At 67.0% G+C, this 45,233-nt stretch carries 34 protein-coding genes and 1 other RNA gene (1 of these 35 only partly in view); 17 read left to right on the forward strand and 18 right to left on the reverse strand.

The features are described from left to right. Positions 1-1,103, forward strand: the 3' portion of a protein-coding gene (locus tag ACFT7S_RS22050) for a Gfo/Idh/MocA family protein (protein WP_382734473.1). 346 nt of this gene lie to the left of the window's left edge; the window shows 1,103 of its 1,449 coding nt (coding positions 347-1,449); its start codon lies beyond the left edge, outside the window; its stop codon occupies positions 1,101-1,103. Positions 1,104-1,142: 39 nt separating this feature from the next. Next, positions 1,143-2,138: an NEW3 domain-containing protein gene (locus ACFT7S_RS22055; RefSeq protein ID WP_382734475.1), complete on the forward strand. Its 996-nt coding sequence runs from the start codon at positions 1,143-1,145 to the stop codon at positions 2,136-2,138. 147 nt (positions 2,139-2,285) lie between these two features. Here the strand turns inward: ACFT7S_RS22055 and ACFT7S_RS22060 are convergent, their stop codons facing one another. Both ACFT7S_RS22060 and ACFT7S_RS22065 read right to left on the reverse strand, forming a co-directional pair. Beyond that, entirely contained in the window at positions 2,286-2,927 is a 642-nt protein-coding gene (locus ACFT7S_RS22060; protein WP_382734477.1) for an LAETG motif-containing sortase-dependent surface protein, read from the reverse strand. Between the two features lie 100 nt (positions 2,928-3,027). Continuing rightward, positions 3,028-3,363, reverse strand: a complete 336-nt coding sequence (locus tag ACFT7S_RS22065; RefSeq protein WP_382734543.1) for a transposase — start codon at positions 3,361-3,363, stop codon at positions 3,028-3,030. A 113-nt stretch (positions 3,364-3,476) separates the two neighbouring features. On the opposite strand from ACFT7S_RS22065, the gene ACFT7S_RS22070 reads away from it, so the two are divergent. Continuing rightward, positions 3,477-3,662 carry a proprotein convertase P-domain-containing protein gene (locus ACFT7S_RS22070; RefSeq protein WP_382734479.1) on the forward strand — a complete coding sequence of 62 codons (186 nt, stop codon included), beginning with the start codon at positions 3,477-3,479 and terminating at the stop codon, positions 3,660-3,662. Positions 3,663-4,447: 785 nt separating this feature from the next. On the opposite strand, the gene ACFT7S_RS22075 is transcribed toward ACFT7S_RS22070, so the two are convergent. The 4 genes from ACFT7S_RS22075 to ACFT7S_RS22090 are packed head-to-tail and all read right to left on the reverse strand — an operon-like array spanning position 4,448 to position 7,440. After that, positions 4,448-6,046: a polyamine aminopropyltransferase gene (locus ACFT7S_RS22075; RefSeq protein ID WP_382734481.1), complete on the reverse strand. Its 1,599-nt coding sequence runs from the start codon at positions 6,044-6,046 to the stop codon at positions 4,448-4,450. Positions 6,047-6,054: 8 nt separating this feature from the next. After that, complete coding sequence (locus ACFT7S_RS22080) at positions 6,055-6,492, reverse strand: DUF350 domain-containing protein (RefSeq protein WP_382734484.1); 438 nt, start codon at positions 6,490-6,492, stop codon at positions 6,055-6,057. A 55-nt stretch (positions 6,493-6,547) separates the two neighbouring features. Beyond that, positions 6,548-6,949, reverse strand: coding sequence for a DUF4247 domain-containing protein (locus tag ACFT7S_RS22085; protein WP_382734486.1), 402 nt, complete (start codon positions 6,947-6,949; stop codon positions 6,548-6,550). Beyond that, the gene (locus ACFT7S_RS22090; protein WP_382734488.1) at positions 6,946-7,440 is read right to left on the reverse strand and encodes a DUF2617 family protein; all 495 of its coding nucleotides are present in this window, start codon (positions 7,438-7,440) and stop codon (positions 6,946-6,948) included. The genes ACFT7S_RS22085 and ACFT7S_RS22090 overlap by 4 nt, the downstream gene beginning before the upstream one ends. Before the next feature lie 879 nt (positions 7,441-8,319). Here ACFT7S_RS22090 and ACFT7S_RS22095 point away from each other — a divergent pair. The 5 genes from ACFT7S_RS22095 (at position 8,320) to ACFT7S_RS22115 (ending at position 12,050) form a co-directional block, all read left to right on the forward strand. Continuing rightward, positions 8,320-9,123 carry a hypothetical protein gene (locus tag ACFT7S_RS22095; RefSeq protein WP_382734490.1) on the forward strand — a complete coding sequence of 268 codons (804 nt, stop codon included), beginning with the start codon at positions 8,320-8,322 and terminating at the stop codon, positions 9,121-9,123. A 20-nt stretch (positions 9,124-9,143) separates the two neighbouring features. Further along, complete coding sequence (locus ACFT7S_RS22100) at positions 9,144-9,806, forward strand: hypothetical protein (protein WP_382734492.1); 663 nt, start codon at positions 9,144-9,146, stop codon at positions 9,804-9,806. Beyond that, positions 9,803-10,402, forward strand: a complete 600-nt coding sequence (locus ACFT7S_RS22105) for a helix-turn-helix domain-containing protein (RefSeq protein WP_382734494.1) — start codon at positions 9,803-9,805, stop codon at positions 10,400-10,402. Before ACFT7S_RS22100 ends, ACFT7S_RS22105 begins: the two co-directional genes overlap by 4 nt. A 95-nt stretch (positions 10,403-10,497) precedes the next feature. After that, positions 10,498-11,142: a plasmid partition protein gene (locus ACFT7S_RS22110; protein ID WP_382734496.1), complete on the forward strand. Its 645-nt coding sequence runs from the start codon at positions 10,498-10,500 to the stop codon at positions 11,140-11,142. Beyond that, positions 11,139-12,050, forward strand: coding sequence for a hypothetical protein (locus ACFT7S_RS22115; protein ID WP_382734498.1), 912 nt, complete (start codon positions 11,139-11,141; stop codon positions 12,048-12,050). Before ACFT7S_RS22110 ends, ACFT7S_RS22115 begins: the two co-directional genes overlap by 4 nt. Positions 12,051-12,636: 586 nt before the next feature. Here the strand turns inward: ACFT7S_RS22115 and ACFT7S_RS22120 are convergent. From ACFT7S_RS22120 to ACFT7S_RS22130, 3 genes are read right to left on the reverse strand one after another with little or no spacing between them, the layout of a single operon-like run. Beyond that, positions 12,637-13,425 carry a hypothetical protein gene (locus ACFT7S_RS22120; RefSeq protein ID WP_382734500.1) on the reverse strand — a complete coding sequence of 263 codons (789 nt, stop codon included), beginning with the start codon at positions 13,423-13,425 and terminating at the stop codon, positions 12,637-12,639. Further along, the gene (locus ACFT7S_RS22125) at positions 13,422-15,476 is read right to left on the reverse strand and encodes a hypothetical protein (protein WP_382734502.1); all 2,055 of its coding nucleotides are present in this window, start codon (positions 15,474-15,476) and stop codon (positions 13,422-13,424) included. The genes ACFT7S_RS22120 and ACFT7S_RS22125 overlap by 4 nt, the downstream gene beginning before the upstream one ends. Further along, complete coding sequence (locus tag ACFT7S_RS22130; protein WP_382734504.1) at positions 15,476-16,264, reverse strand: hypothetical protein; 789 nt, start codon at positions 16,262-16,264, stop codon at positions 15,476-15,478. Before ACFT7S_RS22130 ends, ACFT7S_RS22125 begins: the two co-directional genes overlap by 1 nt. Positions 16,265-16,563: 299 nt before the next feature. On the opposite strand from ACFT7S_RS22130, the gene ACFT7S_RS22135 reads away from it, so the two are divergent. Together ACFT7S_RS22135 and ACFT7S_RS22140 are read left to right on the forward strand one after the other, a co-directional pair. Further along, the gene (locus ACFT7S_RS22135; protein WP_382734505.1) at positions 16,564-17,058 is read left to right on the forward strand and encodes a Pycsar system effector family protein; all 495 of its coding nucleotides are present in this window, start codon (positions 16,564-16,566) and stop codon (positions 17,056-17,058) included. Then, entirely contained in the window at positions 17,055-17,783 is a 729-nt protein-coding gene (locus ACFT7S_RS22140; RefSeq protein WP_382734507.1) for a Crp/Fnr family transcriptional regulator, read from the forward strand. The genes ACFT7S_RS22135 and ACFT7S_RS22140 overlap by 4 nt, the downstream gene beginning before the upstream one ends. A 1,368-nt stretch (positions 17,784-19,151) precedes the next feature. On the opposite strand, the gene ACFT7S_RS22145 is transcribed toward ACFT7S_RS22140, so the two are convergent. Together ACFT7S_RS22145 and ACFT7S_RS22150 are read right to left on the reverse strand one after the other, a co-directional pair. After that, on the reverse strand, positions 19,152-20,663 hold the full coding sequence (locus tag ACFT7S_RS22145) for a N,N-dimethylformamidase beta subunit family domain-containing protein (protein WP_382734509.1): 1,512 nt from the start codon (positions 20,661-20,663) through the stop codon (positions 19,152-19,154). Between the two features lie 271 nt (positions 20,664-20,934). Beyond that, entirely contained in the window at positions 20,935-25,185 is a 4,251-nt protein-coding gene (locus tag ACFT7S_RS22150) for an FG-GAP-like repeat-containing protein (RefSeq protein ID WP_382734511.1), read from the reverse strand. Positions 25,186-25,854: 669 nt separating this feature from the next. Here ACFT7S_RS22150 and ACFT7S_RS22155 point away from each other — a divergent pair. The 3 genes from ACFT7S_RS22155 to ACFT7S_RS22165 all read left to right on the forward strand — a co-directional run bounded on the left by ACFT7S_RS22155 (position 25,855) and on the right by ACFT7S_RS22165 (position 33,775). Beyond that, positions 25,855-31,917, forward strand: a complete 6,063-nt coding sequence (locus ACFT7S_RS22155) for an RHS repeat domain-containing protein (protein WP_382734513.1) — start codon at positions 25,855-25,857, stop codon at positions 31,915-31,917. A 19-nt stretch (positions 31,918-31,936) separates the two neighbouring features. After that, on the forward strand, positions 31,937-32,458 hold the full coding sequence (locus ACFT7S_RS22160) for a hypothetical protein (protein WP_382734515.1): 522 nt from the start codon (positions 31,937-31,939) through the stop codon (positions 32,456-32,458). Positions 32,459-32,833: 375 nt separating this feature from the next. Further along, complete coding sequence (locus ACFT7S_RS22165; RefSeq protein ID WP_382734545.1) at positions 32,834-33,775, forward strand: transposase family protein; 942 nt, start codon at positions 32,834-32,836, stop codon at positions 33,773-33,775. Between the two features lie 408 nt (positions 33,776-34,183). Here ACFT7S_RS22165 and rnpB read toward each other — a convergent pair. Further along, positions 34,184-34,585, reverse strand: an RNA gene (rnpB, locus tag ACFT7S_RS22170) — RNase P RNA component class A. A gap of 53 nt (positions 34,586-34,638) precedes the next feature. Continuing rightward, positions 34,639-35,208, reverse strand: coding sequence for a Uma2 family endonuclease (locus tag ACFT7S_RS22175; protein WP_382734547.1), 570 nt, complete (start codon positions 35,206-35,208; stop codon positions 34,639-34,641). A gap of 91 nt (positions 35,209-35,299) precedes the next feature. Between ACFT7S_RS22175 and ACFT7S_RS22180 the strand changes: the two genes are divergently transcribed. Continuing rightward, on the forward strand, positions 35,300-35,761 hold the full coding sequence (locus ACFT7S_RS22180; RefSeq protein ID WP_382734517.1) for a hypothetical protein: 462 nt from the start codon (positions 35,300-35,302) through the stop codon (positions 35,759-35,761). Here the strand turns inward: ACFT7S_RS22180 and ACFT7S_RS22185 are convergent. Further along, positions 35,712-37,154, reverse strand: a complete 1,443-nt coding sequence (locus ACFT7S_RS22185; protein ID WP_382734520.1) for an RNB domain-containing ribonuclease — start codon at positions 37,152-37,154, stop codon at positions 35,712-35,714. The two genes, ACFT7S_RS22180 and ACFT7S_RS22185, sit on opposite strands and share 50 nt — an antisense overlap. A 518-nt stretch (positions 37,155-37,672) precedes the next feature. Between ACFT7S_RS22185 and yaaA the strand changes: the two genes are divergently transcribed. Both yaaA and eda read left to right on the forward strand, forming a co-directional pair. After that, positions 37,673-38,473 carry a peroxide stress protein YaaA gene (gene yaaA / locus ACFT7S_RS22190; RefSeq protein ID WP_382734522.1) on the forward strand — a complete coding sequence of 267 codons (801 nt, stop codon included), beginning with the start codon at positions 37,673-37,675 and terminating at the stop codon, positions 38,471-38,473. 59 nt (positions 38,474-38,532) lie between these two features. Continuing rightward, the gene (eda, locus tag ACFT7S_RS22195) at positions 38,533-39,174 is read left to right on the forward strand and encodes a bifunctional 4-hydroxy-2-oxoglutarate aldolase/2-dehydro-3-deoxy-phosphogluconate aldolase (protein ID WP_382734524.1); all 642 of its coding nucleotides are present in this window, start codon (positions 38,533-38,535) and stop codon (positions 39,172-39,174) included. Positions 39,175-39,351: 177 nt separating this feature from the next. Here the strand turns inward: eda and ACFT7S_RS22200 are convergent, their stop codons facing one another. The 4 genes from ACFT7S_RS22200 to ACFT7S_RS22215 form a co-directional block, all read right to left on the reverse strand. Beyond that, complete coding sequence (locus ACFT7S_RS22200; RefSeq protein ID WP_382734526.1) at positions 39,352-40,611, reverse strand: bifunctional RNase H/acid phosphatase; 1,260 nt, start codon at positions 40,609-40,611, stop codon at positions 39,352-39,354. Continuing rightward, positions 40,611-41,354: a zinc ribbon domain-containing protein gene (locus tag ACFT7S_RS22205; RefSeq protein WP_382734549.1), complete on the reverse strand. Its 744-nt coding sequence runs from the start codon at positions 41,352-41,354 to the stop codon at positions 40,611-40,613. Before ACFT7S_RS22205 ends, ACFT7S_RS22200 begins: the two co-directional genes overlap by 1 nt. Beyond that, positions 41,351-42,187 (reverse strand): Nif3-like dinuclear metal center hexameric protein, encoded by an 837-nt coding sequence (locus ACFT7S_RS22210; protein WP_382734528.1) that lies wholly within the window; start codon positions 42,185-42,187, stop codon positions 41,351-41,353. Before ACFT7S_RS22210 ends, ACFT7S_RS22205 begins: the two co-directional genes overlap by 4 nt. Before the next feature lie 85 nt (positions 42,188-42,272). Further along, positions 42,273-43,310 carry an ABC transporter substrate-binding protein gene (locus ACFT7S_RS22215; RefSeq protein ID WP_382734530.1) on the reverse strand — a complete coding sequence of 346 codons (1,038 nt, stop codon included), beginning with the start codon at positions 43,308-43,310 and terminating at the stop codon, positions 42,273-42,275. Between the two features lie 194 nt (positions 43,311-43,504). Between ACFT7S_RS22215 and ACFT7S_RS22220 the strand changes: the two genes are divergently transcribed. Next, complete coding sequence (locus ACFT7S_RS22220) at positions 43,505-44,815, forward strand: hypothetical protein (protein ID WP_382734532.1); 1,311 nt, start codon at positions 43,505-43,507, stop codon at positions 44,813-44,815. Positions 44,816-45,233 lie beyond the last annotated feature (418 nt).

A 45,233-nucleotide genomic window follows, 5' to 3' on the forward strand; every position in this document is an offset into this window, starting at 1 on the left:
AGGGCAAGCCGCGCCCGGCGGAGTTCGGCGGCTCCGCCGACTCGTACACGGAGATGCTCAAGCGCGACGACATCGACCTCGTCTATATCGCGACGCCCTGGGAGTTCCACTACCAGCAGGGCAAGGCCGCGCTCCTGGCCGGCAAGCACGTGATCGTCGAACTCCCCATCGCCACCGAGCTGGACGAGCTGTGGGACCTCGTCGACACCTCCGAGCGCACCCGCAAGAACCTGATGCTCGCCGAGAACTGCAACTACGGCCGCAACGAGCTGGCCATGCTGAAGATGGCCCACGAGGGCCTGTTCGGCGACATCACCAACGGCCACGGCGGCTATCTGCACGACCTGCGCGCACTGCTGTTCTCCAACACGTACTACACCGACTCCTGGCGCAGGCTCTGGCACACCCGCTCCACCGCGTCCTTCTACGCCATGCACGGCCTCGCCCCGATCGCGGCGGCCATGGACATCAACCGCGGCGACCGGATGACCACACTGAAGGCCACCGCGACCGCGCCGAAGGGTCTCGCCGACTACCGGGAGCGCTTCGTCCCCAAGTCCCACCCGTCCTGGAACGAGACATACATCAACGGCGACCTGGTCAGCTGCGCCATCGAGACGGCGAACGGCAGGACCATCCGGGCCGAGCACGATGTCAGCTCGCCCCGCCCGTACAGCCGGATCAACACCCTCGCCGGGAGCCGCGGCATCTTCGAGGACTACGCCGGCACCTCGACGACCGGCGGACGCATCTACGTGGAGCCGGACCACGGCGGGCACGCCTGGCGCGACTTCGACACGTACCGCAAGGAGTTCGACCACTGGCTGTGGAAGAAGATCGGTGACGACGCCGCGAACAACGGCGGTCACGGCGGCATGGACTACGTCCTCCAGTGGCGCACGATCCAGCTGATGCGGGCCGGACTGGTCCCCGACATCGACGTGTACGACTCGGCCGTCTGGTGCTCGCCCGTTCCGCTGAGCGTCATGTCCCTGGCCGACAAGGGCCGTCCGGTCGCCGTACCCGACTTCACCCGGGGCTCCTGGGTCAACCTGCGGACGGGCCTGGACTCGCGCGACACGGACATGCCCCCTGTCGCGTAGCGGAATCCCACCCAGGTATCCCCGTCGAAGGAGCAGACCATGAGATCCGTCCGACTGATGAACCCGCTCAGAGCCCTGGCCGTGGCGGCGGTCCTGCTGGTCCCCGCCCAGGCGGCCACCGCCGCACCGGCCGCACCGGCGGCCGCCGAGGCGAAGACCGACGTGACCATCTCCCCCATCGACCTCGACGGCCCGGCCGTCTCGACGGTGGACGTCACCGTGAAGAACGCGGGCCCGCAGCGCCTGCGTTCGCTGAAGGTCACGTTCGCCGGACCCACCGGGTGGGCGGTCCAGCCGTCACTCAACAGCGTGGGCGGCTCCCTGGCCACGGGCGCCTCGGCCACGACGACCTTCCGCATCCAAGTCCCGGAGAAGCGGGGCGGTTTCGTGATCCGTACGTTCACGGCGACCGCGACGTACACGGGCGGGGACGGCCTGGGCACGGCCACCGGCACCCGCTCGGAGCGCAGCGGCTCGCCGCAGGCGAACCTCGCGGCCGCGTACAACAACGTGGCGATCACCGATGAGTCCGCCACGACGGCCGGGAACTACGACGGCGGGGGCAACAGCTTCTCCGCACAGAAGCTCGCCGCGGTCGGCCTGACCCCCGGAGCAGCCATCGACGCCCTCGGCGCCACCCTGACCTGGCCGGACGTACCGGCCGGCACGAAGGACAACGTGGCGAGCTCCGGACAGGCCATCACGCTCAGCGGCCAGGGCAGCAAGCTGGTGTTCCTCGGCTCGGGCGTCACGAGCGCCGCCACGGGCAGCACCACCGTGTACTACACCGACGGCACGACCACCACGGGAACCTTCGGCTTCCCCAACTGGTCCTTCGACCCGGTCACCGCACACGGCGCCACCCTGGTCGAGTCGACCGACGGCCGCAACCGCCCCGACGGCTACGGCAACGCCACCGTGAAGTACAGCGTCTTCGCCAACTCGGTCCCGCTGGACCCGTCGAAGACGGTGGAATTCGTGGTCCTGCCCGCGAACGCCAACGTCCACATCTTCGACATGGCGATCGCCCCCTGATCGTCCCGGAGCGGACACACAAAGGGGCGGCGCATGCGCCGCCCCTTTGTGCCGCTCGCCGCGGTGGCCGCGGTGCGTTGGTTCCCCATGCTGCATCACGTGCCCTGTGGCCTGCTCAGCCGCGGAGCACGTGATGGCTGGGCGAGGTCAGCCGCGAGCGGCCGCGCGGCGCTTGCGGGTCGCGACCAGGATGCCGCCACCGACCAACACCGCGGCGACCGCGGCACCGGCGATCACCGGGGTGGCACTGGATCCACCGGTTTCCGCGAGGTCACCCGGCGCTGGGGCGCTGGTCGACGGAGCGGGAGGCTCGGAGCTGGGCGGCTCGGTGCTCGGGGTGTCCGAAGGCTCCGGCGTCTCCGAGGGCTCGGGCGTTTCCGAGGGCTTCGGCGGCTCCGAGGGCTTCGGCGGCTCCGAGGGCGTCGTGGTTTCGCAGACCGGCGAGGTCTTGGTCTCGTCGCGCGAGAACCTCTCCCCGTCGCCCGCCTTCACGACAAGGCGAACCGGAACCTCGGTCTTGTGCTCGGGCAGCTTCAGCGTCTCGTGGAACTCGCGCCCGAACTCCTTGGCAGGCAGCAGCACGTCCTTGCCGTCGACGGTGATGGTCACCGTGTTGGTGACGTTGCTGTTGTATGCCGTGAGATCGACAGTGACCTCGGAACAGGTCACCGTCCACACGGGTGTGTGGGCCGACGCCGGAGTGGCACACAGGCCCACTCCGACGAACCCGACGGCCACGCCCGCTATCAGGGCGCCCGAGCGCTTCCACGCTCGGGTGGGTACCTTCATCTGTCCTCCACGTACATCCGTACATCGGGTGTTGGTGCGAGCGCACAGTACTACCCCTCCCGCTGCGACGCTCACCGCCCCCCGAACACGCGCCACGCAGTTACATGTGCCGGTTGCCGTAAGCACTCCGACTTGACGGAGCTGGCGAGCGGGCGGGGCGGCCGCAGTCGAAGTCCGTCCCAGCCCGACGTTGCGCGCGGGACGTTCGCCGCGGCCCGCACCCGACTGCGAGTCCAAGATCGCGGCCGTCGGGTCTACCTCGCGGCCCTCCTTCTGGCGGACCTTGTCGCGCAGCCGGTCGTGGAGCTCGGCGAGCAGACCCCGTCACCTGCCGGCGGCGGGCGAAGGCGTGCACCCGCCGATACGGCGGGAAGTCCGCAGGCAGGTCGGCCCACTTGACGCCGTTGTCGACCACGTAGCGGACCGCGTCCAGCATCACGCGGTGGCAGTAGCCCTCCGGCCGCCCGCCGTTGCCGTCCAGCCACGCCGGCCACGGCAGCACCGACCGGGCCGGATGACGGCGGCCGTGGCCGAACCGGCAGGCCAGGCTTGCCCCTTCGGGCGACAGCGGGGGCGGCAGCGGGGTATTCCGAGTCGGAGGCTGGTGGGACCATCAAGAAGACGTACACCGTCGACGCCAGCACTTCCCCGGCGGCCGGCACGTGGAACCTCCGCGTCGAGGACATCTCTGAGGGCGCCACTGGCACCCTCAACGGCTGGACGCTGACGTTCTGACACCCTCCCCTGCTCGCGGCCCCCGGTATCCCCCGCCGGGGGCCCCGGCATGGCTCACCAACGAACCGGCCACTGGCACCCGGTGCCCGCCAGAACTTCAACACCGGACAGATGCGGCAACAACCGCCCCAACACCCGTGGGTATGCCCGCTTGGTGAGGGCTGTCACGGCGATGGCGCCGGACCCGTTGCTGTGCGTTCGTAGCACCTGTGGATGCGCGTTGTGTTCGCAGGAGGCCATGTCGGCGATCCGGTGAAGGGCATTGGTACGCCTCGGCGTTGCCAGGCCGTTTCTGTCAAGTTCGGATGCGGCGAGTGGTGGACTGGAGGGTGCCGGGCGGGCAGCACGGTGACGTTCGCGCGTTGAGTGGGGCCGTCCTCGGGCTTCTCGACCAGGACGCAGGCGGCCTGCCACTCGTCCTCGTCGCCGCCAACTCCCCGGATTCCGTGGTACGTACGGCCCTCGTACGCCATTGCCGTGTCCCCTCCCGTTGATCGCTTCGCGGACGCTCTCACCCTGCCGGAACCGGGCCTTGGCCGACAGGGCGCCGCCGGTCAGCCCTGCGGCGCGAACCGGCGGGTGCCACGGCTCGACCGGCCGGACGGAGCGGGGGACACTGTCGTGGTCACTGGGGACGTCATCGCGCACGACGTACAGCGCGACAGGACCTGGCCGTACCGGCCGCTCGACGCTCCCGCCGTTCCGCCGGCCGCAAGGGGATCGTCGTACGATCGTCCAGGGGCCGGCCGCAGGAGGGCCTCCGGTGCCGATACGGTTGAAGACCCTCAGTAGTTCTGCCACTCGTGGCTGGTGTACTCGAGCACCGCGGGATCCATCAGGGTGCTCGCGCGTACGTCCTGGGGGCGGCGGTCCAGGGGGAAGACGGTGGCGGCTTCAAGGACGGCATCGTCCAGGAAACGCAAGGGCGGGGCGTCCTCGGCCAGGCGCAGTGGCGGCGGTGGGCCGTCGGCGCCCGGGGTGGCCAGGATGTAGCCCCAGTTGCCGAAGCTGGGGACATCCACCTGGTACTCGGTGGTCGTGTAGTCGGCCTCGTCGATCGTGGTGGCGATGGACCAATACGATTTGGGGGCGAAGAACGGAGAGCCGCCCTGCACGACGACCCGGCTTCCGGGGTTCAGCACATGGCCCAGCAAGTGGTAGAACTCGACAGAGTAGAGCTTGGCCAGCGCCGCGGTGTCCGGGTCCGGAAAATCGATGAGGACCGCGTCATAGCGTTGCGCGGCGCCCCGCAGCCAGTTGAACGCGTCGGCGTTGACGACGGTGACACGCGGGTCGCCGAGCGCGTGGTCGTTGAGTTCGAGCAGGGGTTCGAAGGTGCGGGCGAGCCGCGTCATCGCCGGATCCAGGTCGACGAGCGTCACCTCTTCGACGTCGTCGTAGCGCAGGACCTCCCGCAGGGCCAGCGCGTCACCGCCGCCCAGGATCAGCACGGATGAGCGCTTTCCCGACAGGGCGGGGTGAGCGAGGGCCTCGTGGTAGCGGTACTCGTCGACGGAGGAGAACTGCAGGTCGCCGTTGAGGAACAGCCGCGTGTCGGGCTTCCCGGTGAAAGCTGTGGACTGGGTGACGACGATGTCCTGGTACGGCGTGGTCTCGGCATGGATGATCGGGTCGCGGTAGAGCTGCTGCCGAGCGGTGACCTCGATGTCGTCGGCCAGTACGTACACCGCCCCGAGTACGCCAAGGACGGCGGCCATCCCCGTCAGCAGCGTGATCCGCACGATACGGCGTGTCTCGCGGCGGAAGATCCATAGGACGACGACGACACCGGCCACGGCATTGACCGCACCTACCACCAGCGCGCCCTTGAGCTGGCCGAAAGAAGGCAGAAGCAGCAGAGGGAAACACAGGCCGCCGACCAGCGCCCCGACGTAGTCCACGGCGAACATGTCGGCGACCGCACTGCCGGCCTCCTGTCGCCTGATCCGCTGAAGCAGCGTCATCAGCAGGGGAATCTCGGCCCCGATGAGGAGGCCGACGGTGAACGTGACCACCACCATGGACGGCATGTAGACCTGCAGCCAGGCGAACGACACGTACAGGGTGAGCACCGACAGGCCGCCGACGAGCGCGAGCAGTGTCTCCACGAGGGCGAAGGCTCCGACCGCGCGCCGTTGCAGCGGCTTGGCGGCCAGTGAACCGATGCCCATGGCAAAGACCATGACGGAGATGACCACGGAGGTCTGCATCACGGAGTTGCCGATGAGATAACTGCCCAGCGCCGTCAGCGCCAGTTCGTAGACCAGGCCGCAGGCCGCGCAGATGAACACCGCGAGCAGCAGCAGGAAACGCGCCCCCCGCGAGTAGGTCGCCGGCGGACGTGCGGCAGCTAGGGCGGTGCGGTCCGGGGTGCTGGTGCTCATGGTGTCGTTCAGGAAACGGCGGCACCGACCATGAAGGCCGTGCCGATGTACATGGCTGCCTGGACCCAGGCGGCAGGATGGGGGCGGTCCCCCTGGTCGTCGAGCACGGCGGCACCCATGCGGCCGGGGGTCAGCAGACCGACGATGCAGGAGATGACGGTCATCAGGACGACGCCGGAGAGGCCGTACAGCAAGGTGCTGAACAGGCCGTAGTCGAGGCCCTGTTCGGATTCGCTGGCCCTGATGGACTGATCGATGACGTACCCGATGGCGATGGTCTGGCCGGCGAGGAGGACCGCGGCGCCGCGGTTGCGCTCCGTCCACACCACATGGACGAGCTTTCCGGGGGTGGTGAGGTCGAGTGCTATGAAGCCGACCGCCATCACGACGAAGCCGACCAGGCCGTAGAGCAGGGCGTCGCCTGCCGACTCGAAGATCTCTGCCACGGGGCTGCCTTTCGGGGATGTCGTCGAGGAGTTCGGGTGGGTGTACTGCGGGTGGTCACTTGCCGGTGCCGGGGCCCCCGCCGCGGAACGCGTCGCTGTCCGGATCCGGCCACACGGATCGGACATGGGGCTTCCAGCGGTTGTAGCCAGTGCGGTAGTCGTCGATCTCGATCCTGCTGCCGCGCTGGTAGGGGGTGATCGCGACGATGTCGTTCCGGTAGCGGAGGAAGACCATGTCTCCGTCGCTGGTGAGGTCCTTGGCCGAGGTGTGGCCGTCGATCTCCTTCGCGACTGTGGACGTCGCGTCGCTGCTATCGACGTAGCCCACGCTGCTGCCGCCGTACTCCGAGCGGATCCAGCTGGACGGTACGTCGTTGCCGTCGTCCGAACCGCTGGAACAGGCGGCGAGCGCAACCGTGGCGAGGAATACCAGGCTGATGCGTCGGGCAGTCTTCATCGGGCCTCCAGTCGGGTGTGCGTCGCCACGATCTGGCCGCTCTGCGGGTAGGTGTGCCAGGTGCGCCAGCTCAGTCCCGTGCTCTGCCGCTCGACGGTCAGCGCGGTGACTGCTTCCGGGGAGCCGGGAAAGATCCCGTACAGCGCCTGGGGGTGTTCGTCCGACCGGCTGCGGATCTGCGCGACCTGTTTGCTGAACTCCACTGCGGCGAAGTGCTGCACGCGGGCGCCGAATTGGTAGTTCCAGTCGTCGAAGTCCTGCGCCGCCGCGTCCGGGAGGCCTCCCTCGAAGCCAGGCAGGCAGGCCACGGTTTCCCGGACCGGACCTGCGAAGACCTGGTGGGAGGCGCCCAGGAGTCTGAGCTGCACATCGAGCCCACCGACCGTCAGGTCGCGTACGGCGAGTGCCTCGCGAGCGGGACGGCCGAGCGTGAAGGAGAGCTGATCGGCGTCGGTGTCCAGATATGGGGTCGTGAGGGCTATGCCGCTCATGTGACGCTGCCCGGGCAGCTGATCGGCTCTCCCGGAAGGGGGCGCTCTGTCGGCGTATCCGTCCGGTTACGGGCGGCGTCGACGGCGGCGGGTACGGTGCCGACGACGGCAACCTCCAGCTTGAACAATGGTCCCCCGACTCCGGAACGTGCAAAGCGCGCTGAGTATGGCACAGGGCAGATGCGCCATTTCGAGGGGGAGCCCTGCCGCGATCCGGGGCGGGTCACCCGATACGACGAGCGACCTCAACACCCCCGAGACCGAGCCCACGCCTGGCGCGGTGACGGGGCCCCGTAGTACTCGCCACGAAAACAACGGATATGGCTGACCAGCGGAGATGCGGTTTGAAGCGCCGGTCAGCCTTCCGATGTCAGTGTCAGCGGCAGACGAGTCGGGCTGTACGCCGGGTTCTTCCGCCGCACTTTTCTGACCTGCACTTATGGAGGCTGGAACGGCTGTGACCTGCTAGGACGGGTTACGGAGGCGATCGGAGGCAGTCAGAGATAAGCACCCTGATTCGACCCCGGTTCGACCCGGGCCGCTCAGAGCCAGTCAGAGATAAAACCTCTGATTCGGCTCTGCGTTGGCACCGGGTTGACCTGGGCGAATCGCGGGTGGATCTTCTGGCCAGCACTCCGGTTCGGCACCGGTCGTGCCGCGGTGGGGACGTCTGCCTCCGTGCGGTGCCAGATGTACGAATGCCCCCAGGACGGGAATCCTGGAGGCTTCGTTGGCACCGATCGGAGGTCGGTTCCGGACATCACCCCTGGTTTTCGCGGGCCTGGGTGACGTCCTCGTCCTTGGCGGGACAGCCCCAGAATGCCACACGGCACAGCTCATACTCGTGAACGCAGCGAGCGTTCATCCTCCTTAAGACAGTTGTCGTCCATCGCAGTCGGCGGCGATCACGCCGCGTTGCTCGGGCTGCAGTATCTTCCCCGCGCTGCCGCTGAGCTTGTTCTGCTGGGTGACCTGACCGGGCGCTATGCGGCAGGCAGTTACAGCAGGCTCGGCTCCGACAAGCAGTCCGTCCTGCCCCGTGCGGACCGGCAGGGCGAGTCCGAGCACGGGCACCGCATCACCGCGGCCATCGCCTGTCATGTGGCGCGCGCCGGCGGAACCCTCGACCAACTGACGCATCTGCTGATGCATCCCGACCATGAGGGCGGCCATCACGCCCGGACCATCAGCCTGCGATCCGGGCACGGCCGGGCCCACGACTACGTCAGCCGGGTCTGGGCCAGCGCATCAGCAGCGGTTGGTACGACCGTGGCAGTGGAGGCCCGACCACACGCCCTCGAAGACCTTGCCGCGGTCCGCGACCGGATTGAGACCACACCCTGGCGCGGCGAGCGCGGCCGCACCGCCCTGCGGGTGCTGCGGGCGCACTTGAACTTCGCGGAGAGGGCCGGTGGCCGTCAGCACTCCGCCAGCGAGCGGCAGACAGCCGAGGAGGCCGGGGTCTCCCGGCAGGCTCTGCGCAACGCCTACGAATCGGTCCTCAAGCCGCATGGGTGGCTTCACCGGCTGCGCGTCGGCCAAGGCTGCGAAGGCTCCCTCTGGTACCTGACCACAGGTCACCAGGAGCCCGGTGACCGTTCGTTGTCTCGTTTCCACACCACTCAGTGCCCCCCGACCGGGAACTTGAGGAGTGGCCTGCCCCTGAGACCCGCACGACGGTAACAGCCGATATTGACTCCGCCTTGATCAGCCGCCTGATGGGACACGACGCGTTCGCCCACCACGGTCTCGGCAGCTCCGCCCTCATGGTCATCGGCGCCCTGCACCTACGTCCCGGTCAGACCGTGCAGGAGCTCATCGGCTCCTCGTCCGTCTCACGGGCCACCGTGTACCGGGCCCTGCACCGACTTGCATCCCACCACCTGGTGACCCGCACCGAGGCGACCTGGACGCTCAGCCCCCGCGTGATCGAAGGCATCGGCCACCCCGGCACGACCGCCCAGTCCCCTTCCGAACCGGTGGCCGTCGAGGGCTGGGGCCACGTCGCGGACAGCTTCGGGACCACCGGCACGGCCGAGCGGCGCAAACAGCTGCACGCCACCGAGCGCGCCGCGTACCTCCAGGGGCTGGAGCAACGTAGCCAGCATCGGACCACAGCCCGGTTCATCGTGCACGACGACGGCCGCGTGGTCCTGCTTCCCTCTCCGCGCGGCGATGAAGTCCCCGCCCGATGGCAGGCCCCGGACGGCGGGCTCCTGGATCCCGCGACCGGCCGCAGCCTCTCCGACTGGCGGGTTGCCACCGACGGCCGCCTCATCCTCGTCACCCCCGCCGACCAGCGCTCCTACGACGAACTGGTCGCCGCACACGCCGAAGCACTCAGCGATTGGGAGTCCGCCGCATGAACACCCCGCCCGCACCCTTCACTCCCCAGTCCGGACGGCAGCAGCAGCTGTCGTTGCTGCGCACCGACTACGAGAACGGTGCGACCGTCGACGAGCTCACACACAGCACCGGACTGTCACACGGCACCGTCATCAACCGGCTGCGCGCCGCCAACACCACCATGCGCACCGCGCAGGAGACCCGCAGACTCCGCGCCGACAAGGGCCAGGCAGCACAGCGGCGCCGCCAGGCGATGAGACTGCGAACCCGCTACGAGCAGGACGCGACAATCGGCGAACTGGCAGCCGAAAGCGGACTATCCCCCCGGACCGTACGGCGCCTGCTCGACGAAGCCGGAACCACGATGCGCTCCGCGCAGGACACACGCCTGCTGCGCACCAGCACCGCCGCGCACGCCCGCCAGCAGCGAGCACTCGCCCTGCGCGCCCGCTACGGCGCGGGTGCGGCCGTGCCCGCTCTGGCCGTCGACGAAGGCTGCTCCCCCACCACGATCTACCGGCTGCTCCATGAAGTCGGAGCGACCATGCGGCCACGGCACCGGGAGGAATCCGGCGTAGGCCGTCCCGCCGCCCGGCCACCGCCCGAGCACGCGTAGGTCGTCCCGCGTCCCGCTACGGCTTTACCCCCGCCCGTTCTGTCGGTCCAGGGCTCGTGTCTCAACCGTCTACCACCAGCAGAGAGAGCATCACCGTGATCATCGCTCACATCAGTCCGCGTACCAGTGGCAAGACCACGAGCGTCGGATGGCAGTCCCACTCCCTCCACGAACGCGGCTACGACGTTGTCGCGTTCGAGGCCGACTACAGCCGTCAGCTCGCAGAGTGGGACGTCCAGGCCAGCGGCTTTCCCTTTCCCATCCAGCAGCAGGCCTCCCCCCTTTTCCATAAGAACGCTCCCGCCTTGATGCGGCCCGGTCAGATCGGGGTGGTCGACTGCGGCCATGCCGAGGACCACCGCAAGATCGTGCAGTCCGTGCTGCGAGTCGCCGACCTCGCCATCCTCAACGCTGCTCCCACCACCGCCGACATCGACCGCATCGAGCGCCTCCCCATGCGCGACCTGATCGACGACGTCGACGTGCTGCGCCCCGACGGCAGCCCGCCCCCCACTTGGGTCCTCCTCAACCGCACCAGCGCCGGGGCCAAGGCCACCAACCAGTACCGCGAGTACCTCGAAGAGGACGGGTGGAACGTATTCACCGTCACCATCCCCAATAGGCAGGTCTACGCCCAGTCGATGCTCCGGCCTGTTACCGCCAGCGGCTCCGCCTACGACGAACTGACCACCGAGATGATCAAGCGTGGACTCCTCCCCGAGGCAGGCGGGGAGCGATGAGCAACCACGACCGCGCCGCAGCCCTCCGCGCCCGACGCGAAGAGCGGAACAACTCCGGTAACCGGCAGCCCGCCACCCTCCACACCAGCGAGCGGCCCGCCGACCTGGTCATCACCTCCGACATGATCCCCGCTCCCGTCGACGTCGAGGCAACCGGCGACCTCTCCCACGAAGAGATCCACGACCTGGCGGTGTGCGAGGGAGCAGTCGAGAGCCTGGCCACCGCGACGTGGCTCGCGGGCAAAGCCCTGCAGGCCATCTGCAAGCGCAGGCTCTACCGCCGCACCCACGCCACGTTCGGCACCTATGTGGAGGAGCGCTGGGAGATCAGCGAACGCGCGGCTTACCAGATGATGGAGGAATGGCCGCTCGCTGGGCACCTCGCTCAGGCCCTCGGCCGGCCTGCAACGGCATCACACACCCGAGCCCTGCTCCCGGTCGCCACCCGCTTCGGACTCGATGCCGCAGCCGACCTCTACCAGCAGCTGCGCGACCGTTCCGCCGACGAGAATCTCCGGCTGACCGCCGCCATCACCGGCCAGGTCGCCAAAGCCATCTTGAAGAACGCGGGCCGCCAGGCCGACGAGACCCAGTTCAAGGAAGCCACCCAGCAGCTCATGGCGACCAAAATCCTCCCCCCGCCGACAGCGCCACGGCCCTCTCACACTCTCACTACCGCTCCGCAACCAGCGGCAATGGCGGCAGATCCGCAAAATTTTGCGGAGAATCCCGCCCGTACAACACCAGCGCATGCCGAGCTCGGCGCAGCCAAACCTGACGCCACCCCGCCGCCCGACACTGCTCCGAGCAAGCCTCAAAGCGAAGCCTCCCCCGTATCAGCGGCCGCTGCTATCGACGCACAGATCCTCGCAGCCGAGCGCGAAGGCCTCCCGCTGACCCTCTGGTGAGACGTCGCTCTGGGGAGCCCATACCGCCCACTGGACCACACCACCCCCTGGAGCCGGTTGTCATGCTTGGCGTTGGCTCAATAGGCCAACGAGGGTGGTCCCCAGTACGTCCACGAGACCACCGGCAACGCGGCTTTAGTCCCGTTGGAGATTGGAGACATGGACGCCAAGCGTGGCTGCCATCTCTTCGATCTCTTTGCAGCTGATCACCCGACCATTGTCGCCAACAGCAGAGTTGGGCATCATACCGTTTCGGATCTCTACCGGACGGCGGCACGCCACGGCAGCGGCAGCCGGACGTGCCCCCGGTCCTTTGAGGCGGATACATCCGGCACGAGACCTTCTGCATTACCCTGCGGGTAACCGCTCCCGCGTGTGCTGCTTCCATCTCATCTTCACCGGGGTTCGTCGTAGGAGTCTTCGGCGACGTGTCCGTGGTGGCGGTACACCATTTCGTCAGGATGGCGTGTTACTCGTGCCAGCCGCCAGGCCGCATCGTAGGACATGCGGCGGGGTTCTTGAGCGCGTAACCGCAGGGCCAAGAGGCTGGTTGCCGGGTCGAGCAGCCAGCGCAAGGCAGGCAGCGTCATCGGATTGCGCCCGTCTCAGCGACTGGGTCGGGCTCTCCATCGTCACCACCGTTTTCGGGTGAGGCGGCGGCTGGCTCACCCAATGCCAGCCAGGGAGCGTCCGCCCATCCCATCTGCTCCAGGACGGTGCGGGCGGTGGTGACGAAGCGAGCGTGCTGCCCCGGGTCGTTGCCTAGTTTCCCCCAGACGTACAGGAGGGTTTGGGCCATGCGTTCGGCCTTGGACTGTATGTCTTCAGCTGCGCCGACCAGCGGGAGGATCTTCTCCTTGAAGACGTCCCAGTCGAGGGATTCCAGATTGTCCAGGTGGCGGTCGAGCCACCAGATGCGCGTGGCGTCCGGCTTGTCGAAGACCGCCTGCCTGAACCGTTCTCGGCGTTCGTGCTCCTGCGCGAGCTGTAGCGTCACTTCGCGTAAGGCATCTTGGTATCTCTGGGCCCGATCCGCGTCTTGCTCGGTGAGCATCAGGGTGATGCGTGCCTTCAGCCAGAGGCCAGGGGTGTCTTGAGCAGGGTGCCAGCGAGCCACGGCGAGCGTGAGGCGTTCCTGTGCGGTGTTGAGCTGTTCAGGCATGTGAAGCTGGGTGATGCCGCGGCCCAGTTCGTCCAGGGCAAGTTGTGCGGCGGCTCGGGCAGCAACTGTGCCGCCGGCCTTGATGTTGGCGTGTGCCCGGTAGGTGAGTGTGCCGCGGGCACTGAAGCGGATGCCGGGCAGACGCGTGGGCCAATGGGACCGGATCCGACTGCGCCGACGGCTCCACCACGGGCCGGGTCCATCGATCGTCAAGGGGTCGATGCCTCCTTGGACGCCTGGTAGCGGTTGGCAGCCCGCACCAGAACCTCCCGCCAGAACGGGAGGATGGCTGATTCTTCCGTCACCATGAGCCGATCGAGACCGGGGCGGAGGCTTGGTGGGGTGAAGATGTCGGCGAGTACGTCCACCACGGCTTCCCGGCGGTCGGGGTCCCCTTGGAATCGCTCGTGCCATCGCGACAGTTGCGTGACAACCGCCTCCACGGCGTCGTCGGTGGACAGCAGCTTCTGCCATGCGTGGATGATGCGCAGCCGGACCTCGGGGTCGCGTATGTCATCCAAGATCAAGTCTGTTCCCTCGTCGCTGGAGACGACGGCGAGGAAGGCTCCCAGAGTCTGGCGGCGCAGGGTCTCGTCGTCGTGCCGGCTTTCAGCGTCGCTGAGCCATTGGTCGACGGCATTTCGCACTTCTTCCGGTCGTCCCAGGGCGAGTTGCCTAAAGGCGTGGACAACGGTCGCTGAGCCGAAGTCCTTGTGGCCTGCCGCCTTGCCCAGCCGTGTCAGCGCGAGGGCTGGCTGACGGATTCCCCAGGTGCCGCCACAGATCTCGATGACGAGCTCAACTTTGTTGCTCGATGGGGTCTTGGCATCCATCCACTGGCGCAGGCGATCCCTGACGTAGCGGCCGAACTCGGCATCCCCGGCTGCTTCGGTCAGGGTTTCCACGGCCAGGATCCGTCGAGGGCCTTTGAGGTCACTCGCCAACCCGTCGAGGATGGTCCGGTCGTGGCGGTGCACCGCCAGCTTCAACAGTGCCGTGGTGACCATCCGGGCGTCCTCTTCCGGGACGGCCCGGTCTGCGGCGATGCCGATGGCCCACCTGCGCAGAAGTTCGTGCTGGGTGGGGAACTCGTCCCACAGGTGACGCAGGATGGCAGCGGACAGGCCTTCCTTCTTAGAGTCGTGGAAAGCCCGGTCCCCGTCGCGGGTGATTTCCGCGGCGACCAGTCGGCTCGATGTAGTGGCGTCGGTCAGAACGTTGACAGGTTTGCGTTCGAGGCCGAGTCGGGTCAGGAGGTCGTCGGCTGCCTTGATGACGGACCTGCGCTGTCCTCCGTCCAGCAGGGCACCGGCCCAGACCGTGACCCGGGTGGACAGCAGCTGCGAGTCGCTCCCCCTCGCCCGATCCTTGCTGAGGAGGTTCTCGACTTCCGTGTGCCAGTCGCCGAACTCATCGACGATTGCCTGGATCTGATCGGCGCCGGATGCCTGAATGAGACGGTCGGCCAGGCGCCACGCGGCGCGTGCGGACGGGTTGGCCTTCCAGATATCAGCAAACTCCTTCCCGTCCAACCAGGCCACACGATCGCCACGATGGCGCGCCCGGAGTTCCGCCGTGACGAGGTCCCTCGAATCGGGAGACTCCAGCCGGACGGTGTAGGGCAGCGTGAGGTCGGCCCAGTGGCCGTACCAGTCGGCGGGCGTGGCCAGGATGACGAGGAAGGAGTTCTTCTTTCGTAGTTCCTCCCCATGGCTGGTCAGGTCAGCGCCTAGCCGTTCGGCTGGCTGCTCCGGGAGGTCGGAGAGATCGAGGATGTATCCAGTCGCTGCCTCTTTCGGCAGCGGGCGGACCGAGGGCTTGGACCATTCCGGGTCGAGATCGAGGATGGCCGGCGGACTGTTGGTCACCGTGCGCAGCAGGCGTACGGCAGCCGTTCGCCGACCAGCGCCCAGGGCTGCGCAGAGCACGACGATTCCGTAGTCGTCCAGCAGTTTGGAAGCGGTCGCCCACGGGCCTGTGTTGCGCGGCGGGACAAACCGGCTGTCCTGGCTCGCCTTGTAGGCCGCATCGTTCTCGGTGATGGGGATGGGGATGGCTTGATCGCCGTTCAGGTGCAGGTTGTAGGCCTGAATACCGTGCTTGCCGTAGTGACGGAAGTCCACCGGGCCGGGATGCGGCTGGCCGTTCGACTCGCCGCTCTCTGGCGATAGAGGCGCGCCTGCCGGCTCGTGTGGCTCAGTGAGCTGCTCCGATGGTGCAGTGGGCTCCATGCGGTCCTGCCCGGCTTGCTCGTGGTCGATCATCACTGCCCTCTTCCAGCGCCGAAGTGGTTGTAGGCCTGGACACCCTCTGTGCCGTAGTGGCTGAAGTTCACCGCGCCCGGTGCCGGGGAAGCCGCCTGGAGCGATGCTCCGGAGGCGGGGGCCTTCGGCTGCTCTGCGGCCGATTCTGTGGTGTCGACCGGCTCGAAAATGTCCGGATCCGCGAGCCCCCAGTCGAAGCCGGGGATGTGAACAAAGGCTGGCTGCTGAAACTTCTTCACCTTCACCAGGTGCCGGACGAACTGGTTCGGCAGGACGTCGCCGTTGACGCAGCCGCTCTCGAAGACGTCCTCGTACACGCGCTGCGAAATGATCACTGCGGTGTTGGTGATCTCCGGATTCGCGCGGTTCAGCACGCCTCGCAGCGCGTCGTCGTCCAGGAGCCGGTGCGTGTGCACCATCGGCACGCCGAGCCCGCTGGGCGGCAGAGGGCCGACGTGGATACTGACCCGCAGTTGCAGGGGTACACCTGCAGGGGCCTCGGCACGGCGGCGCGAGAGCGCGTGCCGGAGCGCGTCGGGGAAGCAGCCCACCAGCGCGGGCAGGACCTCCGGGTCCATGCCGGCGACGTAACCGTCGCCGGTGTGCTGACCGAACATCCGCCGCTCCCAGTGAGCACTCACGTTGCTGGCGCTGAGTGCCTGCGCCAGCAACGGCGGGATATCGGCATTCACCTGTTGCATGCCCTTGCTGTCCAGCGCACTGAAGTTCCGGGCGTCCACGGCCAGGACAGCCCGGTAGGGCCACAGCGGTTCCCATGACGGCAACATGTGCTGCTCCTCTCATCAAGTGACGTGTGTTCGCCGCGCATCACGACGAACGCCACCCTTGTAGAGAGGCAGGAATGAAATGGTCCAGCGTTGGACGGTACGGGCGTGCGGTGAGTCACATCGCGGGTGTGACGTCGTTGAAGGCTGATGCCGCCGGGCGCTCATGGAAGAGCTGCAAAGGTGTGTCCGTTCTCGGCCAAAATGCCATAAGTGGGTTTTCCGCCTGGTTGTTGGGCCCAGACTTCACCCCAGGGCCGGGGCGAGTGAAACGCCTGGATGACAGCTAGGGGGATGGCTTGATGGCAGTTGAGCCGACGGAGACCGCGTGGCGGATTCAGGCAGCTGTTGCGGATTGGACGGCCAAGGCTGATTCGAAGGCGTCGTTTGCCCTGACGATGCAGTCCACGGCGTTAGCTGTCTTGGGGCTGCTGGCGACTTCCAAGCGAGCCGTTGGTGATCTCGACTCCACTGTGCCGCGGCTGTTGTTGTGGATCGGCGTACTGCTCATGGTGGCCGGAGTCAGCTGTGCGGCCTGGGCAATCTCGCCCAACCTGCGCAAAGAACGACGGGGGCCGGAGAACGACGACGACTTCCTGTACTTCGGCCATCTCAGGCATTTAGACCCGACGGTGCTGGAAGCGGCGCTTCGGAGCAAGGACCCGTTGCCGGCGTTGTCCCGGCAGGTGGTGGTGATGAGTGAGATCGCCTGGAACAAGCACCGCCGGGTGCAGTGGTCGCTGATGTTGGCGGTCGCAGGTTGTGCCGCCTTCGGTCTGGCGACCGTCGTCGGATGACTCACCAGAAGGGCAACACGATGAACTTCCGCTCTCTGGTATCCACTGACGTATGGCGTGACTTGATCGACCGAGGACGCCGACGGACCTACCCATCCAAATCCGTTCTCCTCGCCCAAGGCGAGTCACCCGACTGCGTGATCGTATTGCTCGACGGCCTGGTGAAAGTCGCGCAGAGCAATGAGTGCGGAGACAAACTGACTTTGATGTTGCGTGGACCCGGCGAAGTCCTTGGGGAAATGGGCGCCTTGCTCGGCCGCCCACGCTCAGCCACCGTCACGGCGGCGCGCCGCTGTACCGGAGTAGTTCTGCCCGCTCATGCCTTCCGGGGCTACGTGGAGCGCCATCGTCTGGAGACGGTCATCTACCAACTGACCGTGGAACGGCTGAACAGCCACGAACGCCTGCGGGCAGACCTGGTGAACCTGCCCTCGACAGCACGTGTGGCTAGAGTCGTGAGCCACCTCGCTGACGAAGTCGGCCACCCTCAGGGCACAACTGGCCTGCTCGTGGAACTGGGTATGCCCCGCACAGAACTGGCCACCATGGCGGCGATGCGCCGCTCGTCCGCACTTGCTGCCCTGGGTGAACTCCAGTCAGCTGGCATCCTCACACTTGGCCGTCGGCGACTGGTCATCACAGACGTGTTCCGCCTCAGGGCAGTCGCCCGAGGCGAAGAACACCCTGGTGGCAAAAGCCGCAAGGGCGCCGCGCCCGCGATGTGACTCACCGCCCGCCACCCGCCCGATGAGGGTCTCGTTGTCACGAACCGATATGACCGGCCAGTTCAGCGCAGTGAATTCCATGAGAAGTGGCGGCGGGCCGTGGAGCTGGCCGGGCCTGCGTCGGCGGGACCGCACGAGCGGTATGCCTTCCCGAGCGGGATCAGTGCCTGACTGTCGTAAACTTTGACACCGGCAATTCCGACGGGCGGACAGGGGCAGACTGGCCGCACCTTGATCAGATGGATCTTCGACCCGTACTTGCCCTGGTCGACAGGGTTCAGACCCGTCAGGCCCCCCTTTTCAGGGCCCGCATGCTCTCCGAGTCGATCGCGCACCGAGATCAGTCCAGGTCGCCGCGAGACCCGAGTTCTTCGAGGACCAGGCACGGTGCATGTTCGCCCATATCCTGGCCTTCGTTCACTCGGTGATTCAACGGCGACGCGGACGGCGACGGGCGATCTCCGCGTATACGGAGCAGGCATCGCGCTCCAGGACCGGATCAATCAGACCCTCGGCCGATCTCCCCGTGCGCGGAGCGGACGTCACTGTGGCGGTAGTTCACCCGCCCGGCCGCGCCGGTTCACCGAAGAATCGATCACGGCCTGGGCGGCGGCCTGTTGACCGCGCGGGCCCGTTGGCGTGCCTGGAGGCACGCGGTCCAGTCAGTGCCGGCTCGACTTCTCCACAATGCTGTGCGGTGATGACGTCGAGGCCGAGCAGCGGGGCGAGGACAGCTGGCGGCATGTCCTAGGCCAGCTGGATCAGAGCGAATTCCTGGGAAGCGCCAGCTTCGGGGGGAGTTGGCGCTCCAGCTGTGCCTGGCCCGCCGTCGGTGAAGTGGGACAAGAGGGCAGCGAGGGGTGGCCGTCGTGGGCCCCAAGGTGCCCAGTGGTGAGGGTGACGTCGTGGGTGAGGTGCTGCCCGAACAGCAGGAGCAGGGACCCTGCGCTCTCACATCCAGAGGGAGCTCTCCTAGTCGTGAGGCACTGCTGCAGGAGGCCCAGTGGGTGTCCTCGTCGATTCCCTCCGGTTCGGCGTTGCCACGGTGCGGGACCAGCAGTTCTTCGCTGTGTCCGCGTCGGGCCGACCAGAGGAGGAAGTCCCCCACAGCTCCGCCGCCTTGATGCGGGTGTACGCCCATCGTGCACGGCCGCGGGTGCTGGCCGCGCGGGCGGCCCGGCGCCGGGCCGGGGCATCACCATAGAGGTCTGGCAGGAGGTATTTCTGGTCGCTGCAGATCCGTCCAGGCCCTGGAGGGCAACATCCGCACTGGAGCGCTATTCAACATCTTCTGAGCGCAGCGACATGACCGGAAACAGCTCAGCGTGAAGGCCGAGCCCACCGCGTACGGCTGGTTTGTGGCAGGTGCTAACCCTCGCTGCGGGGTTCCAGCATGCGGGTCAGGAGATTGTGTGTGGCCCGCTGCACCTGTGGGTTGAGGTGGTCGGGGTGATTGAGTGCCAGTGGCCAGTGGAAGGTGCCGGCGACGAAGACGAGGGTTCCCTGGCTGTTCTCGCACAGGCTGGTGTTCTGCACAGTGCGCCCGCGGCCCCAGCTGTCGATGTAGGGCGACTCGGAGAGAAGGGTCTGCCTGGTGTCGGGCGGCTGGGGCATGGACGGGTTGAAGCCGTCCGCCTCGACGGCTATGAGATCCGGGATCTCGTCACCGTCACGCAGGCCTGTGCCGGACCAGAACCAGTGGTCCCCCTTGCGGACAATGAGAGGCACGGGCTCTTTGAGGATGCCGTTGTACTGCACGCCCAGCAGTCCCTGCTCGGCCTTGTGATGCTTCTTGCCCAGTTGACGCCAGCGCACGGTGGGACCTGCAGCGCCGGGATCGGGGTCGGGAGCTTCCTTGTAGCAGGTCACCACGCGTCCGGGCAGTCCACCCGCGCCAGCCTCGAGCCGTACGTGGAAGTAGATGTTGTTCGAAGCGAGAAAAGCCAGGTGGGTTCCTGCGTCCACGGCGTCCTCGGCACAGTCGCGCATCTCCTTCGACCAGTACTCGTCGTGCCCGGAGAAGATGATCGCGGTGTACTGGGAGGGGTCGATCCTGCCCTCGTGGAGATCGATACTGCTCGCGTAGGTGATGTCGTAGCCGGCGCTCTCCGCCCACCGGGCCGCGCTCATGTCCATGTCGAACCAGCGCGGGAAACCGCTCTGCATGTACGGCCGGTCGAAGGAGACCTTGAGAGCGCGTTCCGGATTGCCGCCCATCTCTCCGTTGGCGGTGTAGCCCTTGTACAGGTTCTTTCCGGTGCGCCCGTCGAACGGCCACATGTTGTACGCCTGGTACGTGGTGAAGGGGACGACCATCAGGACGTCCGAGCGCCTGGCGGCATCGCGCACGACGAACGGTGTGTAACTGCGGTGGCCGTCCTGCGAGGTGAAGACGGCCAGGAATATCCCCGACACCCACATCTTCGGTATCTCCAGAGTCCAGGACACCGGCCAGTCACAGGCTATGAGCCCGGTACCGGGCTGTGGCTCCGGTTTGGTCCGGGGCTTTACGTCCACGGGCTCGCTGGTGAGCAGATGCCGGGCTCCGGAGCCTTGGTAGTGCCCGATGCGGTAGACCGCCACCGTGCATTTTTGTGCGGTATGGGACGAAATATGAAAATTGAGAGACTCGCCATGGCTCACCGAGGTCGCCGACGCGTAGCCCTGGATCTGGACGTCCTCGTCGGTCACCTTCTTCGTGCCATCGCGCCCCAAAGTCCACTGGTCCGAGCCGACGGCACCGTTCTCCTGCGCGACGGGGTTGTTGCCGGTCCGGGCGGCGGGCCGGCGCGGAAGCGATTCGGCTTGGTCGCGCAACTGAAGGCCGACAACACCGACTGCACCGAGACCGATGGCACCCAGCGCGGTACGACGAGACACCTTTGACACAGAAATGCTCCGAGGCCTGGACGCCAGGCCTCTTGCCTCACGCGTCGATTCGTACGTGACTGGCGAACACGCAGTTACATGTGCGGCCCCTGTCAGCAATCGTTCATCGTATGGATGCCACTGCTAAGGCGGGTAGGTGTAACCAATGTGTGATGGCACACATGTGTCAATTCTGTGCGCGTAGGCCACCGCTGACACGCTCGATGGGGATTCGGTGCTGTGACCGGCTCACTGTGGAGTGAGCCGGTCACAGCCCCTCCTGCTAGCTGCCGTACCGCTCCACGACGTATGCACGCGGGAAGCTGTAGCCGGAAGAAACGCCCCAACTGCTCACTGGCGCAGCGAACTTACGGTTGGCTGCTGCCAGCCACGTCCACGCCTTGATGCTGCCGTCGTCATAGCCGTACAAGGTTCCGAAGTCGTCGAGACCGTCCCCGTTGTAGTCGCCGATGACAATCGACATGTGGTCACGCCACATCGCGCCCGCAGGTGTCGTCCATGCCTCGGCCACCGAGCTGAAGGTGCCCGCCGCGCTGCTGGGAAATGTGTAGATGCTGTCGTGGCCGTCGGTGTAGTCGTACCAGGCCGCGATGTCGTCCCGGCCGTCCCCGTCGAAATCACCGGCATGCACGGTGGTGCGATCCCAGCTACCCCATGTGGCGCTGGTCCACGAACCCACTGGATTGTTGAAGCCGCCTGTGGGGGAGGCGAGGAACGTCCAGATCTTGTTGCTTCCGTCCGTGTAGCCATGGAAGACAGCCATATCGTCGCGGCCATCCCCGTTGAAGTCACCGGTCACCGGCTTGTCACGCGAAGCCGACCAACCGCCTGCGGGACGGGTCATGGACTCGAACGGAGCATTGAAACCACCCCGGACATTCGCGGTGAACGTCCACAGCGAATCATGCCCGTCCGCGTAGTCGTACCACGCGGCGACATCATCCCGGCCATCGCCGTTGAAGTCCCCGCTACTGACCGTCATGCGCGGGAAGCTCCAGTTCCCTGCAGGCACCTGCCACGACTTGAACGGTGGCGCGAACTTGCCACTCGCGCTGCCCAGCCACGTCCACAACGCGACTTGACCGTCGTCGTAGCCGTACACAGCAGCGACATCCCCGATCCCGTCACCGTTGTAGTCACCCGTGGTCCGCTTCATCCGGCTCGCCGTCCACCCGGTCGGTACATTCCACCCGGTCAGCGGGTTCTTGAATGTCCCGTCGGAGTTCGTCAGGAAGCTGTGAATCGTGTCCGAATCATCCGCATGGTCATACCAGTCGGCCATGTCGCTCCGGCCGTCACCGTTGTAGTCATGCCGTTGGGCCGTGCCGCTGCTCCACAGGGACTGCCCCTTGGCATTGTGGATGACCAGGCTCCCGCGGTCCTGCAGGACCGCGTAGCCCTCGGCGCCGGTGGTCTTGGAATCCCACAGAACGGTACTGCTGTCTGCCTTGTAGACCACGAGGTTGCCCGCTGTCTGCATGACAGCTTTCGCTCCCACGTTGCCAGCGGTGTTGGTCGACCAGAGCCGGTTGCCGACATTGGAGGTTATCTCCAGGTTGCCGTCGTCCTTCATGGTGAGTTTGGCCGAGCGGGAGGTGTAGGACTGTCCCGCGGCGAGGGTGGTGCCGGCGGGGATACGTGCGCCTCCGACTGCACCGTCGATCGGGAAAGCGGCTGCGAAGGAGAAGACGGTGTCGACTGTCTTGCCGGGCCACCCGGTCATGGTGTTGTCGTTCTTGCGGCCCCAGAGGTCGGCTACGCCGTCACCGGTGACATCACCAACCGAGCCCACGGCCGGATAGGTACTGGCCGGGTACCCGGAGCCGATCTTCACGCGTGCCGCGCTTCTGCCCCAGGTGGTCGGGTCGAGGTACCCGTTGGACCCCTTCTCGCCGTAGGCGCGCAAGATGTCACCGGTTGCGTTCTGGCGCATCCACAGGTCGGCGATCTTGTCTCCGTTGAGGTCGCCGGGCGCGATCACGGTGAACTTGTCCCAGTCGCCTTCGCCGACTAGAACCGGCTCGCGGACATCGAGTGTGTAGGAGGCGCGGTTACCGTAGTAGGCCCAGAGGTACTTGCCCTGCTTGACCAGCAGGTCTGGCTGGCTGTCGCCGTTGATGTCGCCGCTGGCGATGATCTGGTCGGCGTTGTGCCAGTGATCGTCACCGGTCCATGTGTCCTCGCCGATGCACCCCAGTTCCTCGTTCACGACAGGGCAGGAGACGGTCAGCTCGGTGTAATCATCGCTGATCACCCCGCTGCCGTTGTTCGGGTAGGTCCACAACTTCTTCTTCTTGTCGACGGAGTCGTACTCCAAACCGACGAGGTCGTTGTATCCGTCCTGGCCCCAGTCTCCCCGCGAGTCCACACTGGCGCCGGAGAACGCCCTTCCGCCGTTGGTGGCCGCTGCGAAGTCGCCGTTGCCCTGGCCGGCGTAGGTGAGCAGGGTGCCGTTGGAGTCGATGCTCCAGATGTCGCTGTTGGCGTCGCCGTTGAGGTCAGTCGGCCCGTCCCGATTCTGGGAGCGGCCAGCGTAGTAGAGATAGGTTGCCGTGTCGGAACGGTTGCCGGCTTTGTCGACGCTGTATGCGTAGACGAAGTGAGGGCCGTATCCGGGCGGGCTCACGGTGGCTGGGACGCCGGGCCGCGTGTCATTGATGTCCGGCGCATAGTCGGTCCACCAGACATAGTGGTCGACATCTGCAACGCCGTTGGGTGCGAAGGTGAACTTGCCCGACTCACGGGCCTTGCCTGTGATCGCGGGCCAACCGTTGTCTCCTGGGGGAAACTTGTTGCCCTCGGACGCAATCACCGGCGGCTTGCTGGGCCGGGTCCGATCGACGCTGAACTTACAGGTAGCTGACCAAGGAGAGTAGGCATTGTCCTGATCCTTAGTGCGCACCATCCAGGTCCACTCGCCTGTCGGGAGTTCGGCGTCAGGCACTACCCACGTGGTGATCCTTCCCTTGCTGGCGGACAGGGTCTGGGTGGCCGACGCAATGCTGGTTCCCGCTTTGAACACCTGGAACTCGGCGGTGAGGTTGCCCGCGTCCTTGTCGTCAAACTTTGCGTACAGGCTGACCCGGGTGTTGCCGATCAGTCCGCCGACAGAGCAGGACGTCTTGGGGCTGGTCCCCATGCCGGTTGGCTTCTTCGGCGGGTTGTTGTACTTCGTCTCCAGGACCGCGGTCTTGGCGTCGAACTTCTTCCAGCCGAAAGTGTCGCTCTCGTCGCTCGCGTACAAGCCCAGGGTGATGTTTGCCCAGCCCTTAGACGCCGCTTCCCGCATCTTGACGGTGGTGTCGAACTCCAGGTTCCCGGCTGCGCAGTCCTTGCCCCAGCCCTTGGAGTCGTCGACCGTGTCCAGCTGCGACTTCTTGCTGGGCTGGTTGTTCCAGGTCGTTTTCTTGGTGATGCCGCTCGTGTGCCATAGCTCCACGGGGCGGTTCTGGCAGGACCATGACCAGGTGTTGCGGATCCGGAGGACGGAGCTCTTCACCTGTGCGTGCTTGGTGTCACTGGTGTCGAGTTGGACGAAGGACCGGGAGATGCGGTCCGAGCCGCCGGTCTCGGCCTCGTAGCCGACCCGAACGGGGTCCTTGGTGTTCCAGAAGGACGTGTTCGGATACTGCTTGTAGACCCGGGTCCAGTTCTGCCTCTCGCCCCACGCCCACGACGGGTCGATAAAGACCGGGTACTTGGTGTCCTCGCCGGTCAGCAGCTCCTGGTCCGGCTGCATTTCGAGTGTGCCGCCGTTCACCGTTGTGGGCATCTGCGCGTCCTGCGCGCCCGGCGGAGGATCGAAAACGTCGGCCGGCGCCCCGCCCTCTTCCTCGCCCACCGTGCCCGTGAACGCCGAACGAGCCGCGGGCGCAGTGCCCGAGGAGATGGAGGAAGAGTCCCACATCAGCGGCGAGGGGCTGGTGAAGACCGTCTGCCCGGCCGGGTTCACGGCGCTGACGCTGCCGGTGTCCGCGTCCGTAGAGACGTCCAGGCCGACGGTGTCGAGTTTGTACTTCAGCGAAGCCAGTTCAGGGTTGGTGGCAGCCTGGGCCGTCTTGACCACGAGTAGCTGGGAGAAGCCTTCGATCTCGGCCTTGAGCTGGAGGTCCACGCCGGGCAGCACCTCGGCGTAGGTGGCGACATTCTCATCAAGCGTGGGTGTCGGCAGAGGATCGGGCCAGGTCAGAGAGAGCGTCCGGCCGTCCTTGACACCCGTCAGCAGCGGCCCAGCGCCACCGCCCGAGAATGTCACATCCACGATGGACACATTGGGAACGACGCTGCCGTCCGTCGCGAAGACCAAATTGGCGTCAGTGGGAATCCAAGCCCCGTCACGCAGCAGCCGCACCGGGGTGCCGTAGCGCTTGACCGACCAACTCCCCTCGGGCAGTGCCCACGTGTCGGTCGACTCGGTCCGGGCCGAGACCAGTTCGTAGGGCTGGCCTGTGGCGGCGGCCTGTTCGAGCGCGTACTCCTCTTCGCTTTTCGAACCTTCGGCGACGGGGTCCACTGCCGTGGCGGCGGAGACCGCAGCAGTCGCGACAGGAGAGAAGGTAATGAGTCCTGAGGCAGTTATCGCGCTTACTAGCGCTACGGAAATTACGGGAGCGACCCGCCGCTTTCTGGCAATGCCCCAGCGGGATCTTATCTGTTGCACGCATACCTCTCAACGTTTGTTATTTAGCTGGACTCTATCCGCCGTCTCGGCACTACCCACCTTCCTCACCTGCATGTTTGCGATGATCTAGGCCTCTTGGTCCATATTTTTCTTCAAGATCACGACTGGACGTTTTGAGGTAACTTCATTATGAAATCTATCCTGGAATGCTCGTTTATTGCGCCACACGATAGATCTCGATGCAAATGAGGTATTCGATCATGAGATGTCCGATGCGCTGCAGCTTAGTCAGCGCTTTTGGCCTGGTACTTTGTCGCGATCATGGTTTGGCGGTGTGGTCGGGTCCGGCAAATGAAGGCAGTGTTTTTGCTTCCCGCCGCCCTTCGGTCGTCATTCTTGGGATAAGTGGAGGGGTGGGGCGTGAGACGCTTCCGTAAGCGCGCACTGTCGGTTGCCTTGGCTACCGCAGTCGCAGTGGGGGTACTGCCAGCAACGGTAGTAGCAGCAAGTCCGAATGAGAGAACGTCACTTGCTGAACTGAAGCAGCCAAAGGCTGTTCCGGTGGAGCGAGTCAAGTCGGGTGGTTCTGAGAAGCCAGACGCGGCGGCGGCGCGCTCCTGGACCGGGGCGCCGCGGGTGGCATGGCCTGCGGCGGGAACAGCAGAAGTTGCCGTCGGTGGTGCGAAGCGAGTCGGCAAGCTTCCGGTTTCCATAGCCCCGGTGGACGGCAAAGCCCGTCTGGCGAAGGTGAAGGTATCAGTAGCCGGACGGGACGCCGTCCGTAAGGCGGGCGTCGAGGGGTTGATGCTGACGGTAGGCCGTACCGATGGCGTAAAGACGGCGACCTCAGCCCGTGTCGAGCTGGATTACACCTCCTTCCGTGGTGCGTACGGAGGTGACTGGGCGGCCCGGCTCCGTCTGGTGGAGCTGCCAGCGTGTGCGCTGACCACACCGGAAGACGCGAAGTGCCGTATCCAGAAGCCGGTTCCGACAAGGAATGACGTGCGGGCTGGCACGCTTTCCGCGCAAACCGAGGTCGCTCCTGCGGTCCGAGTTCTAGCTGCGACTGCGGAAGCCGCGGGCCCGACAGGTGACTACAAGGCGACCTCGCTGCAGGCATCGGGGTCGTGGAGCGGCGGAGGATCGACAGGAGCCTTCACGTGGTCGCAGGCGATCGAGGTTCCCGAACCTCCCGGCGGCGGAAAGCCTGAGATTTCCCTGAACTACAACTCGCAGTCGGTGGACGGACTTACGGCCGCTTCCAACTCGCAGCCATCGTGGATCGGTGACGGGTGGAACTGGGAGCCCGGGTTCATCGAGCGCAAGTACAAGGGCTGCAACGACGACAAGACCGGCGGCACCAACACCACGAATGTTGGCGACCTATGTTGGTACAACGACAACGTGACGCTGAACCTCGGTGGCAAGAACACCGAGCTCGTCTACGAATCGAACAAGGGTTGGCACCCAGCCTCCGACTCGGGCGAGAAGGTCGAGAAGCTGACCGGCGCCGCCAACGGCGACGATAATGGTGAGCACTGGAAGATCACCTCGACCGACGGTACACAGTACTTCTTCGGCCTGAACCGGCTTCCGGGGTGGAAGGACAACGGTGCGGCGGCCGATGACCCGGTCACTAATTCGGCGTGGACCGTCCCGGTGTACGGCAACCAATCGGGCGAGCCCTGCTACAACTCCTCCTTCGCCAGCGGCTGGTGCCAGCAGGCATGGCGATGGCAGCTCGACCACGTAGTGATTCCCGGCGGCAATGCCATGGCGTACTACTGGAAGGCCGAGTCGAACAACTACGCCCGCAACGTCAACCAGACGACGGGCAAAGGCACAGTCACCCCATACATTCGCGGCGGCTACCTCGAGCGCATCGACTACGGTCTCCGGTCTGACGCGATGTACACAGGCAAGGCCATGGGCCAGGTCCACTTCGGCGTCTCCGAGCGCTGCCTGACGACCTGCGGCAGCTTCGACGAGGCAAACGCCAAAAACTGGCCGGACGTCCCGTTCGACCAGTACTGCAAGGACGGCTCGACCGAGTGCAAGGACCAGTTTTCCCCGACGTTCTGGACGAGAAAGCGTTTGACCTCCATCACCACTAAGCTGTTGACGGGTGGCGCTTACAAGGACGTCGATACCTGGGACCTGGCCCAGGACTTCCCCGCATCGGGCGATGGCATCTCGACGCCTATGTGGCTCAAGTCGATCCAGCGAAGCGGCAAGACGGGTGGTACCGCGGGTCTGCCGCCCGTGACATTCGCGGGTGAGCAAAAGGCCAACCGGGTTGACAAGACCGGCGACGGCCTGGCCCCGTTCATCCGACTCCGGCTCTATCAAATCACCACAGAAACCGGCGCTACGGTCGGTATCACGTACTCGCAGCCCGAGTGCACAGCGACGACCCTCCCGCCCGCCGACAGCACGAACACCACACGCTGCTACCCGGTGAAGTGGGCCTTTGAAGGCGAAACCGCGAAGACCGACTGGTTCAACACCTACGTCGTGAGCACCGTGGCGGAAGGTGACAACCTGGTCGAGTCCCCAGACAAGGTGACGTCTTACTCATACCTGGGGGACGCCGGCTGGGCCAAAAGCACCGACGAGTTCACCAAGGCAGAGGACCGCACCTACTCGATAGCGCGCGGATACGAGCAAGTCCAGACCCGTATCGGTACTGCCACCGACCGGCGGATGCTGTCCGAGACCCGCTACTTCCGGGGACTCGACGGCAGAGAGGTCAAGGACTCCGGAGGGGTTTCCGTCACTGACCGCGAGCAGTTCGCGGGCATGAAGCGGGAGTCCGTCACATACAACGGTGACGACACGAGCAAGCTCGTCACCGCCACCTCCTACACCCCGTGGCGTTCCAACGTGACCGCCTCTCGTGCCCGCAGCGGCCTACCAGCGCTCGAGGCGTATTTGACGGGTACGGAAAAGGAGGTCAGCCGCACCAGTACCGGAGCGGGTACCACAACGACCGAGGTCTCGCGCAACTTTGATGCATACGGGATGGTCACCACCGAGTCCTCGACCGGCGATACGGCCAGAATCGGCGACGAGAAGTGTGTGGCGACCAGCTACGCCCGGAATCTCACCACGTGGTCGCTGAACAAGCCCTCGCGTATCGAGACCGTCGCCGTTGCCTGCGGCAGTTCCGTGAGCCGCCCAGCGGATATTATGGATGATGTCCGTACGTACTACGACAGTGGCACCCTCGGTACCGTTCCAGGCCGAGGCATCGTCACCAGGACCGAACGCGTCAACGGCAAGGGCGATGGATACGACGCCACCGCCACCATCCCCAGTACGTGCGGTGCAGACGCCAAACAGCTGTGCGTCGACATCCACGGCCGGGCACTTGCTGCGGCTGACGCGTTCGGAAAGGTGACCACCACGGCCTACACGCCGACCATCGGTGAGGTGCCGACGAGCTCGTCGGTGACCAACACGCTGGGACACACCAGTACGACGGTGCTGGAACCGCTGCGCGCCCAGCCTACGCAGGTCACCGACCCCAACGGCAAGGTCGTCACCACCGCCTACGACGCGCTAGGACGCGTAACGAAGGTGTGGCTGGCGAGCCGTTCAGCCACGACATACCCGGACTCACCGAACTATGTTTTCAACTACCTGGTCCGCAACGACGGCCCGATCATCACGACCACAAGCACGCTGACGCACGACTCGAAGTACAAGACCGCATACGCCATCGCCGACGGCATGCTGAGGCCGCGCCAGACACAGGAGTCCTCGCCCGACCGGGCAGGCCGGCTGGTGACAGAGACCTTCTACGACACCCGCGGCCTGGCCTGGCGCACCTCGGGCAACTACTACGCCGAGGGAACCCCCGAGCCACTGCTGGTGACGGGGCAGGAGCTGAAATACCCGGCGTCGGTCGACACCGAGTACGACGGCGCGGGGCGCGTGGTCGCCAAGATCTCCAAGCGGTTCGGAGACGAGACCAAGCGCACCACCAGCATCTACACCGGCGACACGACGACGGTGATCCCGCCTGCCGGAGGCACGGCCACGGCTTCGGTGACGGACGCCCTCGGCCGTGTCGTCGAGACAAAAAAGGCCACGAACGCCGCGCGCACGACGTGGCTGTCCACGAAGTACTCCTTCGACAAGCTCGGCCGTCTTTCACAGGTGGTTGACCCGGCGAGTTCTAAATGGACCTACAAATACGACGTCCGCGGCCGCCAGACCGAGGTCGACGATCCGGACAAGGGCCTGTCGAAGTCTTTCTATGACCAGGCTGATCGGGTAACGGACGTCACCGACGCCCGTCAGATCACTCTGCACTACGACTATGACGACATGGGGCGTCGAACCGCACTGAAGCAGGGCGACACGACCCTGGCGACCTGGGTATACGACACGGTGTCCAAGGGCCGGGTATCGAAGTCCACCCGTTTCGTTGGCGGCAACGCCTACGAGAGCGCGATCACGTCGTACAACAGCCTCTATCAGCCGGTGGGACAGCAGGTCACCATCCCTGCCAGCGAGGGTCTGCTGGCGGGCACCTATAAGTGGATCAACTCCTACAACCTCAACACCGGCCAGGTGATGTGGGTCCAGCACCCCGCCGCAGGCGGACTGCAGCAGGAGAAGGTCACCAACACCTACGCGCCTGTCTCTGGTCTGCTCAACACCGTCGGTGCCGGTGTCGACCCGCTGATCTCGGCGAACACATACGACCACTACGGCCGCAACATACGCCAGGAGTTCGGCGCCTTCGCCCAGCACCTGTGGTCGAGCAGCGAGTACGACGATCACACCAGCGCCCGGACCCGCTCGTACATCGACCGCGAGGTCGCTCCTCAGAGGATCGAGGACGTCAAGTACGGCTACGACCCCGCGGGCAACATCACCTCGATGGCCACGGCCTACGGCCAGGACACGAGCCGGACCACCGACACTCAGTGCTTCACGCTCGACGCGCTGCGCCGGATCACCGAAGCCTGGACCAATATCGGCGAACAGTGTGCCTCCGCGCCCGCAGACGCCGTGGTCGGCGGCCAGGACGCGTACTGGACCTCGTACACGTACGACGCGGTCGGCAACCGGAAGACCGAAACAAAGCAGAAGACTGCTTCCGGTCCCGCCGCCGAGACACTGCGTACCTACGCGAACCCGACCGCCGGCAAGCACGATCTGCCCATGGTCACGCAGACAGGCACCGCCCCGCGCGACGAGGTGTTCAGCTACGACGCGGCAGGCAACACCAGCACGCGGAAGATCGGTGCTGCTGCCCAGCAGACGTTGGCCTGGGACGATGAAGGGCACCTCCAGTCGGTCACCCAGGGTACGAACGTCAGCTCATACCTGTACGACACTGAGGGCCAGCGCCTGATCCGAAAGGACTCGACGGGCACGACCTTGTCTCTGCCAGGTGGCACCGAGCTCAAGCTCGACAAGGCAGGCGCGACTGTCACAGGCACTCGCTACTACTCAGTAGCCGGCAAGGCCGTCGCCATGCGCGCGAACGGGAAGCTCACCTTCCTGTTGAGTGACCACCACGGCACCGGTACAACGCAGGTCTCCGCCGACGCCGCCCAGGTCGTCACGCGCCGCAAGACGTCGATCTTCGGTGACCCGCGCGGCACGCAGGCAACGGGCTGGGTCGGTGACAAAGGCTTCGTCGGCGGTAGCAAGGACACCGACACCGGCCTGACGCACATCGGCGCCCGCGAGTTCGACCCGTCTATCGGACGGTTCATCTCCGTCGACCCGATCCGTGACCTCACCGATCCGCAGCAGTTGCACGGCTATACCTACAGCAGCAACAACCCGGTCACGCGTAGCGACCCGACGGGTGAGATGGACCCGGACGAGCGCGCATTCTGCAGCAGCAACCCCGACAGTTGCACCGGCGGCCGCTACGACCGCCAGAAGGCGGTCCAGGACACTGGGGAGAAGAAGAAAAGTAGGCCGTACTACTACACGAACGAGTACAAGGCGGTCGACAGTTCCTATCTTCTGAGTAAGACCAACGCGAAGCGTGCCGGCGAGCTTCGTAGGAAGCGGCTCATTCAGATTTACTACGAGCGAGATGGCTACTACGGCGATGTGGTCCAGATGCTCGACTCCGCGACCAGTTTGTGCTGGGACACTCGGTTCGCTTGCAGGCGTGCGAAGAAGGACAATATGGATGACATGAAGGACATGATCGAGTCATCCCTCGAGAAGATCGACGAATCCGTAGGCCACCCGAATGCGAACACGGAGTTCGCCTGGGACGACGACGACTTCCACGTCGCTATGAGAATCGCGATGGACATGGATGACGTCCACTCGATCGTCGCCCGTCGAGAGAACGACCCCGCTCCCGGCGCGGCAGGGAAAAAACAGTTTGACGGATGGGTTGACGGTGTCAGGTCCGAATTCAAGAGGGTCAACGGCGACAACCCGGATGCGCTACAGGGTTCGCTGACAAGCGCTAACCGGCAGGGTGCCGACCGGGTCTACATCGCGGTTGAGGGAGTCAGCAAGCGAGACGCAATGAACAAGCTGAACGGCTGGGTGAAGAACTCCAGGACCCGCGAGGTCAGGATGACCACGGTGGTCTTCCTTGGCGAGGGTTACATCCAGGAAGTCGACCTCAAGTAGGAAGGCAGAAAGGAAGAACATGGGAAGCTCCTACGCGTTTCCTATCCTCGCAGTCTCTAATGCTGCCGAGGCATTGCGTGTGGCCCAGCATATGTTGCTGCTTTCGGAGGACCGGCGCTACACAACGGTCGACGGGGGCGCACTTGCGAGGAATGCGGCTGATGTGCAGCGGCTTGCCGCTGTCGTGCCGGATGGCTCCGTGTACCTGATGGAGGAAGTCCCACTATCGGTCGAGGTGCCCGAATTCACCGCTGAGGGGACCTTCGAGGAGGAATTCGTGGAGGCATTGGGGGATACCCCGGCATGGCTCCGGTGGGACGTCGGATCGTGGCCCGCAGGTCCCTTCGGCTACGGTGACACCGAGTACAGCGGGGTGCAGATCGCATTCAACTCCCGGGATATGTATTTCGCCCCTCCTCCGGACGGGGCTAAGCCGCACATGCTCTATGTGTGCGTGGGCATGAGCGACCTGAAGCGTGCCCAATGGCTCGCGGAGCAGGTCGGGCTGAACGTCCTTGGCGAGCCCATTCAGTCCCTCTGATCAGAACGGAAATGCCCGGGAGGATGCCTGTTCCACAGAGGAAACTTCGAATTCGATGAGCGCTGCAACACACGGTCGGTTGATCCGGCCGTGAGCAGCTTATGCACGCGCTCGACTGGGGAACCCAGAATGGGATTCCATCGCGGTCGACAGGCTCAGTCAACGTCCGCGTAGTTTGGACGATTGCCGAGCTCGCGGTCTGGTAAGCCAAGCAACGGAGGCACCCGCGCGAAGGGCTCCTCCGTTGCTTGGCTATGAGGCTGCGATACGAGGCACGAGACCTGCGCGCCATCCACTCGCCTGGACGATAACTTGGGGTTAACGAACTCGTACATGGTTGGCGGTGGCGCGTCGAGGTCAACGTCGTTGATCACGGTGGGTGTGGTGGGGAACTGGGCTCGTGCTGCAATCATCCGTAGTCGACGGATCACCGGGCTGGCGCCCGAAGTGATCGCTGAACTCGTTGCCGAGGTCAGCCCGTTGTGGCATGAGCGGCATCAGGCAGGGTTGGTCTCGCGTCCTTGCCGGCGGGCCGTGGGCGCCGGGGCGAAACATAAACTGGTCTTCGTTGACCGGCTGTTGGTCACGCTGGTCAACCTCCGCCATGGCGCCACGCACGACGTGCTGGCCTGCTGGTTTGGTGTCGACCGTTCAACCATCACGCGTGCAATCGGTGAAGTGCGCCCCCTGCTCGCCGAGCGGGGCTGCACCGCCGCCCCCGGTCTCCGCCTTCGCACCCTCGCCGACGTCATCGATCACCTTGGTGCCGACGGGCAGACCAGGATCATCGACGGCACCGAGATCCGATTGCGACGGCCAGCAGCCGGACGCAAGGGCCGGGAGAAGTACATCTCCGACAAGAACAAGCAGAACGCCGTCAAATCCATGATCGTCACGGACGCCATGGGGCGGCTCCTGTTCTGCAGCCCGGATGAGCCGGCCAGTTGCGCGGACATCACGCACGCTCGGAAGCTGGGCCTGGTCAAACTGCTGGCCGACGGTCCCGCCGTGGAGATTCTGGCCGATGCCGGCTACCAGGGCCTCGGCGCCCAGACCGGCGGGCGCGTGGTCACGCCGCCGCACCGCAAGTTCAAGAAGAACCCGCCCGAGTGGTACGAGGAAATGCATGAACGCCAGCGCAAGGCCCACTCCTCGCGCCGTATCCGGGTCGAGCACGGCATTGGGCATCTGAAGAACTGGCGAGCCCTCGCCCGACACCACGGGCAACGCGAGCACATGAGTGACATCGTCCAAGCCGTTGCCGGACTCCTCTCCCACCAACAGACCGCCACCCTGGGAAGCAATCCGCACATGTGAACTCAGCAGCGAATCCGCGGGCCTCGACGCGCCACCGCCAACCATGCACGAGCTCGTTAGGCGCCGAGACAGAAAACCCGACGACTGGGTTCGTTGAGCAAGCGCCTCGATTGGATGAGAGCGGACACCAGCGACCACTACTGCTCGATAGAGCCAAGCGGTACAGGGATGCCGCACAGCACCCCGTTGACGCTCCCCGCCCGGCGGACGACTTCGCACTATACGAAAACGTGTTGGCCGTACCAGCAGGGCCCTCACACAGCACCCAATCAGTGAGTTTGTCCCACTATTCCAGTAGGTCCACGGGCGGGCTCCAGGCACCATTCGTGCGTCAGAACGACCCGATTCGACCCGGCCATGCGTCGAGAACGGAAAAACCCCACCCTGACCTGCGGAAAGTCGAGGCGGCAGACGAGTCGGGCTGTACGCCGGGTTCTGTCGCCCGGTCGCCTCGCGGCGGCCGGGGAGACGGCCATCCATCTAGGACCGGCATTGCTACCGGTCTCGTGCGGTCTACCCGTGAACTCGGGCGGGCAGCCCTCGAACGTTCACGCAGAGCCGTCTTCCGACGGCCCCTCTTGACCTTGCTCCGGGTGGGGTTTACCTAGCCGCCTGAGTCACCTCAGGCGCTGGTGGTCTCTTACACCACCGTTTCACCCTTACCCGGGACCGAGGTCCCGGGCGGTCTGTTTTCTGTGGCACTGTCCCGCGAGTCACCTCGGGTGGCCGTTAGCCACCACCCTGCCCTGTGGAGCCCGGACGTTCCTCGGGAGGATCCGAAGATCCCCACGCGGCCGTCCGCCCGGCTCGTCTGCCGTGCCGCCCATGCTACCCGCCGGACCCGGGGCTCTCGGACGGGGCGTTCACACGAACGCCCCGGACTCCAGGTCGAAGGAGAAGGGAGCCGGAAGAGCGAGCGCCTTACCGAACGGAACCGTGCAGTGCTGGCGGTAGTCGTCCCCCTCGGGGTCGCTGAACAGCGTCAGCGAGGACTCCTCACGGTCGACGAGGAGGTAGAGGGGAATCGGCCCCCTCGCGTAACAGTGACGCTCGTCCGTGCGGTCGGCCCGAGGCTTGGACGAGGTGACCTCGACGACGAGGGCCACCCCCTCACACGGCATCCAGGGCTCCGCTCCCCTGTACAGACGCAGGTCGGCGGGGGCGAAGGTGCCGTCGGGGATGACGTGATTCTTGGGACAGCCTCCGCCACTCCTGAGTTTCAGCCCCTTGTTCCCGGAGAAATCCATGTCGGTGCGGCCGAGCCTGATCACTTGCTTCAGAATCAGACTGATGTAGTCCTCGTGGTCTCCGTCCGGCGGCGGCGTCACGACAATCTCCCCCTCGATCAGCTCGGCCCGGAAGCCCTCCGGCGTATCCAGCGCCAGGAAGCCCTCCAGCAGGACGTCCGCCTGCGTGAGCGGTTCGTGCGGCATGGCACTCATGTCACGCCCCTTCCTCGGTCGCTCGCCAGATTGGGACATCCGTGGACCCGCCGTCCGTGAGATGGGAGTTCTTCCCCCGATCGTGGCAGAGACGGTGGCGCTCGCCCTGGTGATCCCCTGGCCCGTCGTCCACGCCGTCCTGCTCGTCGTCGATGTGTACGGCGTGCTCCTCGTCCTCGCCCTGCACGCGGCCTGTGTGACCCGGCCGCACCTGATCGGTTCGGACGGTTCGCTCCGCATTCGGTACGGCGGGCTCTTCGATCTCGCCGTCCCCGCCGCCGCGGTGGCCTCCGCCCGGGTCGACCGGCGCTACCCCGAAGGCAGGCTGGTCCAGCTGAACCCGGACGGGGTGCTCGACCTCGCGGTAGGCAGCCAGACGACGGTGACCGTGGAACTGACGGCGCCCATCGGATTCGTACGCCCACTCGGGAAGCCCGGCCTGGCCCGTACGGTCCGCTTCCACGCCGACGACCCGCGGGCCGCGGTCGCCGCCCTCACGCGGGCGCGAACAGCACCTTCGCCGAACCCGGTTCCGCCTGCATGAGCCGCACCCGAAGCCGCTCCCCCAGCGGGAGCCCGGCGGCGGTCCCCTCGATCCGGGCGACGATCGCCGGGTCCTCGATATGGACGGTGCCGACGGCCGAGTCGGGGTCCTTGATGTCGACCACGTACCCGTCGAAGACCTGGCCCACCCGGTCCTTGAGCAGCGCCGCCTCCACCACGTCGACGGATTCGCGCTCCACGGTGTTGGCGCGGCGCGTGCCGTCGGCCATCTCCTTGGGCAGCGCGGGAAGCGCCTCCCGTACCCACTGCGGCGCCTCCCGGCCCGCGACCGCCGCGACGCAGAGCTCGGCCGCGTACCGGTCGACGAGCCGGCGCAGCGGGGCCGTGCAGTGCGTGTAGAGCTCGGCGACTGCGGCGTGCACCGAAGGGGTGGGCAGCTCGCCGTTCTCGAAGACCGTGTACCCGGCCCCGCGCAGCAGCGTGGTGCATTCCTGGAGAAACGCCGCGTGGCTGCTCCTCTTCGGGTCGAGTGAACGGATCAGCTGCGCGTACGGGACGTGGTGCGGCCAGTCGATGTGCAGGGCCTGCGCGGAGCGCCTCAGCAGGGCGACGGCGCCGTCCGGTGCGACGGGCAGCGTACGCAGGATGCCGGTGCCCGCATCCGCCATCAGCCGGGCGGCGGCCATGCCGGTGAGCAGGGAGATCTGGGCGTTCCAGCCGTCGGCGGGCAGGGGGGCGCGGTAGGCGAGGCCGTACGTGGAGTCCCGCTCGACGATCTCCTGCTCGGGCACGTTCAGCGAGATGCCGCCGCGGGCGATCTCCTGCGCCTCGCGGAGCCTCCCGATATCCCGGAGCAGCGCCAGGGGCTCCTCGGCCGTGCCTGCGTCGATCTGCTGCTGTACCCCCTCGTAGTCGAGCTTGGCCCGGCTGCGTACGAGGGCGCGGCGCACGTCCGTGGTGACCGCGCGGCCCTCTTCGTCGAGGTCGATCTGCCAGAGCACGGCCGGTCTGGTCTCCCCGGGGAGCAGGCTGGCGGCGCCCTCCGAGAGCAGGGGCGGGTGCAGCGGTACGTTGCCGTCGGGGAAGTAGAGCGTCGTCACCCGGCGGTGGGCCTCGGCGTCCAGGGCTCCGCCCGGCCGGACGAAGGCGGCGACGTCGGCGATCGCGTACCGCACCCGGAAGCCGTGCGGGCGCTGCTCCAGATGCATCGCCTGGTCCAGGTCCGTGGAGGTGGGCGGGTCGATGGTGAAGAAGGGCAGCTCGGTCGCGTCCTCGTGGGCCGAGAGGTCCGGCGCCCTCGCGGCGTCCTGCGCCTCCGCGAGTACGTGGGGCGGGAACGCGTCGGGCGTCTCCAGCTCGGCGCGCAGGTTGCGGAGGGCCGCCCGCAGCGGGGTGTCCGCTGGACCGGTCACGTGGAGATGGCGGCGGGGCATGTCCCGAGCGTAGGGCGGGGGCGGGTGACTGGCATCCCGGTCCGCTGTGAGGCGTCCGTCCTCAAGCTCCCCCAAAGCCTTAAGGGCATGGGGGGACCCCCTCGACGGGCTTTGTTTTTGGTGCCCCGGTCCCGGGTTGCCCGTTCGGGGTTGGTCCGCGGCCCCTCCGCAGTGTCTCCTCGGGCCACGAACGCTCGGCGGAGACGTAATAGGAACCCGGGTATCCGTTCGTCACCCTGCGGGGACCCTCCTGCACGGCCCCGGACCGGCCGGTGGGTCACTGCGGGCTGTGCCACCGGGGTGCCGGGACTGGCGATACGTGGGTGGGGTCGTGCAGGAGGGTCCCCGCAGGGGCGGGCGTAGGAGCCGGGTTCCCTTACGGACCCGGGTACGTCGCCCGGCCCGAGGGGACACTCCGGAGGGGCCCCACCCGACCCACGACGGGTCAGGCGAACGAACCCGGCACGACCGCGCCCGTACCCTTGCAGGGCCCGATGCTTGCGTACGAAGGAGACACCGTGCTCGTGCTGTTGCCGCCCTCCGAAGGAAAGGCCGCCTCGGGGCGTGGTGCGCCCCTGAAGGCGGAGTCCCTTTCCCTGCCCGGACTGGCCGCCGCGCGGGAGGCGATCCTCGAAGAGCTCACCGAGCTGTGCATCGCGGACGAGGAGAAGGCCCGCGACGTGCTCGGGCTGAGTGAAGGACTGCGCGGCGAGATCGCGAAGAACGTCGAGCTCCGCACGGCGGGAACGCGTCCGGCCGGGGAGATCTACACCGGTGTGCTGTACGACGCACTGGACCTGGCCTCGCTGGACACGGCCGCCCGTCGGCTGGCCAACAAGTCGCTGCTGGTGTTCTCCGGGCTCTGGGGCGCGGTACGGGTGGGCGACCGGATTCCTTCGTACCGCTGCTCGATGGGCGTGAAGCTGCCCGGTCTCGGCGCGCTCGGCACGTACTGGCGGGCCCCGATGGCGGAGGTCATGCCCGAGGCCGCCGGAGAAGGGCTCGTGCTGGATCTGCGGTCCTCGGCCTATACCGCCGCGTGGAAGCCGAAGGGTGCGGTCGCCGAGCGCACGGCGAGCGTGCGTGTTCTGCAGTCCCAGATGGTGAACGGGGTCGAGAAGCGGTCCGTGGTCAGCCACTTCAACAAGGCGACCAAGGGCCGGATGGTGCGCGAGCTGCTCATGACCGGGGCTCGGCCGAAGGGCCCCGCGGAGCTGGTGGACGTGCTGCGCCAGCTCGGATTCGTGGTGGAGGCACAGGCCCCGGAGCTGGCCGGGCGGGCGTGGGCGCTCGACGTGGTGGTGACCGAGATCCACTGAGCGTTGCAGCATGCGCAACGCCCGTTGCGTGGAGTGTGGCGGCGCGGCAGGATGAGGCCATGACCTCACCTGCTCCCGCCGCCGCTCCCTCCGTCCTGGATCTCGCACCCGTCGTCCCCGTCGTCGTCCTGGAGGACGCGGCCGACGCGGTGCCGCTGGCCCGGGCCCTGGTCGCGGGCGGGCTTCCGGCGATCGAGGTGACGCTGCGCACGGCGGCGGCGCTCGACGCGATCCGGGCGATCGCGGCGGAGGTGCCGGACGCGGTGGTGGGTGCGGGCACCGTGATATCCGTACGGAACGTCGCCGACACCGTGGCCGCAGGGGCCCGCTTCCTGGTGAGTCCGGGCTGGACGGACACGCTGCTCGACTCGATGAAGGCGTCGGGGGTGCCGTTCCTGCCGGGCGTCTCCACGACCTCCGAAGTGGTCGCGCTGCTGGAGCGCGGGGTGACGGAGATGAAGTTCTTCCCGGCAGAGGCGGCGGGCGGCACCGCCTATCTCAAGGCGCTCTCCGCACCGCTCCCCCAGGCCAGGTTCTGCCCCACGGGCGGCATCTCGCTCGCCTCGGCCCCGACGTATCTGGCTCTGCCGAACGTCGGCTGCGTGGGCGGCAGTTGGATGGTGCCGGGCGACGCGGTGGCGGCGAAGGACTGGGGCCGGGTGGAGCGCCTGGCGCGCGAGGCGTCGGCGTTGCGCGGCTGAGCCGGGCTAGGGCCTGTCCGGCAGATCAGGGTCGGATAGGACGCGGCGTCTGGTGCGGTGCATCGCAAGGCGCCGAAGCGTCCTCATAGCGGAGCTATGCGGGCGTTTTGGCAACGCCGCGAGGTGCCGTGCCAGACGCCGTGGCCCCGGCCATGATCCGCCGGACAGGCCCTAGCGCTACCGCAGGTGCGAGGTGTCGTTCAGGAGCCGTACGGAGGCGTTGCCGTCGGCGTAGTAGGCCACGGCCGAGACGGATGCCGCCGAGAGTTCCATGCGGAACAGGGACTCCGGCGGGGCGCCCAGCGCCAGCCTGACCAGCGTCTTGATCGGGGTGACGTGGGTGACCAGAAGCACGGTGCGGCCCTGGTAGCGGGCGATGAGGCGGTCGCGGACCGCCGAGACGCGGTCGGCGACCTCCGTGAAGCTCTCGCCGCCGCCCGTGGGGGCCACGTCAGGTGAGGCCAGCCAGGCGTCCAGGTCGGAGCCGTACCGCTCGCGTACCTCGCCGAACGTCAGGCCCTCCCAGGCGCCGAAGTCCGTCTCGCGCAGGCCGTCGTCGACGCGGACGTCGAGACCGAGGCGCCCGGCCACGGCGGCTGCCGTCTCGCGGCAGCGGCGCAGCGGTGAGCTGACGATCTCCTGGATGGTGCCCCGGTCGGCGAAGGCCCGCGCGGCGTGGTCGGCCTGGCCCCGGCCGACGGCCGAGAGTTCCGGGTCGGTGCCACCACTGCCGGAGAACCGCTTCTCGGGGGTGAGGACCGTTTCCCCGTGCCGCAGCAGTACGAACGTGGCGGGCGCGCCCAGATCGGGCGCGGCCCCCCATCCGGTCTGCGGAGTGGTGGAGGCGGCGGCCGGCGCGGCCGTCGCACGGGAGACCATGGCCGCACGGGCCTTCGCCGCACCGGCCGCGGCGTCGCCGGGCGGCCCGGTGACGGGCGGGATGGCCGGCGGGACCGCCGGGGACGACGCGTCGAGGGCCGCCGTCGAGGAGGACGGCTCCCACTGTTTGCCCCGCTTGCCCGCGTCCATCGCCTCGTTGGCGAGCCGGTCCGCGTGCTTGTTCTCGGCGCGCGGGATCCACTCGTACGTGACGACGGCGGAGGGAAGGATCCGGGCGGCCTCCGCCGCCAGGGGCTTCATATCGGGGTGCTTGATCTTCCAGCGCCCCGACATCTGCTCGACCACCAGCTTGGAGTCCATCCGGACGTGCACCCGCAGGGCGTCGTCCGACGGGAACAGGGCCTTCGCGGCCTTGAGGCCGGCGATGAGGCCCTTGTACTCGGCCACGTTGTTCGTCGCGACGCCGATGTACTCGGCGGCCTCGGCAAGCGGCTCGCCCGTCCCCGGATCGATGACGACGGCGCCGTAACCGGCGGGCCCCGGGTTTCCCCGGGAGCCGCCGTCGGCCTCGACGACCAGCTGGTGGGAAGCGGGCATTACAGGCCCGACTCCGAGGTACGGATCAGGATGCGGTGGCAGTTCTCGCAGCGCAGCACGGTGTCCGGGGACGCCGCCTTCACATCGTTGACCTCGGTGATGTTCAGCTCCAGACGGCAGCCCTCGCAGCGCCGCTGGTAGAGCCGGGCCGCGCCGACGCCGCCCTGCTGGGAGCGCAGCTTGTCGTACAGCTTGAGGAGGTCGGCGGGTACGGCACCCGCGACGACCTCGCGGTCCTTGGTGAGGGTCGCCGCCTCGGCGTCCAGCTCACGGATCGCCGCGTCACGGCGCTCGACGGCGTCGTCGAGCTTGGCCTGGACGGCGGAGACCCGCGCGGTCAGCTCGGTGACCCGCTCCTGCGCGCCTTCGCGGCGCTCCATGATTTCGAGGACGACGTCCTCCAGGTCGCCCTGGCGCTTGGCCAGCGAGACGATCTCGCGCTGAAGGCTCTCCAGGTCCTTGGGCGAGGAGACCGCACCGGAGTCGAGCCGCTGCTGGTCGCGGACGGCGCGCTGGCGCACCTGGTCGACGTCCTGCTCCGCCTTGGTCTGCTCGCGGGTGGTGTCGCTCTCCTCGGTCTGGGAGGCGACCAGCAGGTCACGCAGCTGGGCGAGGTCGTTGCTGAGTGCGTCGATCTCGGCGTGCTCGGGCAGCGACCTGGCCTTGTGGGACGCCTGCGACAGACGTACGTCGAGGGCCTGGACTTCGAGGAGTCGGATCTGGTCGGCGGGCGCGGCGTTCAGTTGGGGGCTCCAGAAGAGTGGTGGGTGGTCCAGGGGTCGGTGACCTGCTTCGAGACATGGACCCGCAGGTCCCATCCGTGGCGGTCGGAAATCGCGTCGAGCTGTGCGGCGGCCTGCTCGCACCAGGGCCATTCGGTGGCCCAGTGTGCGGCGTCGACCAGGCCGAGCGGCGAGTGCTGGACGGCCTCGGAGGCCGGGTGGTGGCGCAGGTCCGCGGTGAGGTACGCGTCGACGCCCGCGGCGCGTACGGCGTCGAACAGGCCGTCGCCCGACCCGCCGCTCACGGCGACGGTACGGACGAGCGCGTCCGGGTCGCCCGCGAGCCGGATGCCCTGCGCGGTGGCGGGGAGCCGGGCGGCGGCCCGTGCGGCGAACTCGCGGAGGGTCTCGGGGTGGTCCAGCTCGCAGATCCGGCCGAGGCCGCGGTGCCCCTTGGGGTCGGTCGCGTCCGGTACGAGCGGTCCGGTGACACGCAGGTCGAGGGCGCCTGCGAGGGCGTCGGAGACGCCGGGGTCGGCCGTGTCGGCGTTGGTGTGCGCGACGTGCAGCGCGACGCCGTGGCGGATGAGGCCGTGCACGACCCGGCCCTTGAAGGTGGTGGCCGCGACCGTCGTCGTACCGCGCAGATAGAGCGGGTGGTGGGTGACGATCAGCTGGGCGCCGAGGGTCAGGGCCTCGTCGGCGACGGCCTGGACGGGGTCCACGGCGAACAGGACCCGGTCGACGTGGGCGTCCGGGTCGCCGCAGACGGTGCCGACCGCGTCCCATCCTTCGGCCCGCTCGGGGGGCCAGAGGGCGTCGAGCTCGGCGATGACTTCAGACAGACGGGGCACGGAGGAAAGGCTACCTTCCGTCCGTGCCCCGCAGGCCATGGCTGCCGGGACCCGTGAGGGCGGACCGGCAGCCGGTTACGAATCGTTACTTCACGAGGTCGCCGCGCAGATCGTCGAGGACCAGACTGGCGGAGGTGACACCGAGGCCGAGGTACCAGGTCTCGTCGGAGACGTCCTTGGCCCGGCCTTCCTTGACCGCCTTGAGGTTCTTCCACAGCGGGTTGGCCTGGGCGGTGTCGCGCTTGGTGGCCTTCACGTCGCCGTAGACGCCGGTGAAGATCCAGTCGGCGTCGGCCTCGTCGATCTTCTCCGGGCTGATCTCCGCGGCGAGGTCGTTGATCTGCTGGTTCTTGGGCCGGGGCAGGCCGGTGTCCTCGAGGATCGTGCCGATGAAGGACGCCTTGGCGTACAGGCGGATCCTGTCCGGCAGGTAGCGGACCATGGAGATCGTCGGCTTGTCCGGACCGATGTCCTCGCCGAGCTTCTCCGCCTTCGCCTCGTAGGCGGCCAGCTCGGTCTTCGCCTTGGCGGTCTTGTCCAGGGCCGCGGCGTTGAGGAGGTAGTTCTCCTTCCAGGTGAAGCCCGGACGGATGGAGAACACGGTCGGCGCGATCTTGGAGAGCTCGTCGTACTTGTCCGCGGCGCGCAGCTGGCTGCCGAGGATCAGGTCCGGCTTGAGACCGGCGATCGCCTCGAGGTTGAGGTTGTTGATCGTGCCGACGTTCTTCGGGCTGCCCGCGTCCTTCTCCAGGTAGGACGGGATGGCCGCGTCGCCTTCGGAGGGAGCGAAGCCGACAGGCTTCACACCCAGCGACACCACGTTGTCGAACTCGCCGACGTCCAGGACGACAACGCGCTTGGGCGCGGACTTGAGCTCGGTCTTGCCCATGGCGTGGGTGAGGGTACGGGGGAACGTCCCGGCCTTCGCGTCGGTGCCGTACTCCGCCGTCTTCTTCGCCGCGTCCCCGAAGTCCTCGCCGCCCGTGGCGACGGCTGCCTTCTTGTCGCCACCGGTCTCGGTCCCGGCCGAGTCCTTGGCGTCGCCGCTCCCGCAGGCGGAGAGGGAAAGGGCGGCAGCCACTGCCAGGCCGACTGCGGCGGTGCCGCGGCGTCGAAGGGACATCACTTGCTCCAGTTGTGGGTCACACAGGCGTTGCTTAGGAATGCCTTACCTTAGCCACGCCCATCACCCCCAGCACAACCACCCCCTACCGCTCAGGCGAATACGGACATCGCCACCCTTATGTGTGAAGCGCGAGGTCTGGTGTTGTTCGGCAGGAAGTGCGAAAACTAGCTTCGGTTGCCGGAGGTGAGTTCATGACTGCCTGTGCCATCGAGGGAAAGACCGCCGGGGCCACCGCCACAGTGGAGCCCCTGCCCGAGGACTCCGGCGAGCCGGGAGAGCCCGGAGAGCCAGAAGCCGCCGTTACGGGTGACGACGCGTCCGGGGACGGTCTCCCCGGTGCAGCTGCACCGGGTGAGCCGCCCGTGTCGGCCCGTCTCCGTGTGCCGGCGCCGTTCACGATCACCGCGGACGGTTCGTACGCGGCCCGGCTCACGGCCGCCCCGGGAGCGCCCGGGGCGGAGCGGGCCTGGTACCCGGAGCGCTGGACGCTGGACGGGCCGGAGCCGTACGCGGTGCCCCTCCCGCTGGACCAGCCCGAGGAACCGGACTCCGATGTGGTGCCGCTCGCCGACGGACGGGTCCTCATCCGGCGGCTGGTCGCCGACCGCCACACCTTCTCGCTGCTCTACCCGACCGGCCCCGGCACGGGTGAACTCCCGCTGGGCGCCGTCGAATGCACCGGTCTGACGCTGCTTCCGCCGTCACCGGACGGCGGCAGCGTCTTCGCCCTGGTCGCCGGTGAACGCTCCACCGCCATCTGGCTGGTGGCGGGCGGCGCCTTCGGCCCCGAACATGTCGCCGAGATCCCGGGCCACTGTTCCGGCGGGGTGTGGCTGGACCGGACGGGGCGGCTGCTGGCACTGGACCGGCAACTGCCGGGCGGCGGCCCGGTGAAGGCGGTCGCCGTCGATCTGGAACGGGGCGGCGAGGTGACGCCGCTGCTCCAGATCGCGCCGGAGAGCGAGGACCGGCTGCTGCTGGCGGACGCGGACAGCGGGCTGCTGCTCATCCGCTCCGACGCACCGGGCCACGACCGGCTCGGCTGGGGGGTGCTCGGCAGCTCTCTGCCGGTGCGGTTCCCGGAGTGCCTGCGTCCGGCGGATGTCGCGGTGACGCCCTTCGCCGTACAGCCGGGGCAGATGCTGATGCCGGAGAGCTGTGCGGTGGCGCTGCGGATCGACGGGGCCGCCGGCAGTTGGGTGGGGGTGTGGCGCCCGGCGGGGCGTCGGCTGCACCAGCTCGCGGTGCCCGAGGGGTGGCAGGCAGGCTCCGGTTTCTGGAGCCGGGACGGCGTACTGCACCTCCCGTACGCGAATGCCGCGACCCCGTGCGCGGTGGCGCTGATGGAGGCTCCGGCGGACGGGGACGAGTGCCGTCGTGGGGACCCGTTCGACCAGGCCGGAAGTGGAGCGGAACCATCCGCGACTCCTGCGCTTCCTATGGTGTGTAAGCCGGTTCCACTGGGGCAGGCGCCTCTTCTGGGGCGCATGACGCCTGGTTAAAATTGGGCCTGGCCCACGCAGCCGTATTACCGGGCGGACGCCGACGGTGACCGCGTCGGATGACGGTGGCGGGGCTTGCGACACACAAGTAAGCGATCACAACGGGGTGAACTTCCCACATGTCTGAAGCCCGAACCGACACGACCCAGACGCGTCCGCCGGGGGCGGAAGCGCAACGGGCCGAAGCCGGCGGCTACGGAAAGCACCGAGGGGGTGCGTCGATGGAAAACACGGCCGTGCAACCGCACGGCCGCCACCGCCGCCCCTCCGAAGGGGGTGCATAGTCCAAGACCCGTTCGGGGCGTGCCAGTGACACAGGAATCACTCCTGATCACCGCTCAGGAACGGTGGCAGAGCGGTCTGAAATCCGCAATGCAGAGCAGGAAGCCGACAGGAACGAGGGAGGGCCGCCACAGCC

Source organism: Streptomyces sp. NPDC057136 (assembly GCF_042670885.1).
In the GTDB taxonomy this organism is placed as follows: domain Bacteria; phylum Actinomycetota; class Actinomycetes; order Streptomycetales; family Streptomycetaceae; genus Streptomyces.

Coding starts and splice junctions, on each gene's coding strand:
- ACFT7S_RS22055 (WP_382734475.1), top strand. CDS start 1,143: ATGAGATCCGTCCGACTGATGAACCCGCTCAGAGCCCTGGCCGTGGCG.
- ACFT7S_RS22060 (WP_382734477.1), bottom strand. CDS start 2,927: ATGAAGGTACCCACCCGAGCGTGGAAGCGCTCGGGCGCCCTGATAGCG.
- ACFT7S_RS22065 (WP_382734543.1), bottom strand. CDS start 3,363: ATGCTGGACGCGGTCCGCTACGTGGTCGACAACGGCGTCAAGTGGGCC.
- ACFT7S_RS22075 (WP_382734481.1), bottom strand. CDS start 6,046: ATGAGCACCAGCACCCCGGACCGCACCGCCCTAGCTGCCGCACGTCCG.
- ACFT7S_RS22085 (WP_382734486.1), bottom strand. CDS start 6,949: ATGAAGACTGCCCGACGCATCAGCCTGGTATTCCTCGCCACGGTTGCG.
- ACFT7S_RS22090 (WP_382734488.1), bottom strand. CDS start 7,440: ATGAGCGGCATAGCCCTCACGACCCCATATCTGGACACCGACGCCGAT.
- ACFT7S_RS22105 (WP_382734494.1), top strand. CDS start 9,803: ATGAACACCCCGCCCGCACCCTTCACTCCCCAGTCCGGACGGCAGCAG.
- ACFT7S_RS22115 (WP_382734498.1), top strand. CDS start 11,139: ATGAGCAACCACGACCGCGCCGCAGCCCTCCGCGCCCGACGCGAAGAG.
- ACFT7S_RS22125 (WP_382734502.1), bottom strand. CDS start 15,476: ATGATCGACCACGAGCAAGCCGGGCAGGACCGCATGGAGCCCACTGCA.
- ACFT7S_RS22130 (WP_382734504.1), bottom strand. CDS start 16,264: ATGTTGCCGTCATGGGAACCGCTGTGGCCCTACCGGGCTGTCCTGGCC.
- ACFT7S_RS22135 (WP_382734505.1), top strand. CDS start 16,564: ATGGCAGTTGAGCCGACGGAGACCGCGTGGCGGATTCAGGCAGCTGTT.
- ACFT7S_RS22140 (WP_382734507.1), top strand. CDS start 17,055: ATGACTCACCAGAAGGGCAACACGATGAACTTCCGCTCTCTGGTATCC.
- ACFT7S_RS22160 (WP_382734515.1), top strand. CDS start 31,937: ATGGGAAGCTCCTACGCGTTTCCTATCCTCGCAGTCTCTAATGCTGCC.
- ACFT7S_RS22175 (WP_382734547.1), bottom strand. CDS start 35,208: ATGCCGCACGAACCGCTCACGCAGGCGGACGTCCTGCTGGAGGGCTTC.
- ACFT7S_RS22185 (WP_382734520.1), bottom strand. CDS start 37,154: ATGCCCCGCCGCCATCTCCACGTGACCGGTCCAGCGGACACCCCGCTG.
- eda (WP_382734524.1), top strand. CDS start 38,533: ATGACCTCACCTGCTCCCGCCGCCGCTCCCTCCGTCCTGGATCTCGCA.
- ACFT7S_RS22200 (WP_382734526.1), bottom strand. CDS start 40,611: ATGCCCGCTTCCCACCAGCTGGTCGTCGAGGCCGACGGCGGCTCCCGG.
- ACFT7S_RS22215 (WP_382734530.1), bottom strand. CDS start 43,310: ATGTCCCTTCGACGCCGCGGCACCGCCGCAGTCGGCCTGGCAGTGGCT.
- ACFT7S_RS22220 (WP_382734532.1), top strand. CDS start 43,505: ATGACTGCCTGTGCCATCGAGGGAAAGACCGCCGGGGCCACCGCCACA.